Origin of the sequence: Undibacterium sp. SXout20W (assembly GCF_049340285.1) — a bacterium.
In the GTDB taxonomy this organism is placed as follows: Bacteria; Pseudomonadota; Gammaproteobacteria; order Burkholderiales; family Burkholderiaceae_D; genus Undibacterium.
Map to the genome: position 1 here is coordinate 1 of NZ_JBMPPH010000026.1, position 54,918 is coordinate 54,918.

General features: G+C 45.6%; 40 protein-coding genes, 1 pseudogene and 2 riboswitches. Of the genes and pseudogenes, 26 read left to right on the top strand and 15 right to left on the bottom strand.

Annotated features, from left to right (window positions below; genetic code table 11):
• On the top strand, positions 1-254 hold a 254-nt coding region (locus ACO0K1_RS13440), incomplete at its 5' end, for an ExbD/TolR family protein (protein ID WP_423025578.1).
• Positions 255-435: 181 nt separating this feature from the next.
• Complete coding sequence (locus ACO0K1_RS13445) at positions 436-1,689, top strand: hypothetical protein (RefSeq protein WP_423026531.1); 1,254 nt, start codon at positions 436-438, stop codon at positions 1,687-1,689.
• Positions 1,690-1,834: 145 nt separating this feature from the next.
• Here ACO0K1_RS13445 and ACO0K1_RS13450 read toward each other — a convergent pair whose 3' ends face one another.
• Together ACO0K1_RS13450 and ACO0K1_RS13455 are read right to left on the bottom strand one after the other, a co-directional pair.
• The gene (locus tag ACO0K1_RS13450; RefSeq protein WP_423026597.1) at positions 1,835-3,370 is read right to left on the bottom strand and encodes a transglycosylase SLT domain-containing protein; all 1,536 of its coding nucleotides are present in this window, start codon (positions 3,368-3,370) and stop codon (positions 1,835-1,837) included.
• Between the two features lie 193 nt (positions 3,371-3,563).
• Positions 3,564-5,381 carry an ABC transporter transmembrane domain-containing protein gene (locus ACO0K1_RS13455; RefSeq protein WP_423026533.1) on the bottom strand — a complete coding sequence of 606 codons (1,818 nt, stop codon included), beginning with the start codon at positions 5,379-5,381 and terminating at the stop codon, positions 3,564-3,566.
• 387 nt (positions 5,382-5,768) lie between these two features.
• Between ACO0K1_RS13455 and ACO0K1_RS13460 the strand changes: the two genes are divergently transcribed.
• From ACO0K1_RS13460 to gcvP, 4 genes are all read left to right on the top strand, one after another.
• Positions 5,769-8,165 (top strand): penicillin acylase family protein, encoded by a 2,397-nt coding sequence (locus tag ACO0K1_RS13460; protein ID WP_423026535.1) that lies wholly within the window; start codon positions 5,769-5,771, stop codon positions 8,163-8,165.
• Positions 8,166-8,256: 91 nt separating this feature from the next.
• Positions 8,257-8,382, top strand: a riboswitch (glycine riboswitch).
• Positions 8,383-8,393: 11 nt separating this feature from the next.
• A riboswitch (glycine riboswitch) is annotated at positions 8,394-8,524 on the top strand.
• Positions 8,525-8,598: 74 nt separating this feature from the next.
• Entirely contained in the window at positions 8,599-9,726 is a 1,128-nt protein-coding gene (gene gcvT / locus ACO0K1_RS13465) for a glycine cleavage system aminomethyltransferase GcvT (RefSeq protein ID WP_423026599.1), read from the top strand.
• An 87-nt stretch (positions 9,727-9,813) separates the two neighbouring features.
• On the top strand, positions 9,814-10,191 hold the full coding sequence (gcvH, locus tag ACO0K1_RS13470; RefSeq protein WP_423026537.1) for a glycine cleavage system protein GcvH: 378 nt from the start codon (positions 9,814-9,816) through the stop codon (positions 10,189-10,191).
• An 85-nt stretch (positions 10,192-10,276) separates the two neighbouring features.
• Complete coding sequence (gcvP, locus tag ACO0K1_RS13475) at positions 10,277-13,165, top strand: aminomethyl-transferring glycine dehydrogenase (protein ID WP_423026539.1); 2,889 nt, start codon at positions 10,277-10,279, stop codon at positions 13,163-13,165.
• A gap of 223 nt (positions 13,166-13,388) precedes the next feature.
• Here gcvP and ACO0K1_RS13480 read toward each other — a convergent pair whose 3' ends face one another.
• Genes ACO0K1_RS13480 through ACO0K1_RS13490 form a run of 3 tightly spaced genes read right to left on the bottom strand, consistent with a single transcriptional unit; the run spans position 13,389 to position 15,579 of the window.
• A complete protein-coding gene (locus ACO0K1_RS13480; RefSeq protein ID WP_423026541.1) occupies positions 13,389-14,360 on the bottom strand; it encodes a diguanylate cyclase in 972 nt (323 codons plus the stop codon).
• A gap of 47 nt (positions 14,361-14,407) precedes the next feature.
• Positions 14,408-15,262, bottom strand: coding sequence for an HDOD domain-containing protein (locus tag ACO0K1_RS13485; RefSeq protein ID WP_423026543.1), 855 nt, complete (start codon positions 15,260-15,262; stop codon positions 14,408-14,410).
• The gene (locus ACO0K1_RS13490; RefSeq protein WP_423026545.1) at positions 15,259-15,579 is read right to left on the bottom strand and encodes a hypothetical protein; all 321 of its coding nucleotides are present in this window, start codon (positions 15,577-15,579) and stop codon (positions 15,259-15,261) included. The genes ACO0K1_RS13485 and ACO0K1_RS13490 overlap by 4 nt, the downstream gene beginning before the upstream one ends.
• Positions 15,580-16,040: 461 nt before the next feature.
• On the opposite strand from ACO0K1_RS13490, the gene ACO0K1_RS13495 reads away from it, so the two are divergent.
• On the top strand, positions 16,041-16,697 hold the full coding sequence (locus tag ACO0K1_RS13495; protein WP_423026547.1) for a DUF1345 domain-containing protein: 657 nt from the start codon (positions 16,041-16,043) through the stop codon (positions 16,695-16,697).
• Between the two features lie 101 nt (positions 16,698-16,798).
• Here the strand turns inward: ACO0K1_RS13495 and ACO0K1_RS13500 are convergent, their stop codons facing one another.
• Both ACO0K1_RS13500 and ACO0K1_RS13505 read right to left on the bottom strand, forming a co-directional pair.
• Complete coding sequence (locus tag ACO0K1_RS13500; protein WP_423026549.1) at positions 16,799-18,565, bottom strand: M14 family metallopeptidase; 1,767 nt, start codon at positions 18,563-18,565, stop codon at positions 16,799-16,801.
• Positions 18,566-18,649: 84 nt separating this feature from the next.
• Positions 18,650-19,972, bottom strand: a complete 1,323-nt coding sequence (locus ACO0K1_RS13505) for a TRZ/ATZ family hydrolase (protein WP_423026551.1) — start codon at positions 19,970-19,972, stop codon at positions 18,650-18,652.
• Between the two features lie 88 nt (positions 19,973-20,060).
• Here ACO0K1_RS13505 and ACO0K1_RS13510 point away from each other — a divergent pair, with 88 nt between their 5' ends.
• Positions 20,061-20,756 carry a fumarylacetoacetate hydrolase family protein gene (locus ACO0K1_RS13510; RefSeq protein WP_423026553.1) on the top strand — a complete coding sequence of 232 codons (696 nt, stop codon included), beginning with the start codon at positions 20,061-20,063 and terminating at the stop codon, positions 20,754-20,756.
• 212 nt (positions 20,757-20,968) lie between these two features.
• Complete coding sequence (gene maiA / locus ACO0K1_RS13515; protein WP_423026555.1) at positions 20,969-21,625, top strand: maleylacetoacetate isomerase; 657 nt, start codon at positions 20,969-20,971, stop codon at positions 21,623-21,625.
• A gap of 72 nt (positions 21,626-21,697) precedes the next feature.
• On the opposite strand, the gene ACO0K1_RS13520 is transcribed toward maiA, so the two are convergent.
• Positions 21,698-22,336 (bottom strand): hypothetical protein, encoded by a 639-nt coding sequence (locus ACO0K1_RS13520; RefSeq protein ID WP_423026557.1) that lies wholly within the window; start codon positions 22,334-22,336, stop codon positions 21,698-21,700.
• A gap of 520 nt (positions 22,337-22,856) precedes the next feature.
• Here ACO0K1_RS13520 and pnuC point away from each other — a divergent pair.
• Complete coding sequence (gene pnuC / locus ACO0K1_RS13525) at positions 22,857-23,447, top strand: nicotinamide riboside transporter PnuC (RefSeq protein ID WP_423026559.1); 591 nt, start codon at positions 22,857-22,859, stop codon at positions 23,445-23,447.
• Positions 23,435-23,992: an AAA family ATPase gene (locus ACO0K1_RS13530; protein WP_423026561.1), complete on the top strand. Its 558-nt coding sequence runs from the start codon at positions 23,435-23,437 to the stop codon at positions 23,990-23,992. The genes pnuC and ACO0K1_RS13530 overlap by 13 nt, the downstream gene beginning before the upstream one ends.
• 70 nt (positions 23,993-24,062) lie before the next feature.
• Here ACO0K1_RS13530 and rpoD read toward each other — a convergent pair whose 3' ends face one another.
• Positions 24,063-26,468 (bottom strand): RNA polymerase sigma factor RpoD, encoded by a 2,406-nt coding sequence (rpoD, locus tag ACO0K1_RS13535; RefSeq protein WP_423026601.1) that lies wholly within the window; start codon positions 26,466-26,468, stop codon positions 24,063-24,065.
• 1,130 nt (positions 26,469-27,598) lie between these two features.
• Between rpoD and ACO0K1_RS13540 the strand changes: the two genes are divergently transcribed.
• Together ACO0K1_RS13540 and ACO0K1_RS13545 are read left to right on the top strand one after the other, a co-directional pair.
• On the top strand, positions 27,599-28,324 hold the full coding sequence (locus tag ACO0K1_RS13540) for a c-type cytochrome (RefSeq protein ID WP_423026563.1): 726 nt from the start codon (positions 27,599-27,601) through the stop codon (positions 28,322-28,324).
• Positions 28,325-28,419: 95 nt separating this feature from the next.
• Positions 28,420-29,796, top strand: coding sequence for a c-type cytochrome (locus ACO0K1_RS13545; protein WP_423026565.1), 1,377 nt, complete (start codon positions 28,420-28,422; stop codon positions 29,794-29,796).
• A gap of 270 nt (positions 29,797-30,066) precedes the next feature.
• Here ACO0K1_RS13545 and pstS (ACO0K1_RS13550) read toward each other — a convergent pair whose 3' ends face one another.
• Complete coding sequence (pstS, locus tag ACO0K1_RS13550) at positions 30,067-31,107, bottom strand: phosphate ABC transporter substrate-binding protein PstS (RefSeq protein ID WP_423026567.1); 1,041 nt, start codon at positions 31,105-31,107, stop codon at positions 30,067-30,069.
• Positions 31,108-31,291: 184 nt separating this feature from the next.
• Here pstS (ACO0K1_RS13550) and ACO0K1_RS13555 point away from each other — a divergent pair, with 184 nt between their 5' ends.
• The 3 genes from ACO0K1_RS13555 (at position 31,292) to ACO0K1_RS13565 (ending at position 33,626) form a co-directional block, all read left to right on the top strand.
• The gene (locus ACO0K1_RS13555) at positions 31,292-31,792 is read left to right on the top strand and encodes a hypothetical protein (RefSeq protein ID WP_423026569.1); all 501 of its coding nucleotides are present in this window, start codon (positions 31,292-31,294) and stop codon (positions 31,790-31,792) included.
• A gap of 182 nt (positions 31,793-31,974) precedes the next feature.
• Positions 31,975-32,739: a GNAT family N-acetyltransferase gene (locus tag ACO0K1_RS13560; RefSeq protein WP_423026571.1), complete on the top strand. Its 765-nt coding sequence runs from the start codon at positions 31,975-31,977 to the stop codon at positions 32,737-32,739.
• Between the two features lie 2 nt (positions 32,740-32,741).
• Positions 32,742-33,626 carry a UDP-2,3-diacylglucosamine diphosphatase gene (locus ACO0K1_RS13565; protein ID WP_423026573.1) on the top strand — a complete coding sequence of 295 codons (885 nt, stop codon included), beginning with the start codon at positions 32,742-32,744 and terminating at the stop codon, positions 33,624-33,626.
• Positions 33,627-33,906: 280 nt separating this feature from the next.
• Here ACO0K1_RS13565 and sixA read toward each other — a convergent pair whose 3' ends face one another.
• Together sixA and ppk1 are read right to left on the bottom strand one after the other, a co-directional pair.
• On the bottom strand, positions 33,907-34,386 hold the full coding sequence (gene sixA / locus ACO0K1_RS13570) for a phosphohistidine phosphatase SixA (RefSeq protein ID WP_423026575.1): 480 nt from the start codon (positions 34,384-34,386) through the stop codon (positions 33,907-33,909).
• The gene (gene ppk1 / locus ACO0K1_RS13575; RefSeq protein ID WP_423026577.1) at positions 34,386-36,608 is read right to left on the bottom strand and encodes a polyphosphate kinase 1; all 2,223 of its coding nucleotides are present in this window, start codon (positions 36,606-36,608) and stop codon (positions 34,386-34,388) included. The genes sixA and ppk1 overlap by 1 nt, the downstream gene beginning before the upstream one ends.
• Positions 36,609-36,817: 209 nt before the next feature.
• Between ppk1 and pstS (ACO0K1_RS13580) the strand changes: the two genes are divergently transcribed.
• The 10 genes from pstS (ACO0K1_RS13580) (at position 36,818) to ACO0K1_RS13625 (ending at position 49,805) form a co-directional block, all read left to right on the top strand.
• The gene (gene pstS, locus ACO0K1_RS13580; protein WP_423026579.1) at positions 36,818-37,861 is read left to right on the top strand and encodes a phosphate ABC transporter substrate-binding protein PstS; all 1,044 of its coding nucleotides are present in this window, start codon (positions 36,818-36,820) and stop codon (positions 37,859-37,861) included.
• Between the two features lie 144 nt (positions 37,862-38,005).
• Positions 38,006-39,025: a phosphate ABC transporter permease subunit PstC gene (pstC, locus tag ACO0K1_RS13585; protein WP_423026603.1), complete on the top strand. Its 1,020-nt coding sequence runs from the start codon at positions 38,006-38,008 to the stop codon at positions 39,023-39,025.
• Positions 39,025-39,897: a phosphate ABC transporter permease PstA gene (gene pstA, locus ACO0K1_RS13590; protein ID WP_423026581.1), complete on the top strand. Its 873-nt coding sequence runs from the start codon at positions 39,025-39,027 to the stop codon at positions 39,895-39,897. Before pstC ends, pstA begins: the two co-directional genes overlap by 1 nt.
• Before the next feature lie 13 nt (positions 39,898-39,910).
• The gene (gene pstB, locus ACO0K1_RS13595; protein ID WP_423026583.1) at positions 39,911-40,690 is read left to right on the top strand and encodes a phosphate ABC transporter ATP-binding protein PstB; all 780 of its coding nucleotides are present in this window, start codon (positions 39,911-39,913) and stop codon (positions 40,688-40,690) included.
• 38 nt (positions 40,691-40,728) lie between these two features.
• Positions 40,729-41,448, top strand: coding sequence for a phosphate signaling complex protein PhoU (gene phoU, locus ACO0K1_RS13600; RefSeq protein ID WP_423026585.1), 720 nt, complete (start codon positions 40,729-40,731; stop codon positions 41,446-41,448).
• Entirely contained in the window at positions 41,448-42,134 is a 687-nt protein-coding gene (gene phoB / locus ACO0K1_RS13605; RefSeq protein WP_423026608.1) for a phosphate regulon transcriptional regulator PhoB, read from the top strand. Before phoU ends, phoB begins: the two co-directional genes overlap by 1 nt.
• A 311-nt stretch (positions 42,135-42,445) precedes the next feature.
• A complete protein-coding gene (gene phoR / locus ACO0K1_RS13610; RefSeq protein ID WP_423026587.1) occupies positions 42,446-43,741 on the top strand; it encodes a phosphate regulon sensor histidine kinase PhoR in 1,296 nt (431 codons plus the stop codon).
• A gap of 154 nt (positions 43,742-43,895) precedes the next feature.
• On the top strand, positions 43,896-44,975 hold the full coding sequence (locus ACO0K1_RS13615) for an HD domain-containing phosphohydrolase (RefSeq protein WP_423026589.1): 1,080 nt from the start codon (positions 43,896-43,898) through the stop codon (positions 44,973-44,975).
• Between the two features lie 130 nt (positions 44,976-45,105).
• Positions 45,106-46,254, top strand: a complete 1,149-nt coding sequence (locus ACO0K1_RS13620) for an FIST signal transduction protein (RefSeq protein ID WP_423026591.1) — start codon at positions 45,106-45,108, stop codon at positions 46,252-46,254.
• Positions 46,254-49,805, top strand: coding sequence for a PAS domain S-box protein (locus ACO0K1_RS13625; protein ID WP_423026593.1), 3,552 nt, complete (start codon positions 46,254-46,256; stop codon positions 49,803-49,805). The genes ACO0K1_RS13620 and ACO0K1_RS13625 overlap by 1 nt, the downstream gene beginning before the upstream one ends.
• 166 nt (positions 49,806-49,971) lie before the next feature.
• On the opposite strand, the gene ACO0K1_RS13630 is transcribed toward ACO0K1_RS13625, so the two are convergent.
• From ACO0K1_RS13630 to ACO0K1_RS13640, 3 genes and pseudogenes are all read right to left on the bottom strand, one after another.
• Positions 49,972-51,795: an aminopeptidase P family protein gene (locus ACO0K1_RS13630; protein WP_423026594.1), complete on the bottom strand. Its 1,824-nt coding sequence runs from the start codon at positions 51,793-51,795 to the stop codon at positions 49,972-49,974.
• A gap of 591 nt (positions 51,796-52,386) precedes the next feature.
• On the bottom strand, positions 52,387-54,519 hold the full coding sequence (gene metG, locus ACO0K1_RS13635) for a methionine--tRNA ligase (RefSeq protein ID WP_423026595.1): 2,133 nt from the start codon (positions 54,517-54,519) through the stop codon (positions 52,387-52,389).
• A 284-nt stretch (positions 54,520-54,803) separates the two neighbouring features.
• Positions 54,804-54,918, bottom strand: a pseudogene (locus tag ACO0K1_RS13640) (IS30 family transposase); the annotation flags it as partial.

A 54,918-nucleotide genomic window follows, 5' to 3' on the forward strand; every position in this document is an offset into this window, starting at 1 on the left:
CGGAGCCGCCAGTGGTGGTGAACATTGACGTTGATTTTGACGGTACGGTGTTGTGGAATGGCGCCGCATTGGCGAGCCGTGCGGAATTGGAAAGCAAGCTCACCGAAGTAGCGAGCAATCCAAATCAGCCAGAAGTTCATCTGCGTCCAAATGCAGTGGTACCGTACAAATCGGTCGCTGCTGTGATGGCGGCTGCACAACGTCTGGGTGTGACTAAGATCGGCATGGTCGGGAACGAACAGTTCTTGAAGTGATCTGTAGATTTAATGTGATTTGAGCACATCAATGTTTAAGTCTTGATGTATGATTGAAAACTGGCAGGGTGATCCCTGCCTTTTTTCATATTTGCAGAAGTCAGTGCCCTCGACCCCTTTCGATGGTAAACGAGTGGCACGATTTTTAGTTTATTTAATTTATTGATTGAGAGATCAACATATGAAGCAACTTCGCTTGTCTCGTATCGCTGTATTGGTTGCAGCGATTGGCTTTGCTGCCGCGCCTGAGTTAACTAACATTGCTGCCAATACTGCCCATGCAGATGAAGCGATGCGCCCGGAAATTGGCCGTATTGTTCAGTCGGCTGGTGAGTTGTATAAAGCGAAGAAATACAAAGACGCTTTGGCTAAAATTCATGAAGCCGATGGCGTTGGTGGTAAAACGGTGAATGAGAATTTCACGATCGAACGTATGCGTTTGTCGATCGCTTCTGCGGCTGGTGATAATGATGCAGTAATCCGTTCCGCTGAGGCAATCGTCGCCGCAGCGAAGTTGCCAGCAAAAGATCAATTACAAATGATCCAAGTTTTGGCGAACGCTTACTACAAGGCTGGTAATTATTCTAAAGCAGCATCGACCTATAGCCGCTATTTTGCGGAAGGCGGCACTGACCAGTCTTTGCGCCCATACATGATTCAAGCAATGAATCAAGGTGGCGATAGTTCTAAAGCTTTGAAAGAAGTCATGGCTGATATGGCCGCTGACGAAAAAGCAGGTCGTGCGCCGAGCTTGTCCAATCTGGAGTTTTATGCCAATGCAGCATTGAAACAAAAAGATATGGCTGGCTATTCCAGTGCACTTGAAAAGATGATTACCTACTATAACAAGAAAGAATTCTGGGTTAATCTGCTCAATAACATTGAACGTAAGCCAGGTTATTCTGAGCGTCTTAAACTCGATCTGTATCGCCTGAAAATTGCACTAGGTCTGGTAACAAAAACATCCGACTTTATGGATTCCTCGTTGATGGCAATACAAGCTGGTTTCCCAGCTGAAGCAACGAAGATTATCGATGCAGGTTACAAGGCAGGTGCATTGGGTGCTGGCAATGATGCTGAACGCCACAAACGTTTGCGTGACATGGCGACTAAAGCGCAAGCCGAAGCTGATAAAGGCCTCGCTGCAGCACAAGCTGATGCGCAGCAAAGCAAAGACGGTACTGGCTTGCTCAATCTTGGCTATGCGAATGTAACCTCTGGTAAGTTTGACCAAGGTTTGTCAATGATGGAAGAGGGTATCAAAAAGGATAGCCTGAAACACGTTGATGATGCGAAATTGCATTTGGGTATTGCGCAGTTGCAAGCGGGTAAAAAAGCTGCTGCGATCAAAACTTTGAAAACCGTACAAGGTAACGACGGTACTGCAGATTTAGCTCGCTATTGGATCATTTACGCTAACCAATCAGGTAAATAATCACCATAGTAATTATTGGTAAGGCGGGGCAACCCGCCACAAGCTTTCGCTGCTAATTGTCGCGGAAGTTGTTTATAGCTTAGATGATTTAACAAAAAAGGGAGACAAATTGATTGTCTCCCTTTTTTGTTTGATGATAGCAATGTTATCCGTGACGTTTTTTCGCAGTTTTTAGATGTGCTACTAAAGTCTGTTTACCATGCGCTTGCGCTTGATGGGTGGTGGCGGGTGCCTTGGAATGAGAGGCAACGGTTGTCCGAGTTGATTTATTCATCACTGGGACTTGCAAGTGCAAAGTTTGACCCGTAGAAACGGAATCATGTTTAAGATTATTCCAGTTACGTACATCAGCAACACTGACTTGGTAACGTTTTGCAATGGAATTCAAATTGTCACGCTTGCCTACTTTGTAGTTGATTTGACGAGTGGCAACGCCTTTTTCTATCATTAACTGGGCTTTATCTGCGAGTTCTGGTGCGATATCAGTGTCTGCATTTTTATCAGATTTTGGTACCAGAATCGTTGAGCCTGCCTTCACAAACATTCTTGCTGGAATTAGATTAACGTCACGTAGCAGGTCAGGTTTAACTCCCAAACGCGACGCCAAAGTTTCGACTTTTTCAGTTTTTTGAACTGATAAAGTTGACCAACTAGAAAGTGGTCCCTGCCACTTGCTCAAATTTTCTTTGAATAAATTGGCATTATCTGTCGGTAATAGGATCTTGGTATTACTGCTACCCGTAATAACCGGGCGATTGAATTGTGGATTGAGCGCATTGAACTCATCAAGCGATAGTTCTGCCAATTGGGCTGCAACGCGGACGTCGATATCGCGTGTTTTATCAACACTCACAAAATAGGGCTGGTTTTCCAGTTTTGGTAGTGCAATATTAAATTGCTCGGGATGCGCGATAATATTTTTGACTGCTTGCAGCTTAGGCAGGTAGTTTCTGGTTTCAGCAGGCATTAATGCTGACATGCTGTCAAAATCAATCGGTAACCCAAGTGCCTGTTGCTTTTTTATAGCTCTTAATACCGAACCTTCACCCCAATTATAGGCAGCAAGCGTTAGTTGCCAGTCGCCAAACATGCCGTGTAAACGTTCCAGATAGTTCAGCGCGGCGTCAGTTGAATCGAGTACGCCGCGTCTATCATCCTTAAACATATTTTGCTTCAGATTGAAGTCTTTTCCCGTCGCCGCCATAAACTGCCACATACCAGTTGCTTTGGTGGTCGAAATTGCTTGGGGGTTGAACGCTGACTCAATGAAAGGCAGAAGCGCCAATTCAGTAGGCATGCCACGTTTTTCGAGCTCTTCGACCACATGGTACAGATAGCGTGAGCCACGCTGCACTGTGCGCAAAATATAGTCCGTACGTGTGCTATACCAGGTAACCTGGTTGCTGACTAATTTGTTGTCCAGATCCGGAATGGCGTAGCCCGCGCGTACTCGCTCCCATAAATCAATTTCTTTGTTGCTGTAGGTAAAATTGGGAGTGTCCACCGAGGGATTGATCGAAAGACTGGTGGATAAGGTTCCCATGCCTTTAGAATCGGTAAAAACAGGTGTCTTATTAAGTGCAACAATTGATGGCGTGTCAGCGTAAGATAATTGTGGGAGTGCCCATACAAGAAGTGCTGACAAAACAGTGAGGGGAAGCGGGCGTCGTAATCGTTTCATAGGCAAGATGAGGTGCTCATCGACCGTCGTCGATATAGATTTCAAGATCGTGAGAGTGTACGCAAGTGCTGATTGAGACGTCAAGGAAAATGTCAATTTCGTGACAGCACGAAAAACGGAAATAACCGTAATTTCGCGCAACTTACGGTCAAATGAGGCCAGCACTGCCCGAAGTTGGTCATGCTGGCTTCTTTTACTGATCAATTTCTTGATGTAAGTTAAATTGTAATGCTGCAAGCGTTGCGTATACCCCACCCAGTTCAACTAATGAAGTATGCGTGCCACTTTCGACTATCCGTCCCTGATCCATGACGATAATTCTATCGGCTCGTTGAACTGTGGCTAAACGATGCGCAATGATCAGCGTAGTTCGATTCTGCATAGCAACTTCTAAGGCGCCTTGAACCAGCCTTTCAGATTCTGCGTCCAAGGCACTGGTTGCTTCATCAAGTAACAATAAAGGTGGATTTTTCAATAATGCGCGGGCGATTGCAATACGCTGACGTTGGCCACCGGATAGACGTACGCCTCGCTCGCCGAGAAATGATTGATACCCCTCAGGAAGTTTTTCAATAAATTCGTGAGCGGCTGCCATTTTGGCGGCGGCAATGACTTCCGCGTCGGTGGCGTTTGCTCTGCCATATCGGATGTTTTCTATCGCATTGGCAGAAAATATGATTGTTTCTTGCGGTACAACACCCACTGCGTCACGTAAGTCGTGCAAGGTCAGATCACGAATATTGATGCCATTGAGTTCAATGACCCCTTTTTGTGGATCGTAGAAACGCAGCAACAGCTGAAAAAGCGTGGTTTTCCCTGCGCCAGATGAACCAACGATCGCAACAGTTTCCCCCGCCGCGATCTGTAAGCTGAGGTCCGATACGGCACTGCTATTGGGACGTGAAGGATAATTGAAACTGATATCACTTAATGTCAATGTTGCACCGGTGCGTTGATTCGACGTGGGCGCCGGTAGCGATTTGGGATGCAAGGGGTTTTGAATCGGCGATTCCACCGCCATCAGATCGAGCAAGCGCTCGGTGGCACCCGCTGCCCTTTGCGCATCGCCCATGACTTCAGACAAAGCCCCTAACGCCCCGGCAACTAATGAAGCATATAAAATAAATTGTCCTAGTTCGCCGCCACTCATGGTGCCTTGTATGACAGCATGGGCACCCAGCCACAAAACGAAGACGATGGAGCCAAACACTAATAGGATGGCGATCATCGTCAACAACGATCTTGCGCGAATCCTGCGCATGGCAGTTTGAAAGGCATTCTCCACAGACCCAGAAAAACGTTCTGCCTCAATATTCTCATGGGTGAATGCTTGTACGGTAGGCATGGCATTCAAAATTTCTCCGGCGATAGCAGACGCATCGGCAATTTTGTCTTGTGAATCGCGGGAGAGCTTGCGAACCTTGCGCCCAAATATAATAATCGGCAGCACAACTAAGGCCAGCATGACGATGATGATCGAGCTCAATTTGATGCTCGTGACGAATAGCATCACCAGACCACCAATAAACAGCAAAATGTTACGCAGCGCCATTGAAATACTTGTACCAACCACTGTTTGGATCAACGTCGTGTCAGTTGTTAAGCGTGACAGCACTTCACCTGTTTGTGTGGTTTCAAAGAATTGTGGACTTTGGGTGACGACGTGTGCGTATACCTTGCTGCGAATATCCGCAGTGACGCGCTCACCTAACCATGACACCATGTAAAAACGGGCAGCCGTAGAAATGCCAAGGATGGTGGCCACGCCGAACAATGCCAGAAAGACCAGATCCACATGTTGAATACTATGCGCGCCAGAGCTGCCAAACCCAAGATCGATCATTTGTCTGAACGCCGCAGGTATGGCCAGTGTGGCGCATGCGGCAATCACTAATGCAATGCCTGCGAGAAAGAACTGTTTGCGATACGGGATTAAAAATGGGAGCAAGCCTTTTAATGTTGTCAGGCTGCTACGTTGACTGGCTAATTTTGGGTCAGTTGAAGTGCTCATGTATTTCAAAGTGAGTCATGCGGGGTGGGGAGGTGACTAAGGAGTTACTGTCTCTTAATTGATGCTAAACCGGGCAAATTCAAGCTTACTGCGCATGTTCTGCATCTCGCAAATGTAACGTATTGCATGCGTGAGTATCAGTCTCTGGTGTTGATTCCGATTCGATTCGGATTCGATGATACACCTTGCAAGATGAAATGCTTTTGTCATTGTAAGTTGATAAGCAGAATAATTTTCTTGTGCATTTGCACATCAATTCCAAAAAGTACGAAAGCGCAACGTTGTGCAGTGATTTTGCCATTTAAGTTGCGAAATCTGCATTTAGACCATGCAGACAAATTAATGCTAAGTGTAAAATCTTTGTATCCCCGAACTGAAAGCTGAACGATGAAACGATTCCTGAAGCGAAGTGCAATCGCACTGTTGGTACTGTTGGTTTGTGTTTTTCTTGCGCTCGGTTGGTATTTGCGTACGAAAAAAGTACAACGTGATGGTAACGCTTCGTTGGCAGGCCTTACTGCCCAAGTTCAGGTCAGTTACGATGAACGCGGCGTGCCGCATATTCAGGCGCAAAATGAGGCGGATTTATATCGTGCGCTTGGCTATGTTCATGCCCAGGACCGTTTGTTTCAGATGGAAATGGTGCGGCGCTTGGCCAGTGGCGAACTGTCTCAGATTCTTGGGCCTAAGTTAGTTGATATGGATCGCTTGTTCCGGACCTTAGGCTTGCGAGCTTTTGCTAAAGATTATGTAGTAAAAATGGATAAGAACTCCGCCTCAAGTCAAGCTTTGAATGCTTATCTTGATGGCATCAATCAATACCAATCCAACCATCCGGCACCGCTGGAATTTGATTTACTCCATATTCCAAAACGCCCCTTCACAGTGGAAGACACGATTGCAGTATCTGGGTACATGGCTTATAGCTTTGCAGCCGCATTTCGTACCGAACCGGCCCTGACAGCGATTCGCGATAAGCTTGGCGCCGATTATCTGAAAATATTTGACCTCGATTGGCATCCGGCAGGTGTTCTGCAGACGTCGCCAGCATTGGCAGCAAATGATCGGATGACGTTGGACAAGATTGCGCAACTGAGTCAGGAGGGGATAGAACAATTGGCGGTGCCGCAGTTGGAGGGAAGCAATGCCTGGGTTGTTTCTGGCGCACATACAGCGAGCGGTAAGCCATTACTGGCGGGAGATCCACATATTGCGTATTCGGCACCCGCAGTTTGGTATGAAGCACAATTATCGTCACCCGGCTTTGAGTTGTATGGTCATTTTCAGGTTCTCAATCCGATGGCATTGTTGGGACACAATCAGCAATTCGGATGGAGCCTGACGATGTTTCAAAATGATGATATCGATCTCGTTGCCGAAAAAGTGAATCCACAAAATCCCAACCAGGTATGGGTGCATAACCAGTGGGTCGAGATGTCCAGCAGAGAAGAGATAATTCAGGTAAAAGGTGCGGCACCTATAAAATTGGTGCTGCGTAAGTCTCCTCATGGACCAATCATTACCGATGCTTTTAAAGATAATTATGGTGAAACGCCAATTGCTATGTGGTGGACATTTTTAGAGGCAGATAATCCTGTTCTTGATGCTTTTTACGAGTTGAACAGGGCCGATACGCTGGCAAAGGCACGCACCGCAGCGAGTAAAATCTCGGCGCCAGGACTCAATGTCGTGTGGGCGAATGCCAAAGGTGATATCGCTTGGTGGGCGGCCGCTAAATTGGTCAAGCGTCCAGCGACGATAAATCCTAGTTTTATTCTGGATGGTACTTCGGCAGATGCAGATAAATCAGCGTTTTATGATTTTGCCGATAATCCGCACGAGGAAAACCCAGCCCGCGGTTACATCGTTTCCGCAAATTTCCAACCTGTTTCACCGAATGGCGTGCCCGTTCCTGGATATTACAATTTGTATGACCGAGGACAAAGACTGGATTATCTGTTGGGTCAGCCGGGCATGAAATGGGACACCAAAAACAGTCAGGCATTACAACTCGACGTGCAAACGGGTTATGTGCCAAGGGTGTTGCAATCATTATTGCCCGTATTGCGGCAGGTATTGGTTGCTCCCGAAGATAAGCGATTATTCGATATCTTAAGTAAATGGGATGGGAACTACCAGACAAATAGCATTGCGCCAACCTTGTTTAGTCAAGTCATTTACCAACTTGCGCATAACGTCATGGCAGATAAAGTTGGGACGGTTCAATTTCAGAATTTGTTGCGAACACGCGTACTGGACTTTGCCATTCCCCGACTGCTGGCCGACCAACAGTCGCCTTGGTGGGGCGTATCATCTGATCCCAAGTTCGATGCGCGACAAGCCGTAGTATTGGGCGCCTGGAATGATAGCCTCACTCACTTGAGGCAAACTCTTGGGACTGATAGCGCACAATGGATGTGGGGACAAGCACATACCTTGACTCACCGCCATCCTTTAGGGCAACAAGCTCCGTTGGATAAACTATTCAATATTGGGCCATTTGCCGTTCCGGGCGGTCGCGAAGTTCCCAATAACCTATCGGGACCGATAGGGCCAGCACCATGGAATGTAGCATATGGGCCTTCTACGAGACGCCTGATTGATTTTGCGGATACGAGTAAGGCATTGGGCATCAACCCTGTTGGTCAGAGTGGCGTATTGTTTGATGCGCACTACAACGATCAGGCAAAACTGTTCGCCAATGGTATTTATGTTAATGAGCATACCGATAATGCCGATGTGCAAGCACACGCGCATGCGCATTTGGTGTTGCAGCCTTCATAAGTAACCTTGTCTTAATATTAATTTAAGTGCGGGTTTAGGCAATTATTTGTCTTTGAATATATCCAAGCTCATGCAAGCCTTATATAATCGCGCTACTTGATCGGGAGAGAGTAGTTTGAAATTAATCGGTTTTTGTTGGAGAACCACTTTAAAGTAAAACTGCCGCCGAAGGGGCTAATACCCAAAAACTCTCAGGCAAAAGGACCGATCAACGGGGTGGTTAAATACTCCCCACACTCTGGAGAGTGGTAGCGGCACATGAGCCGGACTACCCACCGAAGGTGCGCACGAGATGGCAACTTAGCTCTACGCTGAAGTTGCTCTCGTAATCTCTCAGGTACCAGGACAGAGGGGTATGCGATTTTCGCATGCGATGGACATCGTCCGTCAGCGTGTGTTTGTTCGTCCCTTCTATCTTGGTAATGAGGTTTACATGACGCAAGCGACACCACTCAAGGCAACTCCTCTCAATGCAGCCCATCGTGCGGCTGGCGCAAAAATGGTCGATTTTGGCGGTTGGGATATGCCAGTCAACTACGGTTCCCAAATCGAAGAACACCACGCGGTACGTACTGATTGCGGCATGTTTGACGTCTCCCATATGTGCGTGGTTGATCTGCGTGGCGACAATGTCCGCAGCTTCTTGCGCGGTCTGGTTGCTAATAATGTCGATAAATTACAAGTCCCGGGTAAAGCGCTGTATTCGTGCATGCTCAAACCTGAAGGTACTGTGATTGACGACCTGATTATTTATTTCTTCAGTGAAAACTGGTTCCGCTTGGTTGTCAACGCGGGTACCGCTGAAAAAGACGTGGCATGGATGAATGCCCGTAACGTCGAAACCAACAGTGGCCTGACCATTACCCAACGCCGCGATGGCGCCAATGCGTTTGCATTGGTTGCTGTGCAAGGTCCAAATGCACGTGCCAAAGCGTGGGAAGTGTTACCAGAAACCAAAGCTGCGAGTGCTGAGATTAAACCTTTTAATGCCGTGATCGTAGAGAACACCTCTTTTGGTGAAGTCATGGTGGCACGTACTGGTTACACCGGTGAAGACGGTTTTGAAATCGCTGTTCCAGCAGAACGTGTCACTGACTTATGGAATGCCTTAGTTGCTGTTGGCGTGAAGCCTGCTGGCCTTGGCGCCCGTGATACCTTGCGTTTAGAAGCAGGGATGAACCTCTACGGTCAGGATATGGACGAGACTGTCAATCCACTCGATGCGGGTCTGGCATGGACCATCGATCTGGTTAGCGAACGTGACTTCGTCGGTAAAAAAGCCCTGCAAGAACAAGGAAAAAAAGCGCAGTTCCTGGGCTTAATTTTGCGAGAAAAAGGCGGCATTTTGCGCGCTCATCAAAAAATCATCACGGCACACGGTGAAGGTGAAATCACAAGTGGCACCTTTAGCCCAAGCATGCAGCAGGCAATCGCCTTAGCGCGTCTGCCACTGGGTGTAGCGATTGGCGATACAGTTCAAGTCGTTATTCGCGACAAGCAATTAGCTGCAACAGTCGTAAAATTGCCATTTGTACGAAATGGCAAAGTGTTAGTTGCTTAAACACGAAAACAGTTAAGAATTTAAGAATTTAAGAATTTAAAAATTTAATAAAGCATATTCACATCATTTAATTATTTGGAGCCCACTATGAATGTCCCAGCAGAATTGAAATACACATCGTCCCATGAATGGGTACGCGTTGAAGCCGACGGTACAATTGCCGTTGGTATTACTGAGTTCGCGCAAGACGCGTTGGGCGATATCGTTTTCGTTGACTTGCCAAAAGTCGGTTCTACATTGACCGCTGGTAAAGACTGCGCTGTGGTGGAATCTGTTAAAGCAGCTGGCGACATCTATGCACCAGTGTCTGGTGAAGTTGTTGCAGTGAACGATGCTGTGACCGACGCGCCTGAATCCATCAATACCGATGCATTCTCTGCTTGGTTGTTTAAATTGAAGCCAGCTAACATTGCGGATGTTGATGCTTTGATGAATGCCGAAGCTTACGCAAAAAATATTGGTTAATCAGTTCAGACTGTGGCACTGACGGTAGATCCGTCAGTGCGTTGTTTGCGCGTCGCTTTTCCCATCTCCTCTGTCTGCCCATATCATGACCCGTCCTTCATTACACCAATTGGAAGCACAAGATGCTTTCATCGCTCGCCATATTGCGCCATCCGATGCTGAACAAGCAAAAATGCTGGAAGTGCTTGGCTATTCCAATCGCACCGCGTTGATCGATGCGATTGTGCCGGCGAATATTCGTCGCCACGATGTATTGCCACTGGCAAGTTTTACTGCACCAAAATCAGAGCAAGCTGCTTTAGCGCAGTTGAAAGAATTGGCAGGTAAAAACCGCGTCCTGAAATCTTTCATCGGTCAAGGTTATTACAACACTTACACGCCAGGCGTCGTTCTGCGAAATGTGTTTGAAAACCCGGCGTGGTACACAGCCTACACACCGTACCAACCAGAAATTTCTCAAGGCCGTCTCGAAGCGATTCTGAATTTCCAAACCATGATCACAGATCTAACTGGTATGGATATCGCGAATGCGTCGATGTTGGATGAAGGTACTGCGGCAGCAGAAGCAATGACCTTGTTGCAGCGCGTTGGCAAATCCAGCTCTAACGTGTTTTATGTTGCGGCAGACGTCTTACCGCAAACACTTGAAGTGATCGCTACCCGTGCAAAACCTTTGGGTATCGAAGTTCGCACTTGCCACGGTACAGATGCTTTGAATAACGAATGTTTTGGCGTCTTATTGCAATACCCAGGCGTTGATGGCGAAATTCGCGATTATCGTGAATACGCAGCAGCGATTCACGCTAAAGGCGGCATGGTGATTGCTGCGGCAGATTTGCTGGCGTTGACCTTGATCACGCCACCTGGCGAATGGGGTGCTGACGTGGTTGTTGGTAACAGCCAGCGTTTTGGTGTGCCGCTTGGTTTTGGTGGCCCACACGCAGGTTATATGTCCACACGCGATGCGTTCAAACGCAGTATGCCAGGCCGTTTGGTTGGCGTGACGATTGATGCGCAAGGCAAACAAGCTTATCGTCTGGCTTTGCAAACACGTGAGCAACATATCCGCCGCGAAAAAGCGACCTCGAATATTTGTACAGCACAAGTGTTGTTAGCAGTGATTGCTTCCATGTACGCTGTGTATCACGGTCCAAAAGGCTTGCGTCAGATCGCTCAACGTGTACAGCGCTACACTGGCATGTTGGCCGCTGGCTTGCAAGAGATCGGCCTGACACTGACGAATAACACGTACTTTGATACCCTGACCGTCAATGTTGCTGATGCGGCAGCTGTCCATGCTGCGGCGGTAGCAAAGGGCTACAACTTACGTCAAATCAGCGCTACACAGGTTGGTGTGTCCTTCGACGAAACTGTGAGTCGTGATGATGTAGCTAATATCTGGACTATCTTTGCCTTGGGTAAAGCTGTACCAGACTTCAATACAGTCGAAGCAAAAGTCAGCAATGGCGCAGATGCAATTCCAGCATCCTTGATCCGCAGCAGCGAATTCCTGACACATCCAACGTTCAATCGTTATCACGCCGAACATGAAATGTTGCGTTATTTGCGTAGCCTGTCCGATAAAGATCTGGCGTTGGATCGCAGCATGATACCGCTCGGCTCTTGCACCATGAAACTCAACGCGACCAGCGAAATGATCCCAGTGACCTGGCCAGAGTTCTCCAATATCCATCCGTTTGCACCAAACGATCAAACTATTGGATATCGCGAGATGATCGATCAGTTGGAAGCAATGTTGTGCGCGGCGACTGGTTATGCAGCTGTTTCTCTGCAACCAAATGCAGGTTCACAAGGTGAATACGCAGGTTTGTTAGTCATTCAGGCGTACCACGCGTCTCGTGGTGAAGCGCATCGTAATATCTGTTTGATTCCATCTTCTGCGCACGGCACTAACCCTGCTTCTGCCGCGATGGTTGGTTTAGAAGTAGTCGTTGTTGCATGTGATGAGCGCGGTAACGTTGATCTGGTGGATCTGCAAGCGAAAGCTGAAAAACACAGTACCAATCTGGCAGCAGTGATGGTGACCTATCCTTCAACACATGGCGTGTTTGAAGAAGGTATCCAGCAATTGTGCGACATCGTGCATAGCCACGGTGGTCAGGTCTACGTTGACGGTGCGAACATGAACGCGCTGGTCGGCGTTGCAGCGCCGGGTCATTTTGGTGGTGACGTCAGCCATTTGAACTTGCACAAAACGTTCTGTATTCCTCATGGTGGTGGCGGTCCAGGCGTCGGTCCGGTTGCTGTTGGGGCGCACTTGGCAAAATTCTTGCCAAACCAAAAATCGACTGGCTATTTGCGTGGTGAAGCAGGTATCTCCGCTGTGAGTGCGGCACCATTTGGTTCTGCCAGCATTTTGCCTATCTCATGGATGTATATCGCCATGATGGGGGCTGAAGGCTTGAAAGCAGCGACTGAGACGGCGATTCTGGCAGCTAACTATATCGCTAAACGCCTTGCGCCACATTATCCAGTACTGTATTCAGGCCATGATGGTCTGGTTGCGCATGAGTGCATTCTGGATCTGCGCCCATTGACAGATGCAACAGGCATCAGCAATGAAGACGTGGCAAAACGTCTGATCGACTTTGGTTTCCATGCGCCAACCATGAGCTTCCCGGTTCCTGGTACGCTGATGATAGAACCAACAGAAAGTGAATCCTTAGCTGAGTTGGATCGTTTCATTGATGCGATGATTGCCATCCGTGAAGAGATCGCGAAAGTCGCAAGTGGTGAATTTGATGCGAAAAACAATCCGCTCAAACATGCACCGCATACAATCGAAACCTTGATCTCTGGCGAATGGGATCGTCCATATAGCCGGGAAACAGGGGCTTATCCAGTGGCGACTTTGCGTCATCAGAAGTACTGGGCACCAGTTGGACGGGCAGATAATGTCTACGGTGATCGCAATTTATTCTGCTCCTGCGTACCGCTATCAGATTATCAGTAAGGTCAATGATCTGTATTGATACCGTACTGTTTTTAGTGGTATTAAATCGATAAAAAGCGCGTAACGTCCTACAGGCGTTACGCGTTTTTTTTGGTGAGACAAAATCGCTTTAAAATGAATGCAATTTCATTCTAGCTTCATCAAGCACTGAATTAATCACTGAATCAATCAATGATTTAATCAATGAATTAATCAAGCCGGAAATATGGAAAACCGAATTGAATTATGAGGCGATTTGATTTCGTCCGGCGTCTTTCGCTTTGTATAGAGCAATATCTGCAGCGTTGATTAATTGCGCGCTATCCTGACCAGGGGCGAGGCTGGCGACGCCGAATGAGCCGGTAATATGTGGCATCGCTTTGCGATTGTCAGGGAAAACTCTGGTCTTGGCGAGCTTAGTGCATAAACGTTGTGCAACGCCAAGGGCTGCTTTCAGAGATGTTCCCGGTAAAATGACGATCATTTCTTCGCCGCCAAAACGTGCAGCAAAATCAGTTGGTCGCAAGCCCGCATTCAGGACTTTGGCAGCGGTCTGCAAAGCGTCGTCGCCTAACAGATGCCCATGTTCATCATTGAAACGCTTGAAATGATCAAGATCGACCATAATGACGCTGAGTGGGTTGCCCATCGCCTGTCCATTTTCTACCATGCCCGGCAACTGCGCATTGAGCCAAGCCCGATTGTGTAAGCCGGTAAGTCCATCTACCATCGATAATTGACGGTAAAACTCTCCAACTTTTTGCCGGCTACGAATTTGCGCATTTGCAGCCCGAATTCGAAACGACAGAAGTTGTAAGAGGTTGCGCGCTACTCCATTTAGCTCATCAATAAGACGCCACAAGATATCAGCTTCAATCACCAGCAGTTCACTATCTGTCAGAGCAGAAATAGTTGCTGAGTGAATTTCTTCATCCAAAACAGAAATTTCGCCGACGCATTCGCCAGGTAGGTACTGCGTAATTGAATTTTCAATGTGGTTATTATCTTCATTGAGTTTGGTAACACCGAGTGATCCGCAAAGCACAATATAAAGCCGGGAGCCTGAACTATTCGCGTCAAGCACGACTTGCCCTTTAGTTGCTTTGACGATAGGGCAGTCTTTAATAATATCGTGACTCAATAGCAGATTTGCCTGATCAAGATCGCGAAATAAATGGATGTCTTCAATTCGATATGCTGCATTTTTGAAATACATCAGTTGTTCCAAAATTGTTTTATCCAGGTACATGAGTCAACGTATGTTCAAATGAAAATATGGTTCAAAGCGTCAAATCGCATTTCAGTTTCTTTGAAAATAGCGATGTACTCGGCTTCACTAAGTCCTAGCGTATCCCAAGCGTGTTGAGACATCAAGGGGACGAGCTCATTTTCTTCTTGTGCTAAATCTAAAGCGTGGACGATTGCGTTTGCAATGTGTACTACTGGTGCTAACGAGTGTATGCCGCGGATGTCAGGTTGATGATGTCCTTTGATAGCATCTTGCACCGCGTCCGCGAAATGCCATTGTTGGGCTAAGGCGAGGCCAGCTTCAATGTGATCCGTGCTTAGAATATGCCGTTCAGCTTCGATCAATTCACAATCGTTCAGACTTTTATAGTGAAGTACTTCTCCATATTCACGTGGGAAATAAATGACCAGAACCAAGCGACCAATGTCATGAAGGAGCCCAGCTGTAAATGCAAAGTCATGCTTCATGTGGAGCGCGCGCGAAATGAGTTCAGCGCAATTTGCAGTGGCGATACTGTGACGCCAAAACGCACGAAAATTAAATTCCGGACAGTTGGAAGCAGGAAAACGATTGACCATGATCGTCATGCGTATCAGGTTTTTGATATTCTGCACACCGAGCAAAGCTGCCGCCTGCTGAATGGTGACGACGCGGGAATTAATGCCGAAATGCGAGGAGTTTGCTAGTTTAAGCACTTTTGCGGTCAGTGCATGATCCATCGCAATTTTTTCGCTAATCGATTCGAGACTGCTATCATCATTGTCTAGTTCGAAAAGCAGCTCTTGAGCAACTTCTGGTAAGGTCGGCAAATCCTTAATGTGCCTGATAATCGTATCAAGTCGGGAGCGTTGTTCGTCATCCTTACTCATGATAGCTGCCCTTCGCGATAATGAACGAGGTATGTTTTCAGTGAACTCGCCGGTTCTTTATCTTCTTGTGAGCGAAATAAATGATGTATTCGATGCAGTTTGGATTCTTGTTCTTTCTTAACGTCAAGTTCGTCGGATATTTCCATCTCTATGCTGAGTTGATGTACTTGATGATGTGCAATCGAGTGCAACATGGACGCCGTTAAAACTGTTCCCATTGGAAGTAAAATGTGTCCGACTTTATCCAAAAGGTCATCTGCCAGCACCATTCCTTCGGATATCTTCGCCAGCGGCAGGTAATGACTATGTTTGCTCATACCACATGCTCCATTTGAATGTCGGTTGATAGCGGTTGATGGTGGTTGCTGTCACTTTATCTGACTCACCCTGCGATTGCCTAAGGAGTTTAAGCGTTTCCCGAGTCAATTAAATTTAGCCAAATTTTTATATAATATCAAATAATATTATTAAAATAGCAAAAAAATCACAAAAAAAATCGCAAAAAATATCGATGTTTTTCTTTTTTTACTCAAACCTCATTCAGGATGAAGGCATCACCGCGAGGCATAACATACTAGTCGCCAATCGGGGTGCATTGTGATAAACCTGATTGACCCATGTCGTCCACAGTTACAATGACATGTTTATTTGTCAGTATAGCGCTCCTGGAACGCGTAAAAAGTTCTTTCGTGCAAAAGCAGAAGAAAATAGTATTTTTTTGTGAAAACGAAGTTTAATTTGTTCTACCTCATTTATTTTTTCATTCTAAGTAAAAACGATGTCTTCAGCAAAAAAATTCTTACTCCATCGCCCGCGTCTGGTTTCGGCTTTTACCTTGGCTATTATCGCGTTTTTCTTTTTACCCGAAACATGGTTGTGGACGACCCGAGCGTTGTTTGCCTGGAATCTTGCCGTGTGGTCGTATTTGGTGTTGATGGGGTGGTTGATGATGCGTGCGAATAATCATCGGGTTCGTGCTATGGCTATTCGGGAGGATAAAAATGCTGTGACTGTCTTAGTTTTGATTTCATTATGCGCAGTGATTAGTGTGGGAGCGATTGTCGTTGAATTGGCCGGTTCCAAAGATCTGAGCGCTGACGTCAGGGCGTTCAAATATCTATTTACCGGGATGACAGTTCTCGGTTCATGGCTTTTAGTCGCAGTTGTATTTTGTTTTCATTATGCATTATTGTTTTACCGTTCATCTGACGATCTGCGTGCTTTACGTTTTCCGGATGATGAACAGATGCCAGATTTTTGGGATTTTTTGTATTTCTCCTTCACCATTGCGGTCGCAGCTCAGACCTCGGATGTTGCAGTTATGTCGAGGAGTGCGCGTAAAACCGTGCTTGCACAGTCAGTACTGAGTTTTTTCTTTAATGTTGCAGTCTTGGGATTTTCGATCAATATTGCTGCAAGTTTGGTCGGTAATTGAGTGCACTCCCTGCGTTGCTTGTCTCAAGAGATGACGTAATTTAGGCGGCGGAAAAGAAAATGCCACTTGAAGTGGCATTTTTTGTCAATTCTGATGACGATTTATTTTGGTATGAAATTCGTTCTGTAAATTGGATATTGTTGATACTCTTGGTCCCAGGAAGAGTGGCGACGGGCAAAAAACTCAAGGCGCGCTTCCGGACTTTTTGCGAACGCTTTATCCTTGTTTAACTTTTTTTCAAACGCCATTTTTAATGCAGGATCTGCGGCCAATTGTTCGCGTGCGACATCTTCGGCAACATAGGCTTCCATATATTCTTTTCTCTCAAAATTATTATTGAAGTATCCCCAACTTACCAAAGAATCAGGCGATGCTGGCTCCAACATGGCGGCGAGCAATGCCGCTTTAGGTTGAGCGATAGGAATAAATAGTGCGCCTTTACCAAACGAATGTTGGCTATTCGCCCATTCGCCTTGTAGTTTCAGCATTTGATGACTTTCGTTGGATATTGCTGCGATCTCGGCACTACTTGTTTTGAATCGTTCTACCTCAATGTCGCTTAAGCCATTGGTTAATGATTCAAATTGAATGCCGTGTACGCGTAATTTTTCAATGACTAGTTTTGCGTAAGCAGCTGGGACAAGATAACCGCCTTGAGGAAGTTTAATCAGAACGTCTGGAGCCACTTCGGCATGTAGTTTGACTTTCCAGATTTGAGGAGTATTTTCGTCGTAGCGCGTCATTAGTGCGCCTGAAATGTCGGATGGTCTTCTTGTGTACGCGTAACCGTGGAAATCAATTGTTTGAAAATTATCTGTGTTTTTATAGGTGAGCGGAATGATCTGCCCAGCGGAACTCACTGTACGCATGTCGGCTTCAAGGGCTTGTTTTCGCCATTCAGTACCGTTTTTTGCGACCTGGTCTAATACTGAAATAATTGTGTTTCTGGTGATGCGAACGCGAGTTGCATAGTCTTTCCAGGAATGTGTTTCGACTAAGATACCAAAACGGTTTCTGAGTTGAAAATAGCCATGAGAAAAGCGTGGTGTCGGTACTTTGTCAATGAAACCAGACATTGGGTCATCTTCTTTGTCAAAGGCCATATAAAATGGCAAGGGGAGTGAGCCTTGTGCTGCCAGATCAGCAATGACGTTGCGTTGAAAAATTAGACCAGTTTGTTTCAATACCGAATCGCCAGCCAATGATGGTTCAATCTGTATTGAAATATCATGTTCAAATTTCGCCCCATCTGTGACGTGTAAATCGACGACCACCAGTGGGTCCCATTGATTGATTAACCTTAGCATCGCCTGCATTTCTGGCGTATCGGCTTTGAGGTAATCGCGATTGAGATTGAAATTTTGTGCCGATGTTCGCCAGCCCATTTCTTCAGGGCCTCGTTGGTTAGGTCGATTCCATTTGGCGAATCGTTCATGTCCGTCAACGTTGAAAACGGGGACAAAAATAAACACTTGTTTGTCCAAGGCGTTTTTAGCAGCGGTATTATCCAACGCTTCTTTCAAAGTCTGAAAACCAGCATCTTTACCGTCTATTTCCCCGGCGTGTATCCCACCTTGTATCAAGGTCACCGGTATTTGCTTATCTTTTGCAGAATAGGGCACGAAGGCATTGGTGCGCGTGGCTATCAAAGCCATCATCGGACGACCCTCGGCGGTTCTGCCAAATTCTTGACAACGGACGGTCTTGGGATAGTTTTTTTGAAAATTACGGCACAAAGTTTCTACTTCTTCGTAACGACCGGTTTGCCGATAGGAGGTTTGTTGTGCAGTAGTACTGAGATTTTCTAATGCGAAAATCGAATTGCTGGTGAGGGCAAGTGCAAGATAGATAGTCAGACGTTTTATCATTTTTGCGAGTGTAAGATGTGGTTTGGATCATGCTTTGAAAATCAACCAAACATCTTACACTAAGCGTTGCCGTAAAAATATTTCCTATTGTGTAATTTGATTCTTTACACGCTGTTGCCACCAGCTCACTTTGCCGATCAGTTCCTCTTCGTCTAAGCGAGTCAAACCGCGATTGAACATTAAACATTGACCATGCACCCAAACATGTGAGACTTGGTCCCGACTCGCGGCATAGACAATTTGTGAAATCGGGTCGTATAAGGGCTGGGTTTCTATGGCACTGAGATCGATCGCAATCACATCAGCCAGTTTTCCAGGCATTAAACTGCCAATTTCCTGATCCATTCCCAGTGCTTTTGCGCCTGATAATGTTGCCATTTTTAATGCGGCGTGCGCATTCAGAGCCGTCGGATTATTGGATTGTGCTTTAGCGAGCAGAGCCGCCATGCGCAGATCGCCAAGTAAATCTAATTTGTTGTTACTTGCGGCACCATCGGTGCCGATGCCAACATTGATGCCAGCCATCTGCATTGCATAAACAGGTGCGAAGCCAGACGCTAATTTGAGATTGCTGGCTGGATTGTGGGCAACATGAACACCGGTTTGTGCGAGCATGACGATTTCTTCATCGTTGGCATGTACCATGTGCGCCGCAATCAGTTGATGGCTCAATAGCCCGAGATTATGTAGTCGCTTTAATGGTCTTATACCGTATTGTTTCAGGCTATCGTTGATTTCCTGAGACGTTTCATGGATGTGGCAATGGATGCCCATATTGTGTTGCTCAGACAGCGCGATAATTTTACGGAAAGTTTCATCGGCAACAGTATAGGGGGCATGAGGTGCCAATCTAAAGGTCACTCCTTGCTGGTTGTCAAATTCAGACTTCGCCGCAATAGCTTTGGCTAAATACTCGTCGGCATTTTGGGCGTAACCGGTCGGAAATTCGAGCACACTACAACCGACAATGGTTCGCATTCCGCTATGTATGCCTGCACGTGCTACGGCATCATTATGAAAATACATATCGTTCACGGTCGTCGTGCCGCCCCGGAGCATTTCGCCCATCGCATAAACAGTGCCATCGAATACAAAATCATCGTTGACATGTTTCTTTTCTGCAGGCCAGATATGATCGTTGAGCCAATCCATAAGTGCCAGATCATCCGCCAGACCGCGCAAAAGGCTCATTGCCGAGTGTGCATGCAAATTAACAAACCCGGGTAAGAGGGCGTGTTTATCCAGAATGATATGATTTGCATCCGGATACCTTTGCCTGGCGTCGGATTCTGGCAAAATAGCGATGATTTTCTCATCTTGCATAACCAGAGTGTGCTTAAGCAATACAGACGCCTCAGGTTCTATCGGTATGAGATAAGCAGGATGAAGGCAAGTTATTTGTGTCATAGCAGTCCTCGGGTTGGTTTTTGCATTATAGCTTTCTTAAGAATGTGCGTTAAATTTAGCGAGATTTTTTCTCTAAAACGGAGATTTTATGGATCTAACATTTTCTACACCTTCGGTTCCAGTGATTCCGGTTGCTGGCTCACAGGATTTTTTTCCTGTCCATAGGATCTATTGCGTGGGTCGAAATTATGCTGAGCACTCAAAAGAAATGGGTGGAACTGGCCGTGAGGCGCCTTTCTTCTTTATGAAACCTGCAGATGCGGTTTTGCCAGTTGCGCCAGGCACCCTCGGACAAATGCCATATCCCTCGAAGACGAATAATCTGCACCATGAGGTTGAATTGGTTGTTGCTATCGGAAAAGCAGGCTCCGATATCTCGGTTGAAGAAGCGGGGCAGTATATTTGGGGATATGCGGTCGGCCTTGATATGACTCGACGTGATTTACAGGCTGAGTCTAAACAGCAAGGCCGTCCGTGGTGTACTGCTAAAGGGTTTGATTATTCAGCACCCATAAGTGCCATCTATGCGGCGACCGGACTACAAAATATTGAATCAGCAGAGATTAAGCTCACGGTGAATGGCTCCTCTCGTCAACAGAGTGAAATCAATAAAATGACCTGGAATGTGCATGAAATCATAGCGCAACTTTCGCAATTTTATGCATTGCAGCCTGGCGACTTAATCTTCACTGGTACGCCAGAAGGCGTTGGAGCAGTTCAACGCGGCGATATTCTCGACGCCGCTATTGAAGGCTTAGGTAATCTGCGAGTTGAAATTATCTGAATCTGAGACTGACGAGACGTTTAATTCACTGCGTCAGGGGCTTATTTTTTCAAGGCAATTATTGCTTTGTGATGCAATAGGTTGACGATGGTCGAACTGGTTAAGTGATAAAAAAGTAATAAAAAAGTGAAAAAACGCGAACTTACGTCAAATTGTAAGCGTAGGGAGTACGTACGCTCCCACGTAAGTTTTGACCAATGAGAGGGTTAGAAATGAAACTATATAGTTATTTCAGAAGTTCAGCATCGTACCGTGTCCGTATCGCTTTAAATTTAAAGGGGTTGGACTATGAGCAAATCGCTATTCATTTAGTGAAAAATGGCGGCGAGCAATTATCAGATGCCTATAAAGCCTTGAATCCTGAGGCGCTAGTACCGGCTCTAGTTGATCAGTATGAGGGTGAAAGCCTGCTCTTGACGCAATCGATGGCAATTATTGAATACCTCGATGCGATATATCCATCAACGCCATTATTGCCTGCTAACGAAGCTTTACGTGCTGAAGTTCGTGCATTTGCGCTGTCCATTACCTGCGAAATTCATCCGCTGAACAATTTAAGAGTATTGAAGTATTTGACACATACTTTGGGTGTGACAGAAGAGCAGAAAAACGCATGGTACCGTCATTGGTGTGAAACTGGATTGGCAACCTTAGAGCAAAAAGTGCTGATGCACGAGCACGCAGGTCAATATTGTTTTGGGGATACGCCGGGGTTTGCAGATTGTTTTTTGGTTCCACAAATTGCAAATGCACAGAGGTTTAATTGTGACTTATCGACGATTCCTACGTTGATGCAAATCAATCAACGTTGTTTGCAACATCCTGCTTTTATTCGTGCGTTACCCGCAAACCAGGCTGATGCTGAATAGACATACATATTAATCAGCGTCTATTTGCAGCATCAACATGCAGGTATTTCACTTGATTCCGAATTGATCGAGTTAGTTTGCCAAGTCGGGTGATTTACCAGATTCCACTAAGGCATCGTTTAAAACTGAGATCAACAGTGAGCGCGTCAACTTTGACTTGGTTGTATAACCATCAATGGCAAGTTGATGACTGACGAGCTCCTCGGGCGCATATCCAGGTTGGCCTGTACGTAAAACAATGCGTAAATCTGTTTTACCTAAGTCATCACGAATTACTTGAACAAGTTTCAGGCCTGCGTCCACGGTTTCCATGACCACGTCAAGTAAAATAAGAGCCAAGTCAGCATGCGCAATAATGATGGCTTTGGCTTCTTTTGCAGAGTAGGCGTGAAGGAATTCTAACGGTCTTCCATGAATTTTGACACCACTTAAGGCAAGCAGGGTGGTTTCATGCACGTTTGCATCATCGTCAGTGATTAAAATTTTCCAGGGATGAATTTGTGCCTTTGGTGATAATTGCTGTGCATCATCTTCTTCCAGAAAATCGATCATGTCGTCGGAATTAGATGATATGACACTTTCATCGTGCATCAAGTATTTGAAAAATCCCTGACTCACTTCCTTTACGTGCATTCCTAACATAGGTTTTCCACTTACAGCAATAAAGTTGTTTGTTTCTAAGCCGGGCACTCTGCTGTGTTCACGTTTCATCAGTGTTCTCCCAAATACCTTCGGTTGCATACGAGCAGATCTTTATCTTATGTCAAGATTGTATATTAATCAATAAAAAGTCTGTCGTTTATTTGAAAAATGATATCAATAACAATTTTAAACCGATTTCAAATGCGCGGTCATACTCTAATATTTGATTTCTTATATTTTTACAATTTTCCACAAAGAAATTTCTAAAAAAATTCTCAACGAAAGTTTTCTTTGAAAATGATTGCTAAACAGTACGATGACTATGTTTCTCTTTGCTTCGATAAATAAAAACGAAAATTGTTCAAACGTTGATTTTTTATGCAAATGCATCGCAAAGTTGCTTATGTAAAAGCGTTGATAAACAACGTTCAGTCAACATGCGGTGAAATTTAATAATTTTCTTAAAAGTAATTAAATTAATCGTATCACATTCAGCGTCTGCAATTAATTTTTAAAATGGGGATCAAGCAAACATGACACTGTATCGACTTTGATTGATAATGCCGCATTCAAAATAAAACGCGAATGTATGAACGATTCAATACCATTGTTGGGATTTACAACAAGTCTGTTGGAGCTTTTGTCTTTTTTGTTGTCGGTCATTACGGTTGCTTTGACCATTCGCCAGATCCACTGGGGGTGGTTGTTTTCGATTTTGTCTTCGGCGCTTTACGCAGCGGTGTTCTTTAATGCCAAACTCTATGGAGACATGGGCTTGCAGGTGGTATTCATACTTGTCTCGTTGTGGGGGTGGTGGGTTTGGTTGCGCGGTGAGGGGGGCCAAGACGCGTTGCCGGTGACGAGGCTGTCGTCGTCACAAAAAGTGCTTGCTGTTTGTTCTTGGTTAGTCATGTGCGCACTTTTAGTTTGGTTTCTTAAAACTTATACCGATACTGATGTGCCTTATGCAGATGGTTTTTTAACGGCGGCCAGTTTGTTGGGGCAATTTCTGCTTTCACGTAAGAAGATTGAAAATTGGATGGTCTGGATTATGGTTGATGTCCTATACGTGGGATTATATGTAGTTAAAAATTTGCAATTAACTGCTTTGCTCTATGCGGTTTTTGTTGTGTTAGCCGTGATGGGATTGCGTTCGTGGGGTAAAACATGCCAACAATAGACACGGATTTAAATCGAAAGGATGTCCAAAAAATTGCTATTTTAGGTGCTGAGTCTTCCGGCAAGTCCGCTTTAGCGGAGGCCCTGGCGCTGCGATATAAGACCCTTTGGGTTCCGGAATATTTACGAGAATTTGTCGAAACACATGCGCGTGTACCGCGAGCCGAAGAACAATTTCTGATTGCAACGACGCAGTATCAGCGTGAGTTGCAACTGATGCCAAAGGCAAATGCCTGGTTATTTTGTGACACGGCACCGTTAATGACTGAGATATACAGTGATTATTATTTTGACGAAGCTGATGCAGGTTTGCTGGCGTTAGCCGCTGAGCATAAAACTCAGTACGGCTTTACATTAGTCACCGCGCCGGATTTTCCATGGGTTGCTGATGGTTTGCAGCGTGAGTCACCAGCGGTGCGCCAACGAATTCACGATCAATTGCTGGAAGTTTTAGAAGAGCGAGATATTCCACATTTATTGCTAGAGGGCAGTTTGACACAACGACTGGCGCAGGTTGAGTTTGCCTTCTCGTTTTTGATGCAGTGAGTTTTTCGAAATAAAAAGCCACTTACACTTGTTGTGTAAGTGGCTTTTTTTGTTTCAAAGAGAGCGCCAATTATTGGCTTTCCATCAGGCTCTTCAGATGTTCTGCTTTGCCAGGGTGGCGTAATTTTTTCATTGCCTTAGCTTCAATCTGGCGAATGCGCTCACGCGTCACTTCAAATTGTTTGCCGACTTCTTCCAGAGTGAATTCACTGGCTGTTTCAAGTCCAAAACGCATACGCAATACTTTCGCTTCACGAGGGCTCAGTGAGTCAAGCGCTTCTTTTAACTTTTCTTGCACTGACGCCTGCATCGCCGCTGCCATCGGCGACATGGTCATGCTGTCTTCGATGAAATCACCTAGTTGTGAATCGCCATCGTCACCAATAGGCACATCCAGAGAAACTGGTTCTTTAGCGATTTTGAGAATCTCACGTACTTTAATTTCAGGTAATCCCATTTTTTCAGCAATCGCTGCCGGTTCAGGTTCTAATCCGGTTGCCTGCAATAATTGACGGCGAATGCGATTCATTTTGTTGATCGTTTCGATCATGTGCACAGGAACGCGAATTGTGCGCGCCTGATCAGCGATCGCGCGTGCAATGGCTTGTCGGATCCACCATGTTGCGTAAGTGGAAAACTTATAACCTCGACGGTATTCGAACTTATCGACCGCTTTTAAGAGGCCAATATTGCCCTCTTGGATCAAATCCAGGAATTGCAGACCACGGTTGACGTACTTCTTTGCAATAGAAATGACGAGACGCAAGTTAGCTTCGGTCATTGCCCGTTTGGCTTCGCTAGAGCGTTTTTCACCAGCGATCATTTGCTTATTGATGTCGCGTAAAGCGCTTAATGGCAACTCGACACGTTGTTCTAGTTGGATAAATTTTTGTTGTAGTTCACGCGCAGCGTGGATGTGGCGCGACAAAGTAGCTGCGTAACTTTGTGTGCCTTGCATTTCGTGTTCCAACCACGCAGCGTTCGTTGCGTGAGTGCGTAACATATCTACAAAATAGCTGCGTGGCATTCCACATTTATTGACGAGCAATTCCAACATTTGCTTTTCGGTGTGGCGCAACTCTTTCATTTGCTTGCGCAAAGTGTCGCAAAGCTTTTCAGCTGTTTTCACGGTAAAGCGCATACCCTGCAATTCAGCGGAAATCGCTTGTTGTGCTTGCACGTAGGCAGCTGACTGATAACCGTCTTTTTCGCGTGAAGCCTGCATTTGCTCAAAGCAATTTGAAACGATAGTGAATTTTTGCAAGCAAATGGTTTTGAGTTGCAACAACTGCTCGTCGCTGATACCACCAACATTATCTGCTACCGCTTCATCGTCATCCTCATCGTCGTCTTCGCTGTCGCCGATGGCCAGTGCCATCGCATCATTATCTTCTGGACTAATCAGGCCATCGATAATGTCATCGATACGCACTTCGTCCTTGGTAATTTTGTCCGCAATGATCAGGATTTCTTTGATTGTGCCAGGGCAGGCGGAAATTGCTTGCACCATGTCTTTTAAACCATCTTCGATACGTTTTGCGATCTCAATCTCGCCACTACGCGTCAACAGTTCTACGCCACCCATTTCACGCATATACATACGAACAGGGTCGGTGGTGCGGCCAAAGTCTGAATCGACGGTTGCCAATGCTGCCGCTGCGACTGATTCTGCTTCATCATCGCTCACAGCCGACGCAACATTGTCTGTAAGCAGCATCATGGCAGCATCTGGTGCGCGGTCGTAGACCGCGATCCCCATGTCATTGAGTGTGCTAATGACGTCTTGGATCGTTTCCTGATCGACCAGTTCTTCTGGCAAATGATCATTAATCTCTGCGTGTGTCAGATAAGTCCGGTCTTTACCCAAGCGAATTAACTTGGTTAGTTGCTTGCGGTACTGTTCCAACTGCTCTTCGCTTGCTGCTGCAGCGCCAGGTTTTTTCGATTTAGCACGTGCAGCACGTTTTAACTCTGCTGATTCAGCCGCATTTAAGGCTTGAATTTCATCGTTCTCAAATTGAAATTCTGACGGTTTGCGTCCACGTTTTGCAGGTTCTTTATTGCCCTGTAATACGTAATTGGAGGTGTCAATGTCACCAATGCTGGTTGTCGCTGCGGCTGGACTATTTTTTTCTGTCGCGATGACAGGTGCTGCGATTTTTTTAGCCACCGGCACTTCAACAGCGACCTTGATCGTCGGGATAGCATTTGTTGTTGCGGCGGCAGACCTAGTGCGAGTTATCGTCGATGAAGCAATCGTCGATGAAGCAACCGTCGACGAAGCAACCGTCGATCTAGTAACTGTTAAGGTCGGAATCTCAAGCCCCGTTTTTAGCGGCGCAGTATTGCTTTGCGTCGTCGTACGAACTGTGCTTGTCGACGCCATTGGCTTGAGCGTCGTAACTGGGGCAGCAGGCGCAAATTTGCCTGATCCAATACGTGCTTCACGTTTGATTGGTGATGGCACTGTTTTTATATTTTGCTGATCGGATAGCAATAATTTTTTGGCGAGCTTTGGCGCTGTTTTTCGAATGACCACCGCACGTGGCTTTGCAATGTCAGCACCAGAAAGTGTCAGTAATTCGGCTTTTAAATCGGCACGAATCTCTGCTTTTGTTTCTGACTTGATGACTGGCTCATTGGCAGTGGATGTATCTGTGCCCGCGGTCAAGTTCATCGAATCATGACCTATACCCGTCAAATCTGACTCAGCCGTCATCGCACTTTCTGGGTCAGCTGCGCCGTCATATGCTGCCTCTTCTGGCGCTATTGGATCAAATGGCATTGAGCTCATTGCTTCAATATCTTCTGCTGTCCAGGCTTTTGCTGGCGCAATAATGGCACCAGTTGTTACCGGCTGCATGCGGGTACGACGTTTTGTGATGACAGTAATCGCAGGTGCAGATTGACTGTCATCTGCGCTCTCGGCTGCGGTACTCAAAGGTTCTTGGACGTTGCGCGTTTGTTCGGCGCATTCTTGAGCAACACTCGTGCTCGCGATCGTATTCGAAGCGATAGTAGAAACCGGGCGATTCAACTGCAGGGTTTTTTTACCTAAAGTGAGAGTGGAGCCTGTTTTGGGGATTGCAATAGTTGAGTCAGTTAAGCTGTTTTTCATGTAACAAAATCGTATGCGACAACAAAGGCTTGTCAATAGTATATGGCGATGGCAATGGCGATAGGCTGTTGACGATCATTTTTTTGATCAACGGCCGACACGGACGAAAAAGCCCGCTGGTAAAAGCGGGCCACGCTGACGAAGGCGATTCATTCATCTTGCTCAAACTAGATCTCGGAAAGAGACGCGAGGGCAGAATTATCCTCGGCTTAGCACTTCTTGACAAGGATTGTATGCATTTCCCGAAAAGAAATTTGCCCCAATAGCGCTTGTTGAGATTGTTTTGTTGTAGCAAAGCCTTATCCAGTAAGGTTTTGCGCATATGTAGCCATATGTAGCCATATGTAGCCATATTTTTTCAGCGATAAATAATAAATATTTTTTAGTGCATTTTGAATAAAATCACCCATGGTTTTTTTGATAAGCTGATAATCTATGATTTTCGGGCTGTCTTTTGGCTTGTCTTTCTGCGGAAGAATTTACATTTTATGAAAATCCAATTCATTGTCAGTTTGACCTTCATCACCATGCTAACGGTATGTGGGTTACTGTTTTCGTCGGTCGCAATTGCACAGAATGTTCCTGATACGCTCGCACAGCGGCTGAAAGCGTGCACCTCATGTCATGGTGCAGAGGGGCGAGCAAGTACTGATGGGTACTATCCGAGGATTGCCGGTAAGCCACAGGGCTATTTATTTAATCAACTGAAAAATTTTCGCGATGGTAAGCGTACATTTCCGATGATGTCGTACATGGTTGGTAATATGAGTGATGACTATTTGAAAGAAATTGCCACTTTTTTCTCAGAACAACACCCGCCCTATGCGGCGCCACAAAAACTTGATCTTGCACCTGGCCTATTTGAACGTGGTCGTACGCTCGTATTACATGGTGATGCAGCAAAGAAAATTCCAGCTTGTGTTGCGTGCCATGGTCAGAAGATGACCGGCCTCGCACCGTTTATTCCAGGTATTGCGGGACTGCCGCGTGATTATTTGATTGCGCAGTTGGGCGCCTGGCAAACTGGCAGTCGGCACGCCGCAACTCCAGATTGTATGCAGAATATTGCGCGTAGTTTAAGCCCTGAAGACGTCGGCGCTGTCTCAGGGTGGTTGGCCATGCAAATTATTCCTGATCAGGGTATTGCGATGACTATTCCTACTGGATATTCATGGGCTTTTCCGCAGCATTGTGGCAGCGTTCCTGGTAGCTAAATGCTGAGGCACATTTCTCCAGATTCTCCATGATGCGTGCAGTTTAACTAATTTTTCTTGTAAATAATGATGGCAGCCAACAAGGTCGGTATGAAATGAAGAAAATAACTAAAATTTTAATTCTATGCCTCGCCGTTTCGTTTGCCTTGTTAACTTGGTACATCATCGATCTTGGCTATGTGGTCCATGAGGACATTGCAGCAAATAGAATTTCGACTAAAACTTCTGTTCTAAAATCATCGAACAAAACATCGGACATATCAGCCGATGTATCAGCAAATTTGTTACGCCGTGGTGAGTATTTGACACGGATAGGAAATTGCGCTGGCTGCCATACGAACAATGGCGGTGCGCTTTATGCCGGAGGTAAAATCATTCAGTCGCAATTCGGACGTTTTATTGCGCCGAATATTACGCCTGATCGTAAAACGGGTATCGGTCAGTGGACAGCCGACAATTTTTGGCAAGCCTTACACTTTGGTAAAGCGCCCGATGGCAGTTTATTGTATCCGGCATTCCCTTACACGAGTTACACCCAAGTTTCGCGTGAAGATTCTGATGCGATGTTTGCCTATCTGCAAAGTATACCTGCTGTGAGTCAGCCGTCTTTGCCACATCAATTACGTTTTCCCTATAACCAGCGTCCTTTGCTTGCAATTTGGCGCGCACTCTATTTTCGTCCGCAACTATTCCAAGCCAATGCAGGCAAGTCTCAGCAATGGAATCGGGGTGCCTATCTCGTCAATGGTCTGGGCCATTGTAGCGCCTGTCATAGCAGTCGTAACATGTTGGGTGCAAATGCTGGCAGCAACGATCTGGATGGCGGCGAATTGCCCGTCGTCGCGTGGTATGCGCCATCTTTGTTACGATTGGACGAAGCACATTTGTCTAATTTGAGTCAAAGTGAATCCATCAATTTATTCAGAAAAGGCGTGGCAAATAAGGCGGCGTTTTCAGGGCCAATGTCGGAGGTGTTAGCAAATAGCTTGCAATATTTTTCAGATAGTGACATTGAGGCTTTAACGCACTATTTGAGAGAACTCCCTCAGAAGAAAGAAACTGCGCCAGATTGGTTAGATACCTTGTCGTCTGGTTCATCACCAACTTCAGTGACCAAGCCTGAAATGATGGCGGCGTTGATGCTGCAAGGGGCTGCTTTATATAAAACACACTGTGCTGATTGCCATGGCGCTGCGGGCGAGGGCGTTCCAGGTATCTATCCCGCCATGAAGCAGAATAGGGCGCTGCAAATGACAAATGTGGCTAATCCAATCCGGGTTGTGTTGAATGGTGGCTTTCCCGCCGTTTCAAAGCATAATGACAGGCCTTATGGCATGCCACCATTTGGGCCGGTGTTAAGTGACAATGAAGTTGCTCTGGTGCTGACTTATGTGCGTAATAGTTGGGGCAATCACGGCGATGCCTTGTCAACAGCTGAGGTTAATCGGTATCGAAATGCCCCCGTCAATTAGGTAACAAGACGAAATTAATGAAGTGATGGTCTGGATGGTGTGGTTGAGGTGGTTGATGTGGTTGATGTGGCTGAACTGATTGATCTGATTCGGTGACTGAGACTTTTTCAGTTTCAAAAAAAAACGAGAGCAACTTTTGGCTGCTCTCGTTTGATTTTTTTTCTGGCGCTATCGATATTAATTGGTAATAATCAATGCCAAATGAATGTCGACTTAAGTTTGAATCATCGTTGAACTAACGTTGGATTAACGTTGGATTGACGTATCGAATTATTGTAAAGTCCATTTCAATGGCTTTCCGGTTGAATCTGATACCGTAATCATTTCTTTAAAAACTCTTGCCTGCACGGCGTCTGGCAGACGGACGAAATCGACGTTATTAACGAATCGGTCGCCGTTCATAAATGCCCAGGTGAAAAACTTCAGTGTAGCAGTGGATTTATCAATATTTTTTGCGGATTGCTGCAAAATTATGAATGTCCCCATGGTAATTGGCCAAGATTTTGGTCCAGCTTTGTCTGTCAACATCTCTTCAAAACTACCTTGCGTTTTCCATTTACTGGCGGCGAGTGCAGCCGAAAAACCTTCTGCAGACGGCATAACAAAACGCCCATCGCGATTCTGTAACTGCGCAACATCAAGTTTATCTTGTACTACGTAGTTATAGTCAATGTAACTAATGGAGTACGGATTTTTTCTAATCGATGCAGAGATGGTGCTACTTCCTTTTACTTGAGTGAAAGTCGTATTCCAATTAATTGTAAAATTTTTGCCAAATCCTGATTGCCATGCTTTGCTGACTTTACTCAGATAATCTGTGAAATTGTACGTCGTTCCAGAGCCGTCCTGACGCACGTAGGGCAAGATCGTTTTAGCAGGTAGTTTTAAATTGGGGTTCAGTGCGACGATTGCTGCGTCATTCCATTGATCAATTTGTCCGGAAAAGATTTTGGCAAGGACATCACCGTTTAAGCGTAGATCGCCCGATTTGATCCCCGGTAGATTAACAATGACGACGACACCAGAAATGGCCGATGGAAATTGAATGAGTGCCGATTTTTTTAAATCCGCTTGTGGTAATGCCACATCGCTAGCGCCAAAATCAACGCTGTTTTCTTTGATTTTCTTTATGCCGGATGACGATCCAGACGCTTCGTACGTAATCGTGCTATCAACTGTTTTTGCATAGGCTTCTGACCATATTTTATACAGAGGAGCTGCTGCAGACGAGCCGGAGCCGTGCAGTTCTAATGCTTGAGCCGATGGTGCAAACATGAGCACGGCAGAGAGTAGGAAGAGAGTATATTTCATGGTTTTGTGATGATTAAAAGCAATATTTACAGAAATGACGGCGCGATTATCGCATGAGCTCTGGCTTCTTTCCTAAAAGCATTTTCAGTAATGTGCTTGTCATCTGAAGAGGTTATGCTTAACGCTTGTTGTTTGTGCACATATTGTTTATATTGTTTATACGCGTTTAACCTGGAGGCTCAAGATGGCAACTGTTACCAGCAAAAAAGAAGCACCTGTAGCAAAAGCAACATTGGTGAAAGAAACGGTAGTGAAAGCGCCCGTTGTCAAAGCGCCTTTGGCGAAGACGCCCGCAGTGAAGAAAACACCTGTAAAGAAAGCTGCCGCGCAGGTAGAAGCGAAGGCTGCGGTAGAAAAGCCAGGTTCAAAAGCAAGTAGTGTGGCTAAATCTACTGTAAAAAAGGTAGCGATAACTAAGCCAGAAATCACAAAATCAGTACCTGAGCATACAGAAAAAGTAAAAAAAGCGAAGTTAGTCCGCGATAGTTTTACAATGCCTGAGTCCGAATATGCTGTTTTAGGTCAGGTAAAGCGTGCATGTCTTAAAGCGGGTGTTGAAGTAAAGAAAAGCCAATTGTTGCGTATTGGCCTGGCATTGCTCAATAAAACGGACGTTCCCGCTTTGAAAAAACTGATTGCTGACCTTGCACCGCTAAAAGCCGGTCGGCCAAAAAAGGAAAAGTAAAACGTTCTTGAATCGTTTTTAAAAAATCAACAACAAGCCTTCAAAAATCTGCAGATTTTGAAGGCTTGTTGTTTTTTTGTTTGTCATAAAACCGACATCAATCTGTCATCTTGCTGAAGTAATCTTGCTCTATTCTTCGTCCGTCGAATGAACGACATCTTGAGACATAACAAGGATGATGAATGCGATTACTCACGATACCCGCGGATGCTAATCCCAGTTTTTCTAAGCTTAATCTGAGTCTGGCAACAACCGCCGAAGAAGTGCGGGAAGTTCAGCGCTTGCGCTACAAGGTATTCATTGAAAGTATGGGTTTGTCTGCCCTATCGAATCCAGATGGTCTGGACAAAGACGAGTTTGATGCACATTGCGATCACCTCATTGTCCGCGATACAAAAACACTCAAAGTCGTTGGTACATATCGTATTTTGGGCCCTAATGCTGCTCGCGAAATGGGGCGCTATTATTCCGAAACAGAATTTGATTTGTCGCGTTTGCAAAACGTGCGCCACTCGGTCGCTGAGGCAGGTCGCGCATGCATTCACCCTGATTATCGTAGCGGCTCGGTCATCATGCTGCTCTGGGCAGGGTTGGCCGCCTATATGCGTCGTGAGCGTTGTTCGCACTTGATTGGCTGCGCAAGTATTAGTTTGACCGATGGTGGTCAAAATGCAGCAGCGATTTATCGTAGTTTGACGGACAACGATTTTTGTCCGTTGGAATATCGTGTTGCGCCGCACGTTCCATTTCCTTTGGACGAAATTGATACCACCAACGTAGAAGCGCGCATTCCACCACTGCTTAAAGGCTATTTGCGAGCTGGTGCCTGGGTCTGCGGTGACCCGGCATGGGATCCAGATTTTCATAGTGCTGACTTATTCGTGATGCTGCCGTTGGCAAACCTCGATAATCGTTACGCCCGTCATTACAATACCGGAGATCAGTGATTGTGAAGCCAGCTGAACAGTTCCTCAATAAGAAAATGCACAGAACCGGAAAGAAGGATGTAACGCGTTTCCGGACGATCTGGATTTCCGATTTGCATTTGGGAACAAGTGGATGTCAGGCCTCAAAGCTACTCGAATTTTTACGTGCGACTGAGTCAGAAACCTTGTATTTGGTCGGTGATATTATCGATGGTTGGCAATTAAAACGTCGGTGGTATTGGGATCAGACGCATAACAATGTCGTACAAACGGTATTGAAGAAAGCCAAAAAAGGAACGAATGTTATTTTCGTTCCTGGCAATCATGATGAGTCCATCCGGCAATTTATCGATCTTGATTTCGGTGGTATCAAAGTCAGAGACGAGCTAGTACATACGACAGCTGATGGTCGTCGCATGTTGGTGTTGCATGGTGATCGCTTTGATGGCGTCATCGCATGCGCTAAATGGCTCGCTTACGTCGGTGACAGTTTGTACACGGTAATTTTGAAATTTAACCAGATTTTCAATAACTGGCGCGCACGTGCGGGTTTGCCATATTGGTCATTATCGCAATACCTCAAGCTAAAAGTGAAGAATGCGGTGAGCTATATCACCCAATTTGAAGATGCATTGGCAGACGAAGCGCGTAGAAAAGGTGTCGACGGCATTATTTGCGGTCATATTCATAAGCCAGAAATCCGCGATATCAATGGGATTTTGTATTGTAATGATGGTGACTGGGTAGAGAGTTTGTCGGCTCTCGTAGAGGATGCGCAAGGTCAGTTAAGTTTGGTGACATGGCATGACATCATGCATTCAGTTGTGTCAACGAAGTCTGTTGTAGATCAGGACCAGGATCATGAGTTTGATGCTGAAATGGATACCGGCGTCAGTGTCGTTCTTTGAGCGCAGGCCAACTCTATTTGATGACGAGAAATTTGTTTGGCCTGAGCTAGTTTAGATCAGGCTAAACAAAGCCAAACCACCTCAAACCACCTCAAACCACCTCAAACCACCTCAAACCAAGTCAAAGTAGGCTAAACCAAGCTAACCTGAACAAAGCCAGGCTTTTTGGGTCGTCGTTTCTGCTTCGATGACGCGACGCTTTTCTTATAGCAGCAAACTCACACCAGCCGGTCTGGGCAAGTTTGCGCTAACTTGTTTCGTAATTTACGCCGTTGGCGGGTTACTTGACGACCAGATCCGGCGACATAATCGCTTTCAAATAGGTTTGCAGGTCTTCGCCTTGCCTCTGCTTTTGTGATATCCACCACACATTCCCTTTGCGAATACTGTATTCCTGCAAAGGATGTCCTAGCAATTCACCAGCTAGTTGCCCGAGGTATGGCTGATGGCCGACAATCATGACTGGCTCGCGACTGTTTGGCCAGTTGACCAAACGTAGAACCGCGTCAACGCTCGCATCGGGCGCCAGTTCCGGCGCAATTTTAAACTTTCTTCCACTGGCCAGCAGCGCTTCCGCCGTGTCGCGTGTGCGAACCGCAGGGCTGACCAGGATACGGCAGGTCTCAGGCAAAGTACTGTCTAACCAATAAGCAATTTTACTTGCTTGTTTCAATCCTTTTCCGGTCAATTTTCTAAATTCATCGGTGATTTCTTCATTCGCTGGTTCGGCTTCCGCATGACGCCAGAGGATTAAGTCCATTAGTTGCTTTCCGCAGTTGAGAGGGAACCTAATTGCTGCATTAAGAATTGCTGGGCAGAAAAATTAGCCTGCTGTCCACGCGCCTTTTTACGTTCGTAATTACCATTTGAATCGAGTACCCACGCATTCACATTGTCTTTGAGGTAGGGATCAAGTCCTTCCGCAATAATGCGTTTTTTCAATGCTTTGTCTAATACAGGAAAGGCGACTTCAATACGTCGGAATAGATTTCGGTTCATCCAGTCGGCACTCGCTAAATGGATGTCGTGCGCTAAGTCATTGCGGAAATAATAGATGCGGCTGTGTTCCAGGAAGCGACCGATGATAGAACGAACTCGAATGTTTTCGGATAATCCAGGTACGCCGGGACGCAATGTACATGCGCCTCGCACGATCAGGTCGATCTTCACGCCGTCAGCAGAGGCAGCATAAAGTGCGCGAATAACCGATTCATCGGATAATGAGTTCATTTTAGCGATGATTCTGCCTGGTCGTCCTTCACGGGCGATGCGTGCTTCGTTACGAATTGCTTTGATTAATTGTGGTTGCAACGCAAACGGTGCCAACCATAAATAATCCAACTTTTTAGGTTTGGTCAGACCAGTCAAGTGGATGAATACTTCATTGACTTCAGCGGCCATGCCGGGATGTGCAGTAAGTAAGCCAAAATCGGTGTAGAAGCGTGTCGTTGATGGATGGTAATTCCCTGTCCCTAAATGCGCATAATGTCGCAAAACACCGCCTTCTTCACGGCGTATCACCAGCGCCAGCTTGGCGTGAGTTTTCAGGCCTACCACGCCATAAACCACTTGTGCGCCTGCCCGCTGCAATTTGTCGGCCCAATTGATATTTGCCTCTTCATCGAACCGTGCCATTAACTCGACAATGACCGTCACTTCTTTGCCCAATCGCGCCGCCGTTATCAACGACTCCATCAGATCAGAATTCATCCCTGTACGATAAATCGTCTGCTTAATTGCGACCACGCTTGGATCAAGCGATGCCGAACGAATGAAATCGATCACCGTTTGAAACGGTTGGAATGGATGGTGTAACAAAATATCTTGCTTGCGCAATAGCGTGAAAATATCGGTGTGTGAATATTTTGCAATCGCTTTTGGCGAGAACGGAGGGAACCGTAAGTTGGCTTGTTTAACGTGATCAACGAGCTCGCCCAGTCGAACCATATTGACAGGGCCATCGACAGGGTAAAGCCGATCGTGATCGAGCGAAAACTGCGCCAATAAAAATTTGGCTAAATCTTCTGGACAATTTTTCGCTACCTCAAGTCGAACTGCTGCACCAAACTGACGCGTTTGCAATTCACCTTGTAAAGCCTGACGTAAATTTTTAACTTCCTCTTCATCCACCCACAGATCGCTATCTCGTGTTACACGGAATTGAGAATAATTGATGACTTCCCGACCATTGAATAAATCAGCAATATGAGAATGGATAATCGATGACAGCAGGCAGAAAGAAATTCCCTTCTCCGAGAGTTCATCGGGAAGGCGAATGATGCGCGGTAACACGCGTGGTGCTTTCACGATGGCGATGCCGGTGCCGCGACCAAAAGCATCTTTTCCAGCGAGAGAAACGATGAAATTAAGACTTTTATTGACCACTTGTGGAAACGGATGTGCCGGATCTAATCCGATAGGCGTTAGTAAAGGACGGACTTCGCGTTCAAAATATTGTTTCGCCCATGCTCGTTGCGCCTCATTACGTTCTGAGTGACGCAGCAGGTTGATCCCTTTTTTGGATAATTGCGGAAGAATTTCCTGATTCAGAAGTTCATATTGACGTTGCGCTAGTTGATGGCACTCTGTGCTGATGCGTTCAAGTGTCGCCTGAAAGCTAGGGTGCTGTACCAATTCGCCATCAACCGTATTTTGCGCTAGCAGGCTGGCAACTCTGACTTCGAAGAATTCATCCAGATTACTGCCGACGATACAAAGGTATTTTAATCGTTCGAGTAACGGAATTGAGCGATCTTCTGCCTGGGCAAGAACGCGCCAGTTAAAAGCGATTTGTGACATTTCCCGATCGAGAAATATGACAGACCGCGATAGCCCATTATTTGTCTCATTTGGCGCTGCTAATTTAGTACTTTTAGGCGCTTTTTGTGTCGCGTTTGAATCTGCTGTGTTGGCGTTATTGCTGTCCTCAACTTTTACTAAAGTATCTTGTGTAAGGATTTGAGCGACTTTTTTGGATGTCATATTTTTTCGCGTGTCATAAAAGCTGGTATATATATATCGACCTATTTTAGTTACTCAATATGTCAATTTTATGACAAAAAAGGTGGTAATAAAATTAAATATTTCACAAATATTTCACAAATATTTCATAAGGTCATCGTATTGTCATAATTGGATTGTAGAGTGCAGCACGTGGTAACAAACCCCTGAAAATTACACCTGAGGTAATCATGAACATAAACCGTTTTGTGAGACAATTGATAATTATTAGCGGCCTTGCAGCTGGCTTTTCGTCTGTTCAAGCAGCCGATATTACTGGTGCTGGTGCAACTTTTCCGTATCCGATTTACGCCAAATGGGCTGAAGCTTACAAAAAAGCGACAGGCAATGGACTGAATTATCAATCCATTGGTTCGGGTGGCGGAATTAAACAAATTAAAGCTAAAACGGTCGATTTTGGCGCATCAGACATGCCTTTGAAGGCCGATGAGCTCACTGCAGAGGGACTGATTCAGTTTCCAGCAATTATTGGTGGTGTCGTACCTATTGTGAATTTGGATGGCGTTGCACCTGGTAAATTAAAGATGACTGGTGATCTATTGGCTGGTATCTACATGGGCAAAATCACGAAATGGAATGCGCCCGAAATCGCAGCGATCAATCCAGGTATTAAATTGCCTGCGGAAGACATTTCTGTTGTTCATCGTTCAGATGGTTCCGGCACTACATTTTTGTGGACAGATTTTCTGAGCAAAGTTAATGCGGATTTTAAAACAGCAATTGGTTCCTCAACTGCTGTCAAATGGCCGGTTGGTTTGGGTGGTAAAGGTAATGAAGGTGTTGCTGCCAACGTCCAACGTATTAAGAATTCTATCGGTTACGTTGAATACGCTTTCGTAAAAAAGAACAAAATGGTCTATACGCAGCTGAAAAATGCGGACGGTCAATTTGCTGAGCCAGACGACGACAGTTTCAAAGCCGCAGCTGCGAATGGCGACTGGTCAAAAGCACCGGGTATGTATCTGGTATTGACGAATCAGCCTGGTAAAGCTTCTTGGCCAATCACTGGTGCTTCATTCATTTTGATGCACAAGACACAAGACAATCCTGCTGAAGCGAAAGAAGTATTGAAGTTCTTTGACTGGGCATTCAAAAATGGCGGCGCCATGGCAAATGAACTTGATTACGTTGCATTACCACCAGCACTCGTAAAGCAGATTCAGGACAGCTGGAAAGCAAATCTGAAAGATGCTGCTGGCAAGGCAGTCTGGTAAGTTCGTCTGGCAATAGTCAAATATTAGCTTGATTAATTTATTCTTTAGTGATTTTTGAATGTTCTTGATGAAGGCAATTCGATGTAATCGAATTGCCTTTCGGTGGAAACAACACCTATGCCAACTCTCATGACCTCAGTCGATATGACCGTACCCTCAACCAGTCCAACTATTGCAAGTTCAGACAATGCACAGGCAGCTCAGCTTAGTGACGAAGCTCTGGCGAAAGTAATGCGCCGCCAACATTGGCAGGATTTCTTTTTTCACAAATTGACACTCAGCTTTGCTGCGTTGGTTTTGGTCGTATTGTTAGGGATTATTTTCTCCCTGTTCATCCGTGCGATTCCAGCAATGCAAGAATTTGGCTTCGCATTTGTGACGACGATCGAGTGGGATCCTGTCAATGATAAATACGGTGGTTTGATTGCGATCGTTGGCACGCTCATTACGTCAGTAATCGCCTTGCTGATCGCATTTCCTGTGAGTTTTGGTATTGCCTTGTTTTTGACCGAAATCTGTCCTGCATGGCTCAAACGTCCATTGGGAACAGCAATCGAATTGCTGGCTGGTGTGCCGAGTATTATTTACGGCATGTGGGGATTGTTCGTTTTTGCGCCGTTGTTTGCTGAATATATTCAACCAGCACTGCATGGCACGTTGGGACGTTTGCCTGTGGTCGGTGCCATGTTCTCTGGTCCTATGATCGGTATTGGTATTCTGTCGGCCGGAATTATTTTGGCCATTATGATTATTCCATTCATCTCTTCTGTTATGCGTGACGTATTTGAAGTGGTACCACCTGTACTGAAAGAGTCCGCTTATGGATTGGGATGTACCAAGTGGGAAGTGGTTCGCAAGATTGTTTTGCCCTACACAAAAATCGGTGTGGTGGGTGGCGTAATGCTGGGGCTTGGTAGAGCGTTGGGCGAAACGATGGCAATTACTTTTGTGATTGGTAACGCCAATCAGTTGTCATGGTCCTTATTCGCTGCGGGTAACAGTATTGCCTCAACGTTGGCTAACGAATTTGCAGAAGCAGAAACACCGCTCCACGTTTCATCTTTGTTTTTACTTGGTTTAATTTTGTTTGTGATTACGTTTATTGTGTTATCCGCTGCTAAGTTAATGTTGCTTGGCCTGAGCCGTAAAGAAGGGACCAAATAATGGATGCAACATTGAAAGAATCAGGACGTAATCCAGTATATCGTCGTCGTCTGTTCGTACACAGAATGGGGATATTTTTGTCCTCAATGGCGATGGCATTAGGTGTTGCATTTTTAATGTGGATTTTATTCACGTTAGTATTAAAAGGTGTTTCAGCCATCAGCGTTGCCATGTTTACGGAAAGTACACCGGCACCAGGGTCTGATGGTGGTGGCTTGTTGAATGCCATTGTCGGTAGTTTTATGATGGTCGGTAGCGCCACATTGATTTCTACACCGATCGGTATTTTGGCCGGTATTTATTTAGCAGAGTACGGTAACAAGAGCTGGTTTGGCGCTGTTACGCGTTTTGTAACTGACATTATGTTGTCCGCACCTTCGATCGTGATTGGCTTATTCGTTTATGCAATTTACGTCGCCAACATGAAGCACTTTTCAGGTTGGGCAGGTAGTATTGCCATCTCCCTGATCGCTATTCCAGTGGTCGTACGCACTACCGATAATATGCTTGGTCTCGTGCCAGCGAGTTTGCAGGAAGCTGCATTTGCGCTTGGTGCTCCACGTTGGAAAGTTGCATTAATGATACGCTTGCGTGCTGTTAAAGCAGGTGTGATCACCGGTATCTTGCTGGCTGTTGCGCGTATTTCAGGTGAAACAGCGCCATTATTATTTACTGCCCTAAACAATCAATTCTTTAATGGCAATATGAATAAGCCAATGGCGAATTTACCGGTTGTTATTTATCAGTTTGCAATGAGTCCTTATGACAATTGGCGTGACTTGGCATGGGGCGGTGCGTTACTCATTACCTTTAGCGTTCTCGGGCTGAATATTTTGTCCCGTACATTATTTAACCAAAAATCACAGCATTAATCCGGGCATCGATATGATCACTACACAAGAAAACACATTGAAAAAAGCAATCGAGATTGATGGGCTGAATTTTTTCTACGGTGCTACCCGTAGTTTGCGCGATATCAATTTAAATATTTTTGATAAGAAAGTGACCGCTTTTATTGGTCCTTCTGGCTGCGGCAAATCCACGTTGTTACGCACACTCAATCGCATGTATGATATATATCCTGGCCAACGTGCCGAAGGAAAAATTATCTACAAAGGGAAAAATATTCTGGACGCAGATCAGGATATTAACTTGTTGCGCGCCAAAGTTGGTATGGTATTCCAAAAGCCGACACCGTTTCCGATGTCTGTCTATGACAACATTGCATTTGGTGTTCGCTTGTATGAAAATTTGTCGAAAGGCGAAATGGATGAGCGCGTTGAGTGGGCGTTGAAAAAAGCAGCGATCTGGACTGAAGTCAAAGACAAATTGAATAAAAGCGGCTTGAGCTTATCCGGTGGTCAGCAACAACGGTTGTGTATCGCACGTGGCGTATCTGTGAAACCAGAAATATTACTGCTGGACGAACCAACCTCAGCGCTGGATCCGATTTCTACAGTAAAAATCGAAGAGTTAATTAACGAATTAAAAGAAGAGTATACGATTGCAATCGTGACGCATAACATGCAGCAAGCTGCGCGTTGTTCTGACTATACGGCTTATATGTATTTGGGCGAACTGGTTGAGTTTGGTGAAACCGATCATATCTTCATGAATCCTGTGAAGAAAGAGACACAAGATTATATTACCGGTCGTTTCGGTTAATCACCAATCCTTTATAAAACAAATCTCAGGAGAATCCAGTGACTGGCGAACACTCTTCAAAACAGTATGATCATGACCTTGAAACGATCCGTTCCAAGGTATTGTTAATGGGCGGCTTAGTAGAGAGCCACTTCCATGACGCTATGTCTTGTTTTCGTACTGGCAATGCAGATCATGCAGAAGCGGTTATTCAATCTGACCTTGAAGTCAACCGGCTTGAGGTTGCACTCGACGATATGTGCAGCCATCTGATCGTCAAACGTCAGCCAGCTGCAAATGATTTACGTACTGTCATGGCAACCGGAAAAGTGATTACGGATCTGGAGCGCATCGGTGATGAATCAACCAAAATCGCCCGTATTTCAAAAGAAGCAAACGCGAACCGTCGTGGGTCGCCAATGTTCAGTGGTTATGAAACAGTGCGGGTTTTGGCCGGTAGTGTGGCAGACATGTTGCATCACTCGCTGGATGCTTTCGCTCGCTTGGATGATGCTAAAGCGGTGCAATTGATTGCGCAAGATGCGATCATTGATAATGATTTTCGCTCCATTATGCGTAATTTGATTACGTTTATGATGGAAGATCCAAGTACCATTACATCCTCTCTGAACACGATGTGGGTGGCAAAGGCGATCGAACGTATTGCTGATCATGCGAAAAACATTGCTGAGCACACGATTTATATCGTCGAGGGGAAAGACATTCGCCACTCTGATTATGTCGCAATTAAGCAAGATAAAAAAAATGATAATGAATGATGGCTGCTGATACTACTATATTAATCGTTGAAGACGAGCCAGCAATCGTAGAGTTGGTTAGTTTCACGTTGCGCGCGGCCGGATGGAATACGTTTGCAGTCAATAACACGGCGGATGCGTGGGATTTTATTCAGCGACGTACACCTCAACTTATTTTGCTCGACTGGATGTTACCTGACCAAAGTGGATTGCGTCTGCTTTCGAAGATACGTTCTGATCGTCAGTTTAATGAAATTCCTATCATTATGCTGACAGCAAAGAGTATGGAGGAGGATAAAATTGCTGGTCTCGATCATGGTGCTGACGATTATGTGACAAAGCCATTTTCTCCGCGAGAATTGACTGCGCGCATCAAAGCTTTGTTGCGTCGTAAGAGCCCTGAGCATTCGCAAACTGCGTTATCAGCCGGGCCTGTCGTGTTAGATCCGGTCAGTTGTACCGTAAAAATTGACGAGCAAAAAGTAGATATCGGGCATGCTGAATATAAGCTATTAAAGTTTTTTATGGCACATCCTGAACGGGTCTTCTCCCGCAGCCAATTGCTCGACAAAGTGTGGGGCGATCATGTTGTGATTGAAGAGCGCACCGTTGATGTACACGTACTACGCTTACGAAAAGTATTAAAATCAGCGGAGTCACTGATCAAAACAGTGCGTAGCGTTGGTTATATGCTTTCCGAAAAATAGAAGATATGGGTCGCCAAATCTCTCGTTGGCGGCCTGATCTCTTTGTTCTAAAATAGAACACATATAGAACACATGAGATTAAATTTCTTCAATTTACTTTACAAATTGCTAAAGTAATTGTTAATTGTAAATGTGCGTAAATTTGTAATCGTTAGCCGGTAACGAGCCCTTTTGTTCGGTTTGAGATGCTTCAAAGATTCTGAACTGAACTCTGGTGATGATTATGGTTATGACTATGGTTATGACTACGGCTTTTTTTTTGCAGTTCTTCACTGACACACTCCCCATTAAAAAAATATCAGGGATCTAACATGTCTCCTCGCATCATTTTCTGGATCTCCAATTCGGTTCGCATTTTATTGGTCGCAATCGGCACCGCTGTTGCCTGCTATATGTGGGGCACCGTGGTTGGACTGCTCATCGGCATATTGGCGATGGCTTCCTTGGTTTTAGTGCAATTGTTTTATTTGCAACGCTTGGCAGATTGGCTTGATCATCCCAGCAGTTCACGTTTACCTGATGGTTGGGGCGCGTGGACAGATATTTTCTCCCGCTTGTATAAATTGCGCAGAGGAGATGAAAAAAATCAGACGGAATTGACCGAATGGTTGGCACGTTTCAGACAAGCAATGACATTGCTGCCAGACGGCGTTGTGATTATGGATGATGTGCTGTTCCTTGAGTGGTGCAATCCAGCAGCCGAACGACATTTGGGCTTAAGTTTGGCGAAAGATAAGGGAATGCGCGTGACGAACCTGGTGCGTAGTCCTGAGTTTATGGATTACATCATTCTCGGTCGCTATGACACACCGCTGACCTTGTCGTTCAGGGACAGGAAACTGATCGCACATATCATTCCATTTGAAAATCGCCGTCAGATTTTGGTGACCCACGATGTCACAGAATCAGAACGTATCGATATGATGCGTCGGGATTTTATTGCTAATGCATCACATGAACTTCGCACCCCATTAACGGTAATTAATGGCTTTTTAGAAATTGCTTCGTTGCAGCCTGACCTCGATATTCCTACCCGAAACGCGCATTTAAAATTGATGTCGGAACAAGGTGAGCGTATGCAGCGTCTGGTTGAAGATATGTTGATCCTTACCCGGCTGGAGTCGATGGATCATTTGCTTCGTACTGAAAATATCAATATGCGTGCGCTTCTCGAACAGATTCTGCAAGAGGCGCATGCCTTGTCAGCTGGGCGACACCAGATTACGCTGGATTGTCAGGGGGCAGATATTCGTGGAAGTGCCGATGAAATCCGCAGTGCCCTGACTAATCTGGTGACCAATGCCATTCGGTATACACCAGACAATGGCACAATTCACATTAAATGGTGCGATACCGCTCAGGGGCCAAAATTTGTGGTGATCGATAACGGAATCGGGATCAGCTCTGAGCATATCTCCCGATTGACGGAGCGTTTTTATCGTGTCGATAAAAGCCGTTCACGTGAAACGCAGGGAACTGGCTTAGGGTTGGCAATTGTTAAGCATGTATTATTGCGACATAACGCCAACTTGTTGATTGACTCAGTGCCAGATCAGGGAAGCAAGTTTTCTGTCCAATTCCCACAATCAATAGTGATCGGAAATTGAACTGTCTCGAATTTGTATAGTTGCCATATGGAAAAAGTATAAATATTGTTATTACTAGTTAGACTTCTGTTGAAATACGGTACACTTCCGGTAATTACTGCTATTTAAACATGTTATTTGCATACTAAGTGCAGCTCGAAGAAAGGGATGTTCAATGGATATGAACGTTTTAGTGCTGGATGATGCGCAAATTAACGTGACTTTGTTGTGCCTGTTACTAAAAAAAATCGAAAAATGTAACTCGGTGAGTTTTACTGATCCTGATCCGGCACTTCAATGGTGCACTGGCAACATCCCCGATCTGGTGATGGTTGATTACATGATGCCCACCATGGATGGTATCGAGTTTATTCGCCGTTTTCGGAAATTACCTGGCTGCCATGATATTCCTGTGCTGATGATCACAGCCAACAATGAATTGGCTTTGCGTTATGAAGCGTTAGATGTTGGCGCAAATGACTTTTTGATCAAACCAATTGATAAAATTGAGTTTTTGGCACGTACCAAAAACATGCTTGCACTGCGTAAAAGTCAGCGTTTTCTCGAAGATAGGGCTATTTGGCTGGACGTCGAGGTAAAAAAAGCGACCTCCGAAATTCGTGCACGCGAGCGCGAGACTATTTTCAGATTATCCAAAGCCGCTGATTCAAGGGATCCGGAGACGGGCGCTCATATCTTACGGATGGCGAATTATTCCAGAATTATCGCGCAATATCTGGGGCTCTCCGATTCGGATCAACAATTGTTGCTAGAAGCCGCACCGATGCACGACATTGGGAAAGTGGGTATTCCGGATAATATTTTACTAAAGCCCGGGAAATTGACGGCCGACGAGTTCACGATCATGAAGCGGCATTCAACACTAGGCTATGAAATTTTGTCCGGAAGCCGTTCAGAGTTGCTCAACGCGGGAGCCGAGATCGCGCTTGCGCACCATGAAAAATTTGATGGTTCGGGTTATCCCAACGGATTAGTAGGCGAAGCCATTCCTTTATTCGCCCGCATCGTTGCTGTGGCCGATGTATTTGATGCCCTAACTTCGGAAAGACCCTACAAAGCCGCCTGGGAAATTGATCGGGCCCTCACTTTCGTACGTGAAGGGGCAGGGCAGCACTTCGATCCTCGCTGCATAGATGCATTTGTGAGAGGATGGGATGAGATTTTGGAAATTAAAAATCTGTATCGTGAAGATAAAAATGACCAAAAAGCGTTTGGTGCTGAGTGGAATTTATAAGTTCCTTTGGTAAGCTAACGTTAGCGGTCTATAAGTGCGCTTTTAACTTGAATTGAGATTGCTTTTTGGTTTGTCGATAGCAATACAATGACCAATTGTTCGATTCTTTTCTTCAAACTGAGGGCTGACAATGAAAATATCACAGGCGGTTATTGACGATCTTTCTGGCGCAGTTGAGATACTTTATCCATTAGGGCAAATTTCCCCGCAGCTTGTGTTTGTTTTTGGATGTGTTGACCATTTTTCTAACCCGTCTTTTTTTACAACGCTCAAAACTGCTTTCCCTCAAGCTGAATTGGTTGGCTGCACCACGGCAGGAGAAATTTCGTCGGTCGCAGTGACGAATAAAACATCCATTGTGACGGCGGTTCATTTTGAATCCGCTGGTTTTAAGGTGGCAACAGCTGAACTCCAGGATATGGAGACGTCCTATCAATCTGGTCACGATGTCGCGACCCAACTACAGTCCCCAGATTTGCGTGCATTGATGTTATTTGGACAGGGTGTCAACATTAATGGCAGTGCTTTGATTGAGGGCGTAGCCAGTGTGCTCGGTACCTCTCTACCGATGACAGGCGGTTTAGCTGGTGATGATGGTGCGTTTTCGAAAACTTATACTTTATCTTCGTCTGGCATTTCGACCTCAACGATTGTGGCCGTTGGTTTTGTTGGGGATCAACTTGTATTTTCACATGGCAGTTATGGTGGATGGAAGGCATTCGGTCCTACACGCAAAGTGACGAAATGCATAGGCAATGTTCTATATGAACTTGATGGTACGCCCGCACTCGATGTGTATAAACGTTATTTGGGTGACTATGCCAAGGATCTGCCAGGATCGGGCTTGTTATTCCCATTTGAAATGTTAAGTAACAGCCGCGAATCTTTAGGACAAATTCGCACCATTCTTGGTGTGAATGAAAGTGATGGAAGCTTGATTTTGGCGGGTGCTATCAATCCCGATGGTTATTTACGATTGATGCACGCGCATACTGATGATTTGGTGGATGGTGCAGAAACTGCGGCGCAAGTGACTATTGAGGGAGCCACACCTTTGAACGGACAGAGCTTGGGCATACTGGTTAGCTGCGTTGGACGCAAGCTGGTAATGGGTGGGCGTGTCGATGAAGAAGTCGAAGCTGTACAAGATATCCTTGGTAGTAACACCGTATTGTGTGGTTTCTATTCCAACGGTGAAATCTGTCCCGGCTATAAATTAGAAGAGTGTAGTTTACATAACCAAACCATGACCATCACTTATTTAGCTGAGCTGAGTTAATGCCGCATAAGCTATCTCTAAGGCAATATAAAAGGTTGCTTGGCATCGTTGACGAGGCACAGCTTGAGCAAGTTTTAACCGAGTTTGAAAGTCTGGCCAAATCAGATGTGGTCAGTGATTCTGCCAAGGCCGCGCTTGGTGGATTTCGCAAATTTTTATCCCATGTCGATGATGCATATCAGCAGGCAGATCGCGACCTCGCATTAGGCAAATTGAGCCTCGAACTGAGTTCGAACGAACTGAGTCAGGCTAACGAGACCTTGCGTCAGGATGCAGAAGAACGTAAGCAAGTGTTGGTCACCTTACGCCACACGACGAATCAAGTTCTTGCGCAACTTGGTAAGCACATTGACGACGACAGCAGTCTGGAAAATTTGAGCCACTTACTTTCTGGTCTGGTGACGGAGTTACTTGATACCCGACGTGATCTTGAGCTCGCCCTGGCAGCAATCGAGAAGCAAAAATTTGCTCTTGATCAGCATGCGATCGTTAGTATTACGGATGAGTACGGAACCTTGATTTATGCAAATGAAAAATTTTGCGAGATCAGTAAATATCAGGAGGCCGAACTCATAGGTCAGAATCACCGTATCGTTAATTCGCGTCATCACTCCAAGGAATTTTTTAAAAATTTATGGCATACGATTCAGTCTGGTAGTGTTTGGCATGGTGAGATATGTAATGTCGACAAAGAGGGGGGGTACTATTGGACTAACGCCACCATCGTTCCATTCCTGAACCAGGATAACAAACCGTACCAATATATTTCTATCCGCACAGATGTGACGGAACAGCTGCAACTGCGCGAGAAAATTGAGGCTAGTCAGGCATTGTTGCAAAACATCATGAATACGCTGGGAGAAGGCGTATTTACCCTCGACGCGGGCGGTCTTTGCACGTTTATGAATCCTGAAGCGGAGAAAATTTTAGGCTATCGCTTTGCCGATGTTGCCGGACGTCGCATGCACGACGTGATTCACTCCAGACAAGCAGATGGCGCCTATGTTGCCGTGCACAACTGCGCGATAGAAAGAACGATCTCAGCAGGTAAGGTCTTCCGTTCTGACCTTGAATATTTTCAACATCAATCAGGTAGATTATTCCCGGTTGCGATCGTTGCTTCACCCATTTTTGAAAATGGCGTGATTGTCGGTTCGGTCTCCGCATTTCAAGACGTGTCTGCGAGAATTGCTGCTGATAATGCCTTACGGGCGAGCGAAACAAAGCAGCGTATGCTCATTGACAATGCTGCCGATGCAGTGTTTGTCGGTAATTCACAGGAACGTTGGACCTATGTGAATGACCTTGCGCTCACGATGTTGGGTTACACAAGAGAAGAACTTATCGGTAGCAATATGTATGATCTGCTACCGTTGGACCAAAGAGGCGTGGCACAAAAAAATTTCTTGCATAGAATTTTAGATGAAAAATTTGTTCGCACAGAAATTCAGTTGTTGAAAAAAAATGGTGATCTTGTTCCCGTTGAAATGAACGCTGCGCTATTGCCAGATGGCAGTATTTACGGCTCATGCCGGGACATTACAGAACGTCAGCGCTTTGAATCTGCATTGATTCAGGCAAAAGAGGATGCGGAAGCGGCAAATACGGCTAAGAGTGAATTTCTAGCAACGATGAGTCATGAAATCCGCACACCAATGAACGGCATTATTGGTATGACCGAATTAGCGCTTGATACAAATCTGGCTCCTGAGCAGCGCGAGTATCTGGAATTAGTCAAATTTTCTTCGTATTCTTTGCTTGGGATCATTAACGATATTCTTGATTTCTCTAAAATTGAGTCAGGTAAAATTATTCTTGAGAAAATTGATTTTGATATCCGTGAAGTACTGGCTGCCTGTCTGAAAGCAATGGCAGTCAGGGCATCGCAGAAGGGAATTGAGTTAGTTTATAAAATTGATATGGCCATACCTCAAGTATTGCAAGGTGATCCTGGTCGTTTGCATCAAGTCATTACGAATTTGGTAGGCAATGCCATTAAATTCAGTGAGCGCGGCGAGATTGTGTTGGATTTACAGTTGGCTCATCATCATGCTAAGTCAGTTGATATTTATTTCTCCGTTACTGATCACGGTATTGGCATACCAGTAGAAAAACAGGCAAGTATTTTTAACCCGTTTAGTCAGGCAGATGCCTCTACCACCCGCAAATATGGGGGAACCGGGCTGGGACTCACAATCTCATCAAGGTTAGTGAAAAGCATGCACGGTGTGTTAGAAGTCAACAGCGTTCTGGGTCAGGGTAGTACATTTTATTTTACGGCCACATTTGAAGAGAGCGCTAGTAAAGGCGAAGAAATAGTGATGCCAGATGTCTCTGGGCTAAGAGTGATGATTGTGGATGATAATGCGGTTAATCGGCATTTTTTCTCCGATGCGCTCAAAAATTGGGGCATGTTACCCATATTGGCGAACTCAGGAGACCAGGCAAATTTCATATTGAAGCAAGCCGAGGAGCAAAACGAAAAAATAGATGTTATTTTGCTCGATGTTTGCATGCCAGAAATGGACGGCTTTGAATTTTTGACACGATATCGAACACGTATAGACGAAATCGGATCGAAGGTCATCGTGTTGTCCTCAGCTGGTTCCCCAGATGACGCACGGCGATGTAGAGAAATGGGCATACAAGAATATGTCACAAAACCAGTTAGTCAGAATGAATTATTGGCCTCCATTGTTGCGACGATTACTGGCGGATCTATGCGCGACGTATCGCATAAAATTACCACTGACGAGATGCTTTCAGGCCTTGCACCTTTGAAAGTTTTGTTGGTCGAGGATAATGTTGTTAACCAAAAATTAGCGTTATCGTTGCTCAAAAAATGGAATCACAAAGTAGTCGTAGCTGATACCGGTTTAGTCGCGCTGGAAAAATATAAGCAAGAACAATTCGATGTGATTCTGATGGACATGCAAATGCCCGAAATGGGGGGCATCGAGGCGACACAACTTATCCGCGCGATCGAGTCTCGCGAAGAAGGTCGTCGACACGTGCCGATTATCGCGATGACAGCGAATGCCATGCCCGGGGACTGGGAGCGTTGCTTGGAATCCGGCATGGATCATTACTTGTCAAAACCAATTAAAGCAGCACAATTGCAGAATTTACTTTGTCAATATCAAAGCGCATTGCCTTTGACGACAACGGGGATAGAAAATATGAATGACGCCAATTCTACGTTGGCCAACAAGTCCCAGGGATTTGATTATCAGCATGCATTAGCGTGCGCAGACCAAGAAGTGATCAAGATCATTGCGCAATCATTTCTTAACGTCTACATGCAATATTTAGCAGAACTGGCAGACGCGATCTCACGTAAAGATGCCGAATTATTGCATCGATCAGGGCATACGATGAAAGGCGTTGTGAGCAATTTCTGTGCGCATCCAATTGAAGAATTAGCGAATACCTTAGAGAAAAAAGGACGCGATAACGATTTTGAAGGTGCCGATGACTTACTTGCCAAAATAGACGCTGAACTGATCTTATTGACTAATGCACTTAAAATATTTGTAGCAACGCAATGTTAGATTTCAAAGAATTAAGTGTTCTCGTGTCAGTGTATTGTTGAGCGGAAATTAGTCTTAAAACCTTTTATCGCAATGCTTCGTTCCACTTAAAACCACTTTGAGACAATGCCACTTGAACAAAATTTGAATCTTGTTCAAGTGGAATTTTTTTGAGGTAGGCTCGTTTTTATTTTTTGATGGCTTGAGTCCGCTCTTGCAGCCATGCCAAAGCAGAACCTGATACGCGTGGCGATAAACGCTGCAAAACCAACGCATGGTAATCATTAAGCCAGGTAATTTCGTCGTCGCGCAACATAGCGATGTTGATGCAACGCGTATCGATAGGGCACAGCGTCAGCGATTCGAATTGCAGGTACTCACCAAATTCAGAGGTGATTGCTGGCACCGTCAGTAAGAGATTCTCGATACGCACCCCCCATTGATTCGGGCGATAGATACCAGGTTCATTCGAGGTAATCATCCCTGGTTCCATTGCTGTATGAGGCTCAGCAAGTGCGGCAGAGATCGATTGTGGTCCTTCATGAACATTTAAAAAGTAACCGACGCCGTGGCCTGTCCCATGCCCATAGTTAATACCTTCTGCCCAGATCGGCGCACGCGCTAAGGTATCAAGCATTGGTGATGGTGTACCGCGTGGGAAGATCGCTTTGGATAAATTAATCATCCCTTTGAGTACCAATGTGAAGTCACGTTTTTGCGCATCTGAGATCGTGCCAACGGGTACTACGCGCGTGATATCAGTCGTGCCATTCAGATATTGACCACCGGAATCAATCAACAATAAGCCATTGCCTTCTATCGTCGCATGTGACTCAGGCGTCGCACGGTAATGCGGCATCGCACCGTTGCCATTAAAGCCAGCGATCGTTCCAAAGCTCGGTGAGATAAAGTGCGGCTGGCGTGCACGTGCTGCGCAAATTTTTTCATCAATGCTTATTTCGGTAATGACTTCTTTGCCTAAGGCATCCTCAAGCCAGCTAAAAAATTCGCAAAGTGCAGCACCATCTTGTTCCATGGCTTCACGAACAAAATCCACTTCTTGTGAATTTTTACGTGATTTGATGAATACAGAAGGATTGATCGCCTCTAGTACGCGCGTATTGGCTGCAATTGCCTGATGAAATCCAAGCGTGATCCGCCGTGGATCGATTAATACGCTGCTGTTGGCAGGTAAGCTCGCCAATGCTCTTGCAGCTTCTGCGTAAGGCAAAGTTTTTATATTATCTTGTGCTAGGATGGCTTCCAATTCTGCGGATACTTTGCCTTCTGCCACGAAAATACGTGCGTCATTTAATCCAATGAGTGCGTGCCCGGCGAATACAGGGTTGTAGCTGACATCGCTGCCTCGCAAATTAAAGATCCAGGCTAGATCATCAACAGTTGAGACGAAATGCTGATCGGCACCGTTTGCGCGCATTTGCTCGCGTACAAGCGCTAATTTTTCCTGCCGTGAAATCGTTGCAAACGGTGCCAGGTGCTCAAATATCGGTGATGCTGGGAGGCCAGGGCGATCATGCCAACTGCCGTCTAATAAATCGATGTTTGTTTTTAAATGAATCGCTTTGGCGGATAAATTTTGCTCAAGAATGCGAGCAGTCATTAATCCCAATACCTCACCATCGACGCCGACGCTCTGGCCTGCTTGCAAAGTCGTGGTTAGCCAGTCGATATGCGAAATCGAAGCAGCAGATGCGATTTTCATCATCTGTATGCCAGTTGGGGCGAGCTCTTTTTCAGCTTGGCTCCAGTAACGACTATCGACCCATAATCCCGCAAAATCTGCTGTCACAATGAGAGTGCCGACGGAGCCGGTAAAACCAGAGAAATAGCTGCGTCCTTGCCAGCGTTCAGGCAAATATTCAGACAAATGCGGGTCTGCAGAAGGAATGATATAGGCATCAAAACCAGCCAGCTTCATTGCTGAGCGCAATTGCAATAAGCGCGCTGGAATTGGCGAAATAATGGCACTGTGGCTGCTTGGGTTGTTCATGACGTGTTCTTTCCAGGGGATGTATCTAGAAATGCTTGTTTAAGGCGATAATTAACGAGAGAAGTATACTTGAAGTGAATTTCCATGCGCCGAATATGCCAAATTCGTCATTTTCTTAAGTATTCACGCATAACTGCTGAATCATAGGCACTAAATTTCTGGATGAGCCTAATTTAATTAAATGGTGAGGTCGGTAGACATGGCTATTTAATGCATGCCCCTTGATGAACATTGTCAACATCTAAAACGTTCGCGCTTCGTTGAGCCTGGCCGGGAGTCACTCGGCAACCATTTCCTTTAACGTGCCGTAAATGATCGCGAGGGCGGATGCAACCCGTCAATTTCTATTAACGCAGTCGTAGCGAGGATTGCATCAGCCCTATGACATTTTTACGCTACCTTGCTTTTTTCTATGCCTTGACGTTGATAGGTATAGAATTTTTGAAAGCTTACGACGAAATGATTGCGGAATTATTAATGAATTACCGAGATACTTTTTAAACGTGCAGATCTAAAACAAGATTGGCGGCCTGAATCGTATCTTCAGGCCGCCAATCTTGTCGGAAAAATCAATAAAAACCAGATAGATCCTTATCTCACGCGCATACCTGGCTGTGCACCTGGCCAGGCTTCCAGAATGTACAAGCCTGGATTGGCTTTTTCATCGGCGGCTGATGCGGCCAGCACCATGCCTTCAGAAATACCAAATTTCATTTTACGTGGCGCCAGATTGGCGACCATTACAGTGAATTTGCCAATTAACTGTTCCGGTTGGTAAGCCGATTTAATACCAGAAAATACGTTGCGGGTGCGACCTTCACCAACATCTAACGTCAAACGTAATAACTTGTCTGAACCTTCAACATGTTCACAGTTGACGATTTTTGCGATGCGCAGATCAACTTTGGCAAAGTCATCGATTTTAATTTCTTCTGCCAATGGTTCGATGTCGGCGTTATGGCCAGCAAGGGCGCTGCCGGTATTCGCGATAGCCGCAGTCTCTTGTGCCGCAGCATTAGAGCCTGCATCAGCGCCTGCAGCAGGGGCCGCAGGTGTCGTTGGAGGTGCCACTGGTGCATCAAACAGTTGATCAAAAATCTTAGGATCAACACGTTGCATTAAGTGTGCATATGGGTGAATCTTGTGTTGATGCGGCATTGCTACTGTGACGTCAGCCCATTGCAACGGTGCGATATTTAATTGTGCTTCGACCTGCGTCGCAAGTTGCGGTAATACCGGCTTAAGGAAAATGGTCAGAATGCGGAAAGCTTCGAGCAAGCGGCTGCATACCTCTTGTAATTTGGCATCGTTCTCTGGTTTTTTTGCCAGTTCCCAAGGCTTGTTAGCATCAACGTAGGCATTCACCAGATCGGCTTGCTCCATGGCCGCGCGTAAGGCTTTGCCGTATTCACGCGCCTCATACAAGGCTTTGATTTCTGGTGCTGCTTTGTGCAAGTTGCTTAAGAATGCATCATTTTCGCTCGCCCAGTCGGTAGCAACGACGCCATCAAAACGTTTGCTGATAAAGCCAGCAGCGCGAGATGCGATGTTGATGTACTTACCGATCAAGTCAGAATTAATTCGGGCGACGAAATCATCTGGATTCAGATCCAGATCTTCGACCTTGGCATTCAGTTTGGCGGCGAAGTAGTAGCGCAGCCATTCTGGATTCATGCCAATTTCCAGGTAGCGTAATGGTGAAATGCCAGTGCCACGCGATTTTGACATTTTTTCACCGGAGACCGTTACAAAGCCATGTGCGTACACATTGTCCGGCGTCTTGTAACCAGAGAATTTCAACATCGCTGGCCAGAAGAGTGTATGGAAATAGGTAATGTCTTTACCGATAAAATGAATCTGTTCAGTCGTCGGATCTGCCATGAACGCATCAAAATCACGACCAGTTTTACTGAAATAATTCTTTAATGATGCAAGGTAGCCAACCGGCGCATCCAGCCAGACGTAGAAGTATTTGCCTGGTTGATCAGGAATTTCGATCCCAAAGTACGGTGCATCACGGCTGATATCCCAGTCGCCAAGTCCGCCTTCGCCTTCTAGCCATTCTTTACATTTATTCGCGACTTCAGATTGCAGGCGATTATCTTGCAATGCCCAACCGCGCAGAAAATCAACGCATTTTTGATCCGACAATTTGAAGAAAAAGTGTTCGGAAGACTTCATGACTGGGGTTGCGCCCGTCAGCACAGAATATGGATTGATAACCTCGGTTGGTGCGTAGACGGCACTGCACACTTCGCACGAGTCACCGTACTGATCTTTCGCGCCACATTTCGGGCATTCGCCTTTGATGTAACGATCAGGTAAAAACATGTTTTTGACCGGATCATAAAACTGTTCTATGGTTTTGCTCGTGATAAAACCCGCTGCTTTTAACTTGCGATAGATATCTTGTGAAAATGCATGGTTTTCAGGACCATCAGTTGAGTGCCAGTTGTCAAATTGAATATGAAATCCATCCAGATATTGCTTACGTCCAGCAGCAATCTGCGCAACAAACTCTTGCGGCGTAATACCGGCCTTTTCAGCCGCAATCATGATGGGGGCGCCGTGCGCATCGTCCGCACCTACGAAATGCACTTCGTTTCCCGACATTCGCTGATGCCTCACCCAAACGTCAGCCTGGATGTATTCCATGATATGGCCGAGGTGGAAGGGCGCGTTAGCGTATGGAAGGGCAGTGGTAACGAACAGCTTTCGGGTCATGTTGATGCACTTTTAGAATTAACGGACAAGGGCAATATTCTAACAGCGAAACCTTAGATGAAAATGGCTAGCCTGGCAGAAGTCTGGTTCGAATGGAAATAAACCTTATAAATTTCTTCAGAATTTTGCTAGCGTTGACGACTTAAATGGAAAAAATAATAAATTGTTAATATACTGAGTTATCGATGGCGTAAGTACAGCATGCACACAGCATGAATACAGGATTCACATCACATCTACATTTCGTTTATTTGGCTTTATAGGGCTTTTTTAGATTGGCGGATTCAATTTCGAAGTGCAACCACATGTTGATGCGATTGTAACTGCTTCATAAATACTTGGTGCGGCGTTTTGAAGCCGAGACATTTTCTGGGACGATGATTTAAGCTGTTCATCGCC

Excerpts from the sequence above, each read along its gene's own strand:
- sixA (WP_423026575.1), bottom strand. The coding sequence starts at position 34,386 with ATGGACTTAATCCTCTGGCGTCATGCGGAAGCCGAACCAGCGAATGAA.
- ACO0K1_RS13490 (WP_423026545.1), bottom strand. The coding sequence starts at position 15,579 with ATGAGCAAACATAGTCATTACCTGCCGCTGGCGAAGATATCCGAAGGA.
- ACO0K1_RS13625 (WP_423026593.1), top strand. The coding sequence starts at position 46,254 with ATGCCGCATAAGCTATCTCTAAGGCAATATAAAAGGTTGCTTGGCATC.
- ACO0K1_RS13520 (WP_423026557.1), bottom strand. The coding sequence starts at position 22,336 with ATGAAACGTGAACACAGCAGAGTGCCCGGCTTAGAAACAAACAACTTT.
- ACO0K1_RS13545 (WP_423026565.1), top strand. The coding sequence starts at position 28,420 with ATGAAGAAAATAACTAAAATTTTAATTCTATGCCTCGCCGTTTCGTTT.
- ACO0K1_RS13555 (WP_423026569.1), top strand. The coding sequence starts at position 31,292 with ATGGCAACTGTTACCAGCAAAAAAGAAGCACCTGTAGCAAAAGCAACA.
- ACO0K1_RS13530 (WP_423026561.1), top strand. The coding sequence starts at position 23,435 with ATGCCAACAATAGACACGGATTTAAATCGAAAGGATGTCCAAAAAATT.
- pstB (WP_423026583.1), top strand. The coding sequence starts at position 39,911 with ATGATCACTACACAAGAAAACACATTGAAAAAAGCAATCGAGATTGAT.
- ACO0K1_RS13485 (WP_423026543.1), bottom strand. The coding sequence starts at position 15,262 with ATGAGTAAGGATGACGAACAACGCTCCCGACTTGATACGATTATCAGG.
- ACO0K1_RS13510 (WP_423026553.1), top strand. The coding sequence starts at position 20,061 with ATGGATCTAACATTTTCTACACCTTCGGTTCCAGTGATTCCGGTTGCT.
- ACO0K1_RS13450 (WP_423026597.1), bottom strand. The coding sequence starts at position 3,370 with ATGAAACGATTACGACGCCCGCTTCCCCTCACTGTTTTGTCAGCACTT.
- ACO0K1_RS13505 (WP_423026551.1), bottom strand. The coding sequence starts at position 19,972 with ATGACACAAATAACTTGCCTTCATCCTGCTTATCTCATACCGATAGAA.
- ACO0K1_RS13615 (WP_423026589.1), top strand. The coding sequence starts at position 43,896 with ATGGATATGAACGTTTTAGTGCTGGATGATGCGCAAATTAACGTGACT.
- ACO0K1_RS13620 (WP_423026591.1), top strand. The coding sequence starts at position 45,106 with ATGAAAATATCACAGGCGGTTATTGACGATCTTTCTGGCGCAGTTGAG.
- gcvT (WP_423026599.1), top strand. The coding sequence starts at position 8,599 with ATGACGCAAGCGACACCACTCAAGGCAACTCCTCTCAATGCAGCCCAT.
- ACO0K1_RS13480 (WP_423026541.1), bottom strand. The coding sequence starts at position 14,360 with ATGTATTTCAAAAATGCAGCATATCGAATTGAAGACATCCATTTATTT.
- maiA (WP_423026555.1), top strand. The coding sequence starts at position 20,969 with ATGAAACTATATAGTTATTTCAGAAGTTCAGCATCGTACCGTGTCCGT.
- ACO0K1_RS13445 (WP_423026531.1), top strand. The coding sequence starts at position 436 with ATGAAGCAACTTCGCTTGTCTCGTATCGCTGTATTGGTTGCAGCGATT.
- pstC (WP_423026603.1), top strand. The coding sequence starts at position 38,006 with ATGACCGTACCCTCAACCAGTCCAACTATTGCAAGTTCAGACAATGCA.
- phoR (WP_423026587.1), top strand. The coding sequence starts at position 42,446 with ATGTCTCCTCGCATCATTTTCTGGATCTCCAATTCGGTTCGCATTTTA.
- ACO0K1_RS13460 (WP_423026535.1), top strand. The coding sequence starts at position 5,769 with ATGAAACGATTCCTGAAGCGAAGTGCAATCGCACTGTTGGTACTGTTG.
- gcvP (WP_423026539.1), top strand. The coding sequence starts at position 10,277 with ATGACCCGTCCTTCATTACACCAATTGGAAGCACAAGATGCTTTCATC.
- ACO0K1_RS13500 (WP_423026549.1), bottom strand. The coding sequence starts at position 18,565 with ATGATAAAACGTCTGACTATCTATCTTGCACTTGCCCTCACCAGCAAT.
- pstA (WP_423026581.1), top strand. The coding sequence starts at position 39,025 with ATGGATGCAACATTGAAAGAATCAGGACGTAATCCAGTATATCGTCGT.
- ACO0K1_RS13495 (WP_423026547.1), top strand. The coding sequence starts at position 16,041 with ATGTCTTCAGCAAAAAAATTCTTACTCCATCGCCCGCGTCTGGTTTCG.
- ppk1 (WP_423026577.1), bottom strand. The coding sequence starts at position 36,608 with ATGACATCCAAAAAAGTCGCTCAAATCCTTACACAAGATACTTTAGTA.
- gcvH (WP_423026537.1), top strand. The coding sequence starts at position 9,814 with ATGAATGTCCCAGCAGAATTGAAATACACATCGTCCCATGAATGGGTA.
- pstS (WP_423026567.1), bottom strand. The coding sequence starts at position 31,107 with ATGAAATATACTCTCTTCCTACTCTCTGCCGTGCTCATGTTTGCACCA.
- pnuC (WP_423026559.1), top strand. The coding sequence starts at position 22,857 with ATGAACGATTCAATACCATTGTTGGGATTTACAACAAGTCTGTTGGAG.
- phoB (WP_423026608.1), top strand. The coding sequence starts at position 41,448 with ATGGCTGCTGATACTACTATATTAATCGTTGAAGACGAGCCAGCAATC.
- ACO0K1_RS13540 (WP_423026563.1), top strand. The coding sequence starts at position 27,599 with ATGAAAATCCAATTCATTGTCAGTTTGACCTTCATCACCATGCTAACG.
- ACO0K1_RS13560 (WP_423026571.1), top strand. The coding sequence starts at position 31,975 with ATGCGATTACTCACGATACCCGCGGATGCTAATCCCAGTTTTTCTAAG.
- pstS (WP_423026579.1), top strand. The coding sequence starts at position 36,818 with ATGAACATAAACCGTTTTGTGAGACAATTGATAATTATTAGCGGCCTT.
- ACO0K1_RS13455 (WP_423026533.1), bottom strand. The coding sequence starts at position 5,381 with ATGAGCACTTCAACTGACCCAAAATTAGCCAGTCAACGTAGCAGCCTG.
- metG (WP_423026595.1), bottom strand. The coding sequence starts at position 54,519 with ATGACCCGAAAGCTGTTCGTTACCACTGCCCTTCCATACGCTAACGCG.
- ACO0K1_RS13630 (WP_423026594.1), bottom strand. The coding sequence starts at position 51,795 with ATGAACAACCCAAGCAGCCACAGTGCCATTATTTCGCCAATTCCAGCG.